This is a genomic window from Nocardia sp. CWNU-33, from assembly GCF_046764895.1.
In the GTDB taxonomy this organism is placed as follows: domain Bacteria; phylum Actinomycetota; class Actinomycetes; order Mycobacteriales; family Mycobacteriaceae; genus Nocardia.
The window spans coordinates 114,577-172,247 of record NZ_JBKOQN010000003.1; the positions used below are offsets into that span (position 1 = coordinate 114,577).

A 57,671-nucleotide genomic window follows, 5' to 3' on the forward strand; every position below is an offset into this window, starting at 1 on the left:
GACATGAACCGTGCCGTCACCCGTCCCGAACACGTACTCGATCTCGCTCATGTCTTTTTGGACGCAACGGGCCCGCTTTCGGTTCCCTGCTGAGCCGGATCGATTCAATTCGCTCGCCCTCCCGCATTCGGACCCCGCGGTCCGATAAAGTTGATCTTTCGGCAACCCGATTCGACAGGGAGGCAAGAACACATGCGATTTCTGCCGAACAGGTCGCGAGCGTTCCTACCCGTCGCCGCGAAGTGACGACAGAAATACGACCCGACGTGACATCCCGAATCGGCGTCACTTCTTCCGGTGCTCCCGCACTGTTCGGCGTGCTCCTCGCGGGACTGCTCGCGGTACCCACACCCGCGCAGGCAGCGCCGCACCCATGGGCGCCGGCACCGGTGAACAGCTGCGGCGAGACCGGCTTCGACCCACTCGCCCGAGAGCCGGACCCGAACGCACCACCGCCGCCGCCCTTGCCGCCGCAGATCGATATCCCGATCCCGATTCCACAGTTCACGCCGGTCCCGGTGCCCGATCCGCCGCAGGACAACACCCGCATAGATCCCGAGCCGCTGCCGGCGGACCCGTGCGGCAATCCGTGCCCGGACATTCGCGACTCGCCCAAACCGCAGGAGAGCAGCACCGACCCGGACCCAGTCCCCGGTGCTGTTCCGCAGAGCGGCTCGAGTTCCGGCTCGGGCTCAGGTAGCGGCTCCGGGTCGGGCGGGCCGATCACGTTGCCGCGCATCGAGATCAGGCCCGAGATCGAGCCCATTCCGATCGCCGTAACCGGCCGCGAGGGCGCGCCTGCGCAACCCGCGCCACCGCCGGTGGTGCATCCGGCCGAACGCGACGCGCTCGCCCCAGCGGTCGCCGCGCCTCGAGTGGACTCGGTGCGGCTGGTCGGACAGCTGACCGGACACGGTTCGGAGAACCGGACCGACATGCGCTGGCAGGTCGACGGCACCGATCTCGGTCTGATGTGGGAGACGAAACCGGGGGAGGTCGCCGTGGTGTTCGGCGACACCTTCGGCACCGGCTGGGGCGGTGGTGGCATGGGTGGTGAAGACCAGGATTGGCGTAGCAACGTCCTCGGCTACAGCACCGATCGCGATCTGTCCGACGGCCTGACCATCGACACGATGGTCCAGGACAGCCGCTGCCACGCCGTCGAATTGCTGGGCAGCCGCAAGATCAAGAACTGGGAGACGACCACCATCCCGACTTCCGGGTTCGCGATCGGTGATCGCCAGTACCTGAGCTACATGTCGGTGAACCGGTGGAGCCGGATCCCCGGACTGTGGTGGACCAACTACGGCGGCCTCGCCTACTCCGATGACAACGGGCGCACCTGGACCAAGGATCAGCATGCCAAGTGGGACAACCTCTTCGGCATCGGCCGCTTCCAGGTGGCGGCCATGGCGGTGCAGGGTGATTACGTCTACATGTTCGGCACCCCCAACGGTCGTATCGGCATGATCGGGTTGGCCAGGGTGCGGAAGGCCGAGGTGTTGAACAAGTCGGCCTACCAATACTGGGTCGGCGGAACGTGGGCGCCGGCCGCCGAAAACCAGGCCACCCCACTGTTTCTCGGCATGGCCAGCGAGTTGTCGGCGCGCTTCGATCAGGCATCGCAGCAGTGGCAGATGGTGTACCTGGATTCGGCGCGCGGCGCCATCGTGATGCGTACGGCCGCCGCGGCCCAGGGCGCCTGGACCGATGCGGTGCCGCTTGTCTCGACCTCCGACTATCCGAAGTCCTATGGCGGCTTCATCCATCCGTGGTCGACGGACAAGGATCTCTACTTCACGATTTCGGCGTGGGACAGCTACAACGTGTATCTCATGCATGCCCGACTGAATCCGCCGGCCTGATATCGGCAGAACTGGTGCCGAGTAGGTCTTTTCGCCGACCACGCTCGGCGTGCTGGATCACCGGGTGCGGCGGAACCGCAGTGGCTGCCCGGGACGGGCCTGGGCCATCGCATCGACGTCGGCGTCCACGACCACCGCGATCACCGGGTAGCCACCGGTGATCGGATGGTCAGCGAGGAATACCACCGGCTGACCACTCGGCGGCACCTGAACTGAACCGAGCGCCATGCCCTCGGTGGGCAGTTCCCGCGAAACGCTGCGCCGCAGCGGGGGACCGGCGCGGCGATCCAGGCGGGCGCCGATCCGATCGGTATCGGCCGACACGACCCACTCACCGTCGAAAAGGGCGTCGGCATCGACGAACCAGTCGGCGCGTGGACCGAGCACGGCTCGGATCGTCAACATTGCGGTGGGCAGGTTCGCGACCGGTGCGAACTCGACGTTCGGAAGGGTGTGCGGCGCGGGACCGATCGGCAGCTGAGCACCGGAACGTAGCGGCCGAGGACCGATCCCGGACAGGGTGTCGCGACTGCGCGAGCCGAGCACCGGCGGCACGTCGATGCCTCCGCGCACCGCGACGTAGCTGCGGAGTCCGGTGCTCGCCATGCCGAGCCGAAGCTTTTGCCCCGCACCCAGTTCCAGCACACTCGCGTGTCCGACCGGAGTGCCGTCGACGGTAGCGGGAGCCGGCGCACCGGTCACCGCTATGGTGCAACGCCGGTCGGCCCGCAATGCCAATCCACCGAGCAGTACCTCGATTCCGGCGCATTCCTCGGAATTCCCGACCAATCGATTGGCCAGTCGGAAGGACGCCCGGTCGGCCGCGCCGGCAACGCCGACCCCGGAATCGAACCAGCCCGGCCGTCCCAGGTCCTGGATCGTGGCCAGCGGACCTACCTGCTCGACAACAATCATCGGCGGCTCAGTCACACCGGCCCGCGTCCACGAATCGCACCGTCGCACCCACCCGAATGAGCGCAGGCGGATCCCGGTCGACATCCCACATCTCCAGGTCGGTGCTGCCGATGAGCTGCCAGCCGCCCGGGGTGCTGCGCGGGTAGACGGCCGTGTATCCGCCGGCCAGTGCGACCGCGCCGGCGGGGACCGAGGTGCGTGCCTCGGAGCGGCGCGGAACCGTCAACCTACCGTCCGGTGACTCGAGATAGCCGAAGCCAGGGGCGAATCCGACGAACGCACACCGCCACATGGTTCCAGTGTGTGCGGCGACGACCTCGGCGGCGCTCAGCTCGAGCGCCCGAGCCACCTCGTCGAGGTCGATGCCGTCGTATCGGACGGGGATCACCACCACGTCATCGCGGATGCCGCCCTCCGACAGTGTTCCACGGGAAACAATGGTCGAATCCTGCTCGCGCCCAGGTCTATACGCCTTCGCTATCAAGGTGCGCAGCTCCCGGCGTACCGGCTCCGAATCCGGCACGGAACGCAGCGTCACCAGAATCGTCTCCGCCGCAGGCAACACATCCTGGACACCGGGGATCGGGTCGCGCCGCAGTGCCGCAACGAGTTCTGTCAACGCAGCATGCTCGATCGGGGTGATCAGCAGGGCTCGGTCGCCCGCCGCTCGAATCAGCCGATTCGGGTCGAGATCCGTCGCGCCGGGTGCGGCGTCGCCGCTGGGGAAAGTCATCACGGCACCGGCCTCAGCAGAATGCACCCACCGGCACGCCGACGTCGTCCAGGGCTGCCCGGATGTGTCTGGCCATCTCCACTGCGGCGGGCGAATCGCCGTGCACACAGATACTCGCCGCGGACACCGACACCTGACCGGATCCGTCCACGGTCCGCGCGGTGCCCGACATCGCAATCGATACCGCCTGTGCGACGGCTTCGTTCGGCTGCAACACCGCGCCGGGCGTACCGCGCGCGGCGAGGGCCCCGCTCGGTGTGTATGCGCGATCGGCGAACCCCTCACCGACAAAACGTATCTCGGCGGCCGTGGCAGCGCGCTCGAGCTGAGTGCCTGCCGGGCCGAGCAACGCCAGCTCGCGATCGTATTCGGCGAGCGCGGCCAGCACCGCGTCGGCGAGTCCGCGCTCCTTCGAGGCCGAGTGATAGAGCGCGCCATGCGGTTTCACGTAGCGGACCCGATCGCCCGCGGCCCTGGCGAAGGCATCGAGACTGCCGATCTGATAGAGCACTTCATCGCGCAATTCGGCAGGTGCCATGGTGATCGCGCGCCGCCCGAAGCCCGCGAGATCGCGATATCCGACGTGCGCGCCGATCCGGACGCCCTTCTCGACCGCAAGCGCACAGGTGCGGCGCATGATCGACGGATCGCCGGCGTGGAAGCCGCAGGCGATATTGGCGCTGGTGACGATGTCGAGCATCGCCGCGTCGTCGCCCATCGTCCACGCGCCGAATCCCTCGCCCAGATCGCTGTTCAGATCCAGCGACATGTGCCTCCTTCCGGTGTTCGCTCCGGCCCCACCACTAGGACCTGCATCACACTTCAGCGTGCCACGTCGATGGGGCCGGAACTTGGTCTCATGAGGATGACCGCTGTCCATAATGTCGTGGTGTCGGGGCGAAAGGCGTGGCCGAAGGTTGGTGTCGGCCCGGCCGGAGAACTCCCACCCCGGTCGATACCGACAAAAACAGCTGCGTGACCGGACTCGATTGCATGGGCGTGTTCCCCGAGGACAAGTACGCTCGGAGCAATCATGGCCACGTACTTCGATCCGACGTCATGGTCACCGATGCGGGCGGTCGATCTCGGCAAGCGCCTGTTCGACCAGTCCTTGCTCGAGCAGTGGGTCTCCTTCACCACCGCATGGGTGGATCCGGTGGCCGACTTGAGCGCGGGCGCGGTCACGGCGCTGATGCCGGATGTGTTGATGACCGTGCTCAGCGAGGGCATTCTCAGCCGGTTCGGTGGTCAAGGGGTCACCGCGACATTGCTCGGACACGACCTGAACGCCACCCTGCAGGTGCTCAAGGTCCGGCGCCGCGGTGCACACTTCCAGACCAAGACGGTGTTGTCACAGATGCGCTGGGACGATCACCCGATCGAGTCGGTGACCGTCATCGCGCACGGCGTCCGCCTGATTCCCGGCGTGCCGACCAGGGTGCGGACCCAGCAGCTCGACCTCGACGGCACCGTCACCACCGAAGCACTGGTCGGGTGGCTCAACACGCTGCCGCTCAACTGGGAGTTGCAGGTCGATGCGAGCGGGCTGATCAAGGCCGTACATCGACGCAGGCTGATCACCGCGGTGGTGGACGCCGAGGTGCGCGACAACCTGTTGACGGTCGAGATCCGCCGGGCGAACTGGCTCGGCATTCGGGTGCCGCGCAAGATGCTGACCGCACCCGAGTTACGACTCGCGGGCCTGCCGAACGATGCGCGCATCGTGCACGCGAGCCGCGAGGGCGACCTGATCCGGTTCCGGATCGAGCTACCGCAGATAACCGGGTCGTTCGATCTGGCGCAGATTCGCTCGGCCATCGTCACCGGAACCACGCTGATCGTCTTCTGACCAGCCGAGTCAGCCCTGCGTCTGCCACCATTCCAGCAGCGCGGACTCGGCCTCCTCGCGAGTGAGCGGTCCACGATCCAGCCGCAGCTCTTTCAAGAAACGCCAGGCCTTTCCGACCTCCGGACCCGCGGACAGGCCGAGCAGTTCCATGATGGAGTTGCCATCCAGATCGGGCCGCACCCGATCCAGATCCTCCTGCTCCTGCAGCTTGGCGATCCGCGCTTCCAGCTCGTCGTAGGTGGCGCGCAATGCTGCAGCCCTGCGCTTGTTGCGGGTGGTGCAGTCGGCACGGACCAATTTGTGCAGCCGCGGCAGCAGATCGCCCGCGTCGGTGACATACCGGCGCACCGCCGAATCGGTCCACTGCCCCTTGCCGTAACCATGGAAACGCAAGTGCAGGAACACCAGCCGGGCCACGTCCTCGGTGAACTGCTTGGGGTACTTCAGCGCCCGCATCCGCTTGCGCACCATCTTCGCGCCGACCACCTCATGGTGGTGGAAGCTGACGCCACCGCCCGGCTCGTTGCGCTTGGTGTCCGGCTTACCGATGTCGTGCAGCAGCGCGGCCCAGCGCAGCACCAGATCGGGATCGCCCACTTCCTGATCGATGGCCTGTTCCAGCACGGTGAGCGAATGCCAGTACACATCCTTGTGCTGGTGATGCTCGTCGATCTCGAGTTTCATCTCCGGCACCTCCGGCAGCACCCGCTGGGCCAATCCGGTCTCGCACATGATGTTGATGCCATCGATCGGGTGCGCCGCGCCGATCAGTTTGTCGAGCTCGGTACGCACCCGCTCCGCGGTGATCCGATCGATCTCGGCGACCATCGCGGTGATCGCGGTCCGAACCCTCGGATGCAGCTCGAAGCCGAGCTGCGCGACGAAACGGGCTGCGCGCAACATGCGCAGCGGGTCGTCGTGGAACGAATCCTCCGGTGCCGCAGGGGTATCCAGCATTCCTTCGAGCAGCGCGTCCATCCCGCCGAGCGGATCGACGAACTCCATCGCACCGTCCGCACCGATCCGCACCGCCATCGCGTTGACCGTGAAGTCCCGGCGCACCAGGTCGCCCGCGAGCGAGTCACCGAAGGTCACCTCGGGATTGCGGGAGACCCGATCGTAGGAGTCGCTGCGGAAAGTAGTGATCTCCAGCTGCTGATCGGCCTTGGACGCGCTCACCGTCCCGAAGGCAAGCCCCCCGGTGTCCCACAGATGATCGGCCCAGCCACGCAGCATCTCCTGCACCTGCTCCGGCCGCGCATCGGTGGTGAAATCCAGATCCGTCCCCAACCGTCCGAGCACCGCATCCCGCACACTGCCCCCGACCAGGTACAGCTCGAATCCGCGCGCCGCGAACAATTCACCGAGTGGCGTCAGCACATCGGACAACCTGCCGAGCGTGACCGCGGCCGCAGCCAGCAATCGGGTACGTCGATCCTGCGCTGCTACATCCTCAGACTGGGGCGAAACCACGAATCAGCAGCTTACCGAGCCCCACCAACCGATATTCCAGCGCAACCCACGCAGCACCCCCGGATATATAAGGCCTCCCGCATAGCCGACCCCGGATCCCGCCCACGCCGCCAGTTCAGGTCGAACGTCTGCCACCCACCGCGAAGAGCGCCTTCCGGCGAGTCCACCGCCATCTCCCGCCGACATGCACGGCAACCCCGCCGGAGACGTCACCGCATTCAGCAAGATCACGAGCAGCACCACCGTTCACCCACCCAGCAGCGAGTCCTCCAGGGAAGAGTCAAGGCCACTGCACACAAGCCGACGTGTATCCAACAAGGCCGCGACCATCCCTACCGACGCACCCACTCGGCACGATGGCACCCTCCCCGTGCCGCGAGACCCAACGCTCAGACCTCGCAGCCCGTTCCACCCGCACAGCCGCCGAAGCACAACCACCACAGTCGCAAGCTCAATTACCAACACATCTACTCGGCACGATGACACCTTCCGAGCGAAGCCAGACCCAACGCTCAGACCTCACAGCCCGTCCCACCTCCACAACAGCCGAAGCACAACCACCACAGTCGCAAGCTCAACTACCAACACATCTACTCGGCACGATGACACCTTCCGAGCGCAGCGAGATCGAGCACTAGAGTTCGCGGCCCGTCTCGCTTCCGAGCGGCCGAAGCGCATGCGCCGCAGGCGCGAGTCTCGGCCGCTCGGAAGCGAGACCAAGGGGGCCGCGAACACGCAGCGCCGCAGGCGCTGCAAAGACAACACAGTAGGATTGCTGGGTGTCTCCGGCCGATCGTGCGAACAGTCGACGCCGCCAGCCTCGGCGCCGCGGTTCGGCCGCCAACGCGGCGAAACCTCGCATGCGTACGGTCCGGGAAACCTCGGCGGGCGGGCTGGTCGTCGATGGGTTGGATGGTCCGCGGGAAAAACGGAGCGCGGCACTGATCGGGCGCACCGATCGCCGCGGCAGGCTGCTGTGGTCGCTGCCCAAGGGACATATCGAAGAGGGCGAGACCTCTGAGCAGACGGCGATCCGTGAGGTGGCCGAGGAGACCGGAATCAACGGAATAGTGGTCGCCGAACTGGGCAGCATCGATTATTGGTTCGTCACGGAGGGTCGTCGGGTACACAAGACCGTGCATCATTATCTGCTGCGTTCGGTCGGTGGCGAACTTTCCGACGCCGATGTGGAGGTCACCCAGGTGGCGTGGGTTCCGTTGAGCGAGTTGGATTCTCGATTGGCGTACGCCGACGAACGGCGTCTTGCCGAGGTGGCGAATCGGATGATCGACCGGATGGAGACCGGCAAGCGATGACGCGTGGACTGTTCCGGATCATCGTGGCGGTCCTGACCATTCTCAGTTCGGCGACGGTGATGCCGATGTTGCTCGCACAGCATGCGGCGGCACAACCGACCGGGTCGAGCGGTTCGTCGGCACCGAAATTCTTGAAGCTGTCACTGGATTCGGTGACTCCGACCGCGGTGACTACGGTCAGCGATCCACTGCTGACCGTGTCGGGCACCATCACCAATATCGGTGACCGGGTTGTCGACAATGTCATCGTCCGCATTCAGCGCGCCGCCGCGGTGACCTCGCCGAGCGTATTGCGCTCCACGCTGCGCCTCGATCAGGTCAACTACGACGTGACCGGCCCGTTCGAGGATGTGGCCGAGCGGTTGAGCCCGGGGCAGCGCAAGCAATTCACGTTGAGTATCGCGCTGCGCCCCGGCGGTCGTGATTCGACATCATCGCTGGACATCACCGCGCCCGGTGTGTATCCGTTGTTGCTGAATGTGAACGGTGAACCGGCCTACGGCAGTCAGGCCCGGCTCGACGACGCCCGTTTCTTGCTGCCGGTGCTCGGTGTCCCGCCGACGACGGATGCCGAATCGGGCAGCGCTGGGGCACAGGCGGTGGCTGCCGCGACAGATGCGCCGGTGGCGACGACGCTGCTGTGGCCACTGGCCGACCGCCCCCGGCTGGTCGCGGGCGTCCCTGGTTCGGTCAACGGGAGGGTGGAGCTGACCGATGACGAGTTGGCCGCCTCGCTCGGTAAGGGCGGTCGCCTCGATCAGTTGCTCGGTGCACTGGAGTCGGCGGTCGGCACGAATATCGGCCGTGATCGGTCCCTGGCGAGCGCGGTGTGCGTCGCGGTCGATCCGGATCTGCTCGTCACCGCGCAGGCGATGACCCATGGTTATCGCGTGCTGGCGAGTCCATCCGATCCGGACGGCGCGACCAGGCCGGGCACCGGCGCGGACCAGGCCCAGACCTGGCTGGACCGGTTGCGTGCGCTTGCCGCGTCGGTATGCACGGTGGCTTTGCCCTTCGCCCAGGTCGATGTCACGGCGCTGGCGGCGGTGAACGATCCTGATCTATCGGCTCGCGCGCTGGACGCACCTGCCGACATCGTCGACTCGATCCTGGCCACCCGATCGGTGCGCGGCGTGAGCCTGCCCGATTCCGGCAGTATCGACACGAGCGCCGCGATGTTGTTGCGCAGCCACGGTTTCGCAACCGCGGTGCTGGCGGATACCGCCGCTGTCACGGTCGGTTCCGCGGGCTCGAATGATTCCTCGCCCACGACCAGTGACGCGGGGCGCACCACCAGCGATCAGCCGACTTCGACGCTGAGCTCGGCAAGCCAGACGATTCCGGATTCCGCGGCGCCGGACATCGTCCGCGTGCCCGAGGTCACTGCGGCATTGCCCGGGGCGAACAACGCCGAGGTCACCGTGCCGGAGCCCGCGCCGACCGCTGCCGCGCCACCCGCCAACGGCGCGAACCCGAACAACCCGGCCCTGCCGGCAGGCCCGGCGTCGGATCCGGTGCTGCACGCCGCGACGTTCGATATCTGGTCCGCGACGGCGCTCGCCGCGGTCGGCTCCAATCCGCCGACACCGTCGTTCACGCCCGCGAAGGTCCGCTACGACGTCACCAACGACTCGCGGATGGCTCGGCTGCAGGACGCGCTCGGCGCCGTCTCCTGGACCGCGCTGAACTCGCAGCCGAATCGGCCGCGTTCATTGCTGCTGGTCCCGCCGCAGCAGTGGGGTGCCAGCCGCGACGAGGCGACCGCGCTGCTACGCCAAGTGGAACTGTTGATGCGCAATAACCTCGCCACACCGCGCGCGTTCCACGAGCTGCTCGCCGGACCGCCCGACGGTCAGCCCTATGAGCTGGACTACCTGCCCCAAGCCGCGAATGACGCAGTACCCGACCGCCTCGTGCTGCCCACCCGCGACCAAGGCAAGCGGATCAGTGAGCTGATGCGCTCGCTGGTCGAGTTGCCGGAGGCCGAGCCGACCCCACGCCAATTCCTGACCCCGCTGCGCGACGACCTGCTGCGGGTGCTGACCCTGTCCGACCGACGCACCGGCGATGCCACGCAGCCGGACACCTTCGCGCACCGACGACTCGATCAGACCACGCGGGCGCTGGACAACCTGTACCGTTCGGTCACCGTGCTGCCACCGGGCGGCGTCTACACCCTTGCCTCCGAGCAGAGCCCATTGTTGCTGGTTGCCCGTAACGAACTGCCGGTCGCCATCCGCATCAAGTTCCGGATCGAGGCGCCCGCGGAGACGAAAATCACCGATATCGGTGAACAGGTGTTGCCGCCGACCGGGACTCGTTCGTTCCAGATCCCGACCGAGGTCAGTGACAGCCGCAACCTGGTGATTCCGATCTTCCTTACCACGCCTGACGGAATCCCGCTCGGCAATCCCACCTCGGTTTCGGTGCGCTCGAACGCCTACGGTCAGGCGTTGGCAATAATTACGGCGTGTGCCGGAATACTGCTGTTTCTGTTGGCCGGGCGTCGGTTGTGGCGTCGGTTCCGCGGACAGCCGGATCCGGCGGACGAGGGTTTCGATCCGCCAACCCGGCGTCGGGTAAACCGGTATCGGCGTGCGCGGCAACGAGTACTACGGCAACAGGAGCAACAGGAGGCACCGTGAGGGACCCGAATGGAGGGCCCTCACCTGCATCGATTGGCTGTCCCGCAGTGCACGATGGCACAGTGGTGGACAATCACGTTGCGCCTTCGGCGCGGCCGATCGGCCGCGGGCGGTCGGTAGAACTGGGGAGTCATGGTGAGCGGAACAGTCGAAATGCTGCTCACCGAACCGCCGAGATGCAGCTGTTCCGGCGGGTACAGGAGGCATGATGAGCGACGATGACTTATCCGCTCATCGGTATCGATCTGGCGATAGGTACGACGGGCCACCGGCCCGCCGCGCTCCCGCAGCGCCGTGGGAACGGCGATTGCAGCAATCCCATGAGGATCCGGAGATGAATTCCGGCGATCCTTACCGTGACCCGGGCAGGCCGATGCCTCGGGTCAGCCATCCGGCCGGCCCGCCGCCGGGCCAGCGGATGGTGCCACCTCCGTCACCGCCTTCCGCCCCTATTCCGCGACTGCCAGGCCCGCCACCGCCCTCCGGCCCGATACCGCGACAGCCGGGCCCGCCGCAGCGCCCTGTGCCACGCCCGCATCCGGGTCAGCGCCAGTACCCGGTGCCGCCGGGTAACGCGGTGCCACCCGCGGGGCCGAGTCAGGCCCGCCCGGTGCCGCCGAACCAGGGACGTCCCGGACCGGCCCAGCCCAACCGGGTGCCACCAGAACATTTCGCGCCGCCACCGCCACCGGCACGGCCGCAGCCGTACCCACCGCAACAGCGGCAACATCCGCCTGCGCCGCCCCGGCGCATCCCGGCGGACAACCGCCCGACCACTCGCGAGATGGCGGCCCAGAGCAACCACGCGACGGACGCCCAGGAACCGAAGCAGAGCGCGAACTCACGCCTGCTGCGCGATTCCGGATCGATCGCGTTCGCCACGCTGGTCAGTCGCATCACTGGGTTCGGCAAGCAGTTGCTGCTGCTCACCGTGCTCGGCCCGGCCATCGCCAGCTCGTTCACCTCCGCGAGCCTGATCCCGAACATGATCACCGAGCTGGTGCTCGGCGCAGTGCTCACCGCCATGGTGGTACCGACGCTGGTCCGTGCCGAACAGGAGGACGCCGACGGCGGCACCGCCTTCGTCCGGCGACTGGTGACCGCCGCGTTCACGGTGCTCGCCGCGGCCGCGCTGCTCGCTACCGCGGCCGCACCGATCCTGGCGACCCATGTCTTCGTGTCCTCCGACGGCAAGGTCAACACCGCGCTGACGACGGCGCTGACCTTCCTGCTGCTGCCCGCGATCCTGTTCTACGGCATGTCGGCGCTGTTCACCGCGATTCTGAACACCCGCCAGGTATTCAAACCCGGTGCGTGGGCGCCGGTGCTGAACAACCTCGTGGTGCTCGTTGCCCTAGGTCTGTACGCGCTGACACCGGGGGAAATCACCCTGAACCCGGTGCGGATGAGCGATCCGAAACTGCTCGTGCTCGGGTGCGGCGTCACGCTCGGCGTGATCACCCAGGCCGTGAGTCTGTTGCCCGCGATCCGCAGAGAAGGCATCGACCTGCGGCCACTGTGGGGCATCGACGCCAGGCTCAGGCAGTTCGGCACCATGGGCGGCGCGATCATCCTGTACGTCCTCATCAGCCAGGTCGGCCTGATTTTCGCCAACAACATCTCCTCGCACGCCGACGAGGCGGGTCCGGCGATCTACTCGCAGGCCTGGCTGCTGCTGCAGCTGCCCTACGGCATTCTCGGCGTCACGCTGCTCACCGCGATCATGCCGCGCTTGAGCCGCAACGCCGCCGCGAACGACACACCGGCTGTGGTGGACGACCTCTCGGTCGCCACCAGGCTGACGATGATCGCCCTGATCCCGGTGGTCACCTTTCTCACGCTGGCCGGCCCACAGGTGGGCGAGGGGCTTTTCGGCTACGCGCGCTTCGCCGAGGATGCCTCCCGCCTCGGCCACGCGGTGAGCTGGTCGGCCTTCGCACTGATTCCGTATTCGCTGGTGTTGATTCACCTGCGCGTGTTCTATGCCAGAGAGCAGGCCTGGACGCCGACCTGGATCATCCTCGGCATCACCGGCGTAAAGATCCTGTTCTCGGCGCTGGCGCCGGTGGTAGCGAGCAGTAGCGACGAGGTCGTCATCGTGCTCGGTGTCGCCACCGGCCTCGGTTTCACCGCGGGCGCGGTGATCGGTGGCTATCTGCTGCACCGCAGCCTCGGCGATCTGCGCATGGCCAATGTCAGCCGCACGGTGACCCGCGTGGTGCTGGCTTCGGTCGCGGGCGGCGCGGTCATGCTGATCGTGGACAAGGTGCTCGGCCTGGATCGGTTGTCGGGCGGTATCGGCTCGCTCATCCGCGTCGCGGTGTCGGCGATCGTGATGTTCGCGGTGGCGTTCGGGTTGATGCGCCTGGCCGGAATTCCGGAAATTGTCGGAATCACCGTGGCGATCTCGCGGCGGCTCGGCCTCACGCCGCCTGCCCCCGACCTCGATCTGGACAGCCCGGTCGAGGACATCTACGCCACGCAGGTGTTCCGCAGGCCTGATCCGTATGCCTACCCACAATTCGACCCGTACATGGATGCCCAGACCATGGTGCTACCCGTGATCAGAGGCGATGCTGTTGACCTCACCGGCAAGGGTGAGTTCCCGTACCCTGTTCGGCAGAGAAGCACAAGTGGCGAATTCGCCGGAACCTCGACATATCAGGGCGAAGGAGGACCGAGGGTGAGCGACGACGCGGCAGTGGGCGGCGGCGTCCCGGCCGCCGATTCTTCTGCGGCCACGGCAGGCGGGCTCTCCACAGACGTCCCGCCGAACGCCGGGGATGCGTCGGATCCCGCATACGCGAACCAGGAGGCCGACACCGGTCCTCCTGATCGCGATTCGGGACCGGCACCGGGCGAAGGCAAGTTCCACGCACCGGAACGTGATCCGATGTACGACACCGGCATGATTCCGATCCCGCCCCAATTGCCGCCCATGGGCGGCGATCCGAGCGGTCGTCGAACGCCGCGCGGCCCCAAGCTGATTCCCGGCGCCTCGGTCGCCGGCGGACGCTACCGGTTGCTGGCCGGCCACGGCGGTTCCCGCGGGCTCAAGTTCTGGCAGGCCCTCGACATCAAGCTCGACCGCGAGGTCGCGCTGACGTTCGTCGACGCCGATCAGAAGGCGAGCGAGAATTCCGGTCATGACGGCCCGCAGGCGATTCTGTCGCGCACGCTGCGGCTCGGCCGGATCAACTCACCCGGTCTGGCGCGGGTCCTCGACGTGGTGCGCGGCAGCTCCGGCGGCATCGTGGTGGCCGAGTGGACACCGGGCCGGTCACTGCGTGAAATGGCCGAGACCGTACCGTCGCCGATCGGCGCGGCCCGAGCGGTCCGTGCTCTGGCCTCGGCCGCCGAACTCGCCCATCGGGGCGGCGGCTCGCTATCGATCGATCATCCTGATCGGATTCGGATCAGCGCATCCGGCGACGCGGTGCTCGCATTCCCGGGCACCCTGGGCGATTCCGACGCGCAATCGGACGTGCGCGGTCTCGGCGCCATGCTCTATGCGCTGATCACGGCACGCTGGCCGATCCGTTCCGGCGGTGTCACCGGCACCGCCGCGACGATCGGTGGACTACGGTTGGCCGATTTCGGCCCCGACGGCACTCCGATCGAGCCGAGGCAGATCCGGCCCGAGGTGCCGTTCGAGATCTCGGCGGTCGCGGTGCGCTCGCTGGAATCGAACAAGGGTGTCCGCACTGCCGCGACCGTGCAGCACGTGCTCGAACAGGCGTCGGTGGTCGATCAGAAGACCGACTTCATTCCGGTGCTCCGGCTCGGTCAGCGCCCGCCGAGCGGTATCGAGGAATCGCTGGCCGATCCCGAGCTGCTCGCCGCGGAACGGGAGCGTTCGCAGCGGATGATGTGGATCATGGTCGGGCTCGGCATCCTGGCCGCGCTCGTCGTCGGCATCGTGATCTGGTGGATGGTCAGCGTCTTCGCGCCGGGCGCGTCCGAAGCGCCGCTCAACGAGCAACGCAATATCGGTCTGACCACGAACAGTTCGCCCGCGCCCGCACCCACGCCGGGGTCGAATCCGACCCCGGCGGGCGGCGTTCCGCTTGCGGTCACCCGGGTGTCTGTGTTCTCTCCGGAAGGCACGCCCGACGGCGTCAGCAGTGCGGCGGCGGTGCTCGATCATGATCCCGCCACCCTCTGGCGGACCGATCAGTACTTCCAGCAGTTCCCGGCCCTCAAGAAGGGGATCGGGCTGATGGCCACGCTACCGAGCCCGGCGAAGCTGACGAATGTGTCGATCACTTCGCCGAGCCCGGGCACCGCGGTCGAAATCCGCACGTCACCGACCGCGTCGCCGACGCTCGACCAGACCCAGCTGATCGGCTCCACGCGATTATCCGACGGCGACACCGAGATTCCGGTGCGCACCGACCAATCCGCTCGCTATGTGCTCGTCTGGATCACCGGACTCGGCAACTCCGGTGCCCAGTTCCAGACCTCGATCGCCGAGATTCGTTTCGACGCCGCGCCCTAACTGCCCTTCGCCGCTCGCCGCACGTGTCCGCACCGTGCCGCCGCTGAGTGGTGTTCCGGCCTTGCGCCGCAGGCTTTCTCGCCGCCCTCCGCGTCCCGATCAGTCTGGTTGCTGCCGAATCGTGGCTGACGATATGATTCATTCCGCGCTCTCAGCAGGGGAGCTTCCCGGGTTCTGGTGCTTCGATCCTGGATGCTGCGAAATCTTCGGTTAACGGTCGCCCATGTCCGTTTGCCACCGTGAGCGCTGTCCGAGGGGTTGGCTTTTTGTCCGAACTGAACGACGAGTCCCGTGGGGGGAGATCGCAACCGGTGGCATCTCGCGAACGTTCGTTCATACCCGACGAACTGACCGACATCGAACTGCTTCATGCCCATGTCCGTGGCCAGCGGCATGCCTTCGCCGAACTGCTGCGCAGGCACAACGACCACCTCTGGCAGACCGCGTTGCGCACGTCCTACACGCGCGAAGACGCGGCCGACTGCCTCCAGGACGCATTGCTCTCGGCCCACCGCACCGCTGCGTCGTTCCGTGCAGAGGCAGAGGTGCGCAGCTGGCTGCATGCGATCGTGGTCAACGCCTGCCTGGACCGGATCCGGCGCAACAAGACCCGGCGCGCGATCTCGCTGTCGCCGGAGAACATGCCGGAACCGCGTGATGAGCGCGACAATATGGCCGAACTGGAGATGTCGCTCGTCATCGACCGCGCGCTGTTCTCGCTCCCGCCTGACCAGCGCACGGCCCTCGTCGCGATCGACCTGGAGGGGTATAGCGTGGCGGAAGCGTCCGCGATGCTCGGGGTTCCGGAGGGCACGATCAAGAGCCGGTGTGCCCGCGCCCGGCAGCGACTACAAGAACGCTTGGAATTTCTCCGGGATCCGGGGAACCGGAAGTAGCCGAGATGCGTCATTAATAGTGACGAACCGCTAGACGATGTACTTGCAGTCCCCCCGCGTGGGCGGTGGGATCCCCCGTCAGATGAGAGAACCGGAGGTGCCATGGCGACCCGTTCCGTACCGCAGCCTCCGTTCTCGACCGAACTCCTCGCCGATCTCCACGCCGAGAACGTCGCGCCGGAGCTGGGGGAGCAATTGTGGCCCGAGGTCCGACGCGACCCCGACGCAGTGCGGTATCTGCACTCGCTCGACACGGTGAGCGCGCAGCTGCGCACCCTCGGCCAGGACGACCACATCATCCATGCCATGCCTGCCGATATCGCCGCTCGGCTGGAACAGTTCGTCGACGGATTCCACTTCGACGAGGAGCCCACCGAGCAGGTGGCAACCATCCACCAGCTGCCGTCCGCGGCCGCTCCCGAATCCGTGGACGCCCCAGCGGTTTCCGACCCGGATGCGCAACCACCCGGCATCGCCACACCGGTCTCCCTGGACGAACGGCGCGGTCGCAGACTCCGCTGGCTCGCGGCGGCGGCGGCCGTCGCGGTCGTGGCATGCGCCGCCGTGGCGGTGTCGACGCTCGGCGGCCGTGAGGTCGCCCCGACCGCCCAGCCGACCACCGGCAATGTCGAACTCGGTGACGATCTGAACGCCACCGTGGCGCTCGCCGCGCTCGGCCGCCACGACGTCACCGGCGCACTCGGCAGCCAGGCCGCCCTGAACCGCTGCGTGCACGCCAACGGCCTCGACCGCACCATCCTCGGCTCCACCAACACCACGTTCCATGGCCAGGCCTCGGTGCTGATCCTGCTCACCGGCCCCCGCCCGCACAAGATCACCGCACTGGTCGTCGGGATCGGTTGCACCACCGACGATCCACAACAACTCGCCCTCACCGACATCGGGTGACGCGATCGAGGCGTCCACCACGCCCTTGCCCGGGAACAACAACGTTTAGGCTGTTGTTGACCGACACGTCCCAAGATTTCTCCCTCGGAAGGGTCACATGAGCACGCCAGTTCGCGACTTGATCATCGTCGGCTCCGGACCCGCCGGCTACACGGCCGCCGTCTACGCCGCCCGCGCCGAGCTCCAGCCGCTGCTGTTCGAGGGCACCCAGTTCGGCGGTGCACTGATGACGACCACCGAGGTCGAGAACTTCCCCGGCTTCCGTGACGGCATCATGGGCCCGGACCTCATGGAAGAGATGCGCGAGCAGGCCAAGCGGTTCGGCGCCGACATCCGCACCGAGGACGTGGACACGATCGACCTGAGCGGCCCGGTCAAGACCGTGACCGTCGGCGACGAGACGCACCAGGCCTACGCCGTGATCCTCGCCATGGGTTCGGCTGCGCGCTACCTCAACGTGCCCGGTGAGCAGAAGCTGCTCGGCCGCGGCGTGAGCGCCTGCGCCACCTGTGATGGCTTCTTCTTCAAGGGCCAGGACATCGTCGTGGTCGGCGGTGGCGACTCCGCGATGGAGGAGGCCACCTTCCTGACCAAGTTCGCCGCCAGCGTGACCATCGTGCACCGCCGCGAAGAGTTCCGTGCCTCACGCATCATGCTCGAGCGTGCCAAGGCCAACGAGAAGATCAAGTTCGTGCTCAACGCCGAGGTGGCCGCCGTCAACGGCGACACCAGTGTGACGAGCCTGACGCTGCGCGACACCCGCACCGGTGAGACCTCGGAGCTCGCCGCCACTGGTCTGTTCGTGGCGATCGGCCACGACCCGCGCAGCGAACTGGTCAAGGGCCAGGTCGAACTCGACGACGAGGGCTACGTCCAGGTGCTGCACCCGTCGACGGCAACCAAGGTGCCCGGCGTTTTCGCCGCGGGCGACCTGGTCGACCACACCTACCGGCAGGCGATCACCGCCGCGGGCACCGGCTGCCGTGCGGCGATCGACGCCGAGCGCTGGCTCGCCGACCAGGGCGACATCACGTCCAACACGCTGGACCATGCCGGCAGCCCGGTTGTCGTCTCCGCCAACTGATCTCATCACTTTTTCCACCGCAAGGAGATAACCCATGTCCAAGAGTGCCAATACGGTCACCGTCACCGATGCGTCCTTCGCCGATGACGTGCTGCTCAGCGAGAAGCCGGTGCTCGTGGACTTCTGGGCCGACTGGTGCGGTCCGTGCAAGATGGTTGCCCCGGTGCTGGAGGAGATCGCGGGCGCGCACGCGGACAAGCTGACCATCGCCAAGTTGGACGTGGACGCCAACCCGGGCACCGCCCGCGATTATCAGATCCTTTCGCTCCCAACTATGATGCTGTTTTCCGGCGGTAAGCCGGTCAAGCAAATCGTGGGAGCCAAGGGCAAAGCCGCCCTGTTGCGCGAACTCGACGGCGTCATCTGACGCGAAATCGAGTCCCCAAAGGCCGCCGTTATCCAACGGCGCGCCGTTAGGATGCCTGGAACCCGGGAATTGTCGAATTCCCGTCCGGGTCTGAGACAATCGACCGACCTCCGGTCGTGCGAAGGTGTATGCCGTCGCATGAGTGGGTACCCGGGTTGACGGAAGGAAAGGGCTCTCACGCATGCACCGACTTCGTCACGGCGATACCGGTCCAGCCGTCGCCGAGGTTCGGAGCACCCTGGCAAGTCTCGGGTTTCTGCACGCTCACGCCGTCGGCACCGATCACGCCGATGCGCGCGAGTATTGGAAGGACACCGACGCCTCCTTCGACCGTCAGCTGGATTCCGCGGTTCGCGCCTTTCAGCAGCACCGCGGACTGTTGGTCGATGGCATCGTCGGGCCGGCCACCTATCGAGCCCTCAAAGAGGCGTCCTACCGCCTCGGTGCCCGCACCCTGATCTATCAACTGTCCGCACCGCTCTACGGTGACGATGTGGCAACTCTGCAGCGCAGACTGCAGGACCTCGGTTTCTACGTGCATCGGGTCGACGGCTACTTCGGCCCGCATACCCACGAAGGCCTGACCGCGTTCCAGCGGGAGATCGGGCTGTCCGCCGATGGCATCTGCGGGCCGGACACGTTGCGGTCACTGGAACTGCTCGGTGCACGCGTCACCGGCGGCAATCCACATCGCATCGCCGAGGAAGAAGTGGTGCACCGGGCCGGGCCACAGCTCACCGGCAAGCGCATCGTCATCGATCCCGGTCTCGGAGGCCAGGACAAGGGCCACGCGGTCCCCACAGAGTACGGCGACGTCTACGAGTCGGAGATCCTGTGGGATCTGGCCAGTCGGCTGGAGGGTCGCATGGCCGCCACCGGTATGGAGACGTTCTTGTCCCGGCCGTGGGGCGCCAACCCTTCCGATGCCGAACGGGCCGAGACCTCCAACGCTTTCGACGCCGATCTGATGATCTCGCTGCGCTGTGCGACCAACCCGAGTCCGTCGGCGAACGGGGTCGCGAGCTTCCATTTCGGTAACTCGCACGGCTCCGTGTCGATGATCGGTCAGGTGCTGGCCGGCTTCATTCAGCGCGAGGTTGTCGCACGAACGTCGTTGCAGGACTGCCGACTTCATGCCCGAACCTGGGATCTGTTGCGGCTGACCAAGATGCCGACCGTGCAGGTCGATATCGGCTATCTCACCAACGAATACGACGCGACGGTGCTCACCAACCCGCGGATGCGCGACGTGATCGCCGAAGCCATCCTGATTTCGGTGAAACGGCTGTATCTGCTCGGTCAAGACGATCAGCCAACGGGCACATACACTTTCGCCGAACTACTGGCCGAGGAGTTGGCTGCGGCCGACCGCATGTAGTACGACTCGAACTCCGAAAACACCTACGCCCCCGCCGACTTCGGTCAGCGGGGGCGTGGTCGTCTGTGCCGTCGGCAGGCTAGGGCGCACCGATCCGGAAGGGGACCGTCAGCGCCGCCGCCGCGAGCAGTTGATCAAGGGCCCGCTCCACGTCTTCTTTCCAGCCGTGATCGGAGTCGAGCTCGAGACGCAGTCGCGGAAATCGGTGATGCGGCGCGATCACCTCGAAGCCGACCTCCTCGAGGAAGTCCGCGTCGATCATGCACGTTTCCGGCGAGCATTTGGTAGCCGCGGTCGCCGAGCCCGAATCACGGACCGGTGAGCCGATCCGCTCCATCAAGGTCATCGAACCGAGCGATCGATCCGACATCGCCTTGGTCGGGGGATCGGTGCGAATACCGAAGGCCTCCAGCGCTCGAACACCGCGACGCACCAGATCCGCCACCACGGCCGAGATGAGCCGGTGGGCTATGTCGGCATCCGAATAAGGGAATTCGGCGCTCAGCGTGGTCAGCAGGACCGCGTCCGGGCTTACCGGTGACGTGGGGAAGAGAGCGGCACGCGGCACAGCGCTGGGTGGCGAATACAACGCGCAACCCGCCACATTGCCGTTCACGTTGGCCACCTGGCCGCACGAACCCCATTCCAGCATCACCGTCGAGAGCCAGGCCTCCTTCTCGAAGACCGGATCGCTGAACTCCCGAGAGTTCTCCGCGACAGCGGGATCGATCTCCCAGAACACACAGCGCCGTGCGTGTGTGGGGAGCTTGTCCAGTCCGCCGAGGGTAAGTGCTGTGACGCTGGTCGACACCGCTCTACTCAGCCTCCAGCTGTCCGATTCATCCACGCTCACGCCGCATCAGTACTTGCTCGCCAGCAAGAATAAGCGATCAACGAGATCCCGCCTCATTCCACGTCACTGTGCTATTGGTCAGGAGCCTTGCGCCGGTCCCACCGAGGGTCACACCGACGCCGCATCCCTCTATTTTCCGCGCCGTCACTGTGACGTTTCGGCGCCAGACCCGTACTTATCGGAAACACGGGGCCATTTTCGCCACTTTCGTCACGTGCCGAGCTGCTGTTGCTCCATCATGCCGACAATCCGCTCGAGGTCTTCGACCGAACCGAACTCGACAACAATCTTGCCCTTGCGCTTGCCGAGACTCACCGTGACCCGAGTATCGAACGACTCCGACAACCGCTCGGCAACGTCCTGCAGACCTGGCATGTGGATCGGCTTGCGTCGGGGAGCGGTCGGGGCCGCGGCGTCCGGATCGCGGTTCGCCAGCGTGACAGCTTCTTCGGTGGCGCGGACCGACAACCCCTCGGCGACGATGCGCGCGGCAAGGACCTCTTGGGCGTCCGCTCCGGCCTCGAGACCGAGCAGGGCACGAGCATGTCCCGCCGACAGCACGCCGGCCGCCACCCGCCGCTGCACGGGGATCGGCAGCTTCAGCAGACGGATCATGTTCGTCACGACCGGTCGGGACCGGCCGATTCGCGATGCCAATTCCTCGTGGGTGACATCGAACTCTTCGAGCAGCTGCTGATAGGCCGCCGCCTCTTCGAGCGGGTTGAGCTGCACCCGATGGATGTTCTCCAACAGTGCGTCGCGCAGCATGGATTCGTCGGCGGTCTCGCGGACAATCGCCGGAATCGTCGTCAGGCCGGCCTCTTGGCAGGCCCGCCAGCGGCGCTCGCCCATGACGATCTGGTACCGGTCCACCGCAGGCTCGACCCGACGCACCACGATCGGTTGCATCAGACCGAACTCGCGAATGGAGTGCACCAGCTCGGCGAGTGCCTCTTCTTCGAAGACATGCCGCGGCTGCTTGGGATTCGGCTCGATCTGCTCCGGGCTGATCTCGCGATAGATCGCGCCGCCGGGGGAGGAGAGCTCCTCCTCGGTCGGATCGGGGACCCGATGGAGGAATGCGGAAGCCGGTTGCGGGCCGATCGGATCGAGACCGATGACCACATTCGCCGCGGCACTGCCGAGACCTGGTGTGGCCGCCGGCCCCGTCGGGATCAACGCGGCAAGACCGCGTCCTAGCCCACCCTTCTTCGCCTGAGTCATCGGTCTACCGATCCCTTCTCTGTTCGCCACCACGCCAGTCCAACCGACCGCTACGGGTCATTGCGCGCCTGCTGCCCCACGTCGGGGCACCGCACGCGCCGCCATCTCACGACCAGCATCGAGATAGCTCATCGCACCCCGGGAGCCTGGATCATAATCGAGCACTGTCATTCCGTAGCCCGGAGCTTCGGAGACCTTCACACTGCGCGGGATCACTGACCGCAGCACCACGTCGCCGAAGTGTCCACGCACTTCCTCCGCGACCTGGTCGGCCAGCTTGGTGCGGCCGTCGTACATCGTGAGAACCACGGTGGAGACGTGCAATTCGGGATTGAGATGCGCCTGCACCAAGCCGATATTGCGGAGCAGCTGACCGACACCTTCCAGCGCGTAGTACTCGCACTGGATCGGGATCAGCACCTCTTTGGCCGCGACCATCGCATTGACGGTGAGCAGACCGAGGGACGGCGGGCAGTCGATCATCACGTAATCGATGTCGTAACCCGCGATATTGGCTTCCTGGATCGCGGCTTTGAGTCGACCCTCCCGAGCCACCATCGACACCAGCTCGATCTCCGCACCGGCGAGATCGATAGTGGCCGGAATGCAGAGCAGACGCGGACTGTGCGGGCTTTGCTGAATCGCGTCCTTGACCGAGATCTCACCGATCAGCAGTTCATAACTCGAGGGGACACCCGAGTGATGCTCGACGCCGAGGGCGGTGCTTGCGTTGCCCTGCGGATCGAGGTCGATCACGAGAACTGTCATCCCTTGGTGCGCAAGGGCGGCCGCGAGGTTGACCGCTGTCGTCGTCTTACCGACGCCACCCTTCTGATTGGCAATGGTGATGATGCGCTGCTCGTGCGGTTTCGGCACTGTCACCTTTCCTGGATGCAATATCTGACTGGCGCGTTGCGCTTCGGCCGCGATCGGGGTCTCACTGGCGGAGATGTGCCCGAACGGTGTGCTTCCGAAGGCCTCCGCATCGAGATTGCTGGAGTCCAGCATTCCCGGCACGCGCGACGTAGTTTCCCGTGAAACATTCGCCGGACCACCGCTCGACATAGACAGCTCCTAACGCGAGAACCTCAGATGACGACCCCCGACGAACGTCGGCGCCGTGTCATCAATAGCTGTGTCGGATCGAACATGATGCTCAATCGGAACCGCGGCGCCCGATCGACCGAGCGGAGCTCTCGCCGCTGTGACACCCTCCGTGGCACCAACGCTCACGCCCGACGGTGACTAGCTTGCCAGCACCGAGCGTGATTAGAAAGCTGAATCGCGGCAACGCACAAAGGACACGCAAATCTGCGGCGATTCTCCCTGGCGCGGTCGAGATTTCGACCACCCGAGCCGATGTTTCACATGAAACGTGATGCCGAATCCGAACTTCCGCGCCAGTCGATCGGACGCGCCAACGCGCCGTCAGCCGGTTCGGATGGGCCTGAATTCCGCTGACACCGTTGGCAACGCCCATCTCCGCCCGCCACTACGACAGCCGTGCGATTCGTCACGCCGCTCGGCTAGACGCAGATCTCGTTGCACCCCTCGCGTTGTGCCGTTGAGTCACACCACGTGGACACATCACCGGCTATTGCTGAGTCGAGCCGACTGGACCACACCGGGTACCGCTGTTGGCGCACATCGTAGGGATGAGTCGTTCGCATCTTCTGTCTGGCCGTTGGGCCGCACCCGGATCGCATCACCCTGTTGGTTCGTTGTGTCATGCCCTGGACCGCTTTGTAGTGCCGTCGAGTAGTGCCGTCGAGTAGTGCCGCCGAGCCGCACCTGGATCACACTCCCGTGTCAGGCTCCAGGGACACATCGTTGGGACCGGCCGTTGGCCATTCAAGTGGCGGCTGACCTTCCGCCCACCACTGGGCAGCTCGCGCTCGACCACTTCGTTGGGCCACGCCGCCCGGCCACCTTTACTGTCGCACCGCTAGAGCCATGTCGTTCGAGCCTCACCACATCACAGCATCGCGTCACTCGAAAAGGGTGGCCTCGAGTCGCGCCGCGACTTCGCATCGCTGGGTCGCATCGCTGGGTCGCATCGCTGGGTCGCATCGCTGGGTCGCATCGCTGGGTCGCATCGCTGGGTCGCACCGCTGGGTCGCACCGCTGGGTCGCACCGCTGGGTCGCACCGCTGGGTCGCACCGCTGGGTCGCACCGCTGGGTCGCACCGCTGGGCCGCACCGCTGGGCCGCACCGCTGGGCCGCACCGCTGGGCCGCACCGCTGGGTCGCACCGCTGGGTCGCACCGCCGGGCCGCACCGCCGGGCCGCACCGCCGGGCCGCACCGCCGGGCCGCACCGCCGGCACCGCTGGGTCGCACCGCCGGGCCGCACCGCCGGGCCGATCGCTATGGCGGGCGCAGGCACAGGCACACTGTCTCGCGTTGGGTCCGCGGGGCTCAGCTCACCTGCCTCCGTAGCCCGCCGCCCAAACTGTCACGTGGAGATTCTGAGCCATCTGCGGTGCCAAGAAGATCACCCGAGCCCGGGCGGGGTCGCTGCTAAGTCATGTCGCCTGTAGGTGTCGGTCCGGGTGCATGATTTTCCTTGGCTGCAATTGGCAAGGTTTACAGAGAAGGTCGATCTGAGACCCATTCCGGCACTGATGTCTTCGTGGCTCCCGGGCGGCGCGACGCAACGATCGCTCGACGCGGAGAGGGGAGCGATCGAGCCAGGTTTCACATGAAACACCGACCGGGACCGTTATGGCTAAGTCGCCTTCCGGGCCCGCCCGCGCAGCTGCGCAGCGATCGCTGCGCAGCGCGGACGTGAGCGATCGAGCCAGGTTTCACATGAAACACCGACCGGGACCGTTATAGCTAAGTCGCCTTCCGGGCCCGCCGGGTGGCGCGGCGCGGCGATCGCTCGGCCCGAGGGAGGCGCTCGGCGCTGATCACCAAGGTGGGCGTAGAGACGATTCCTGCTCCGCATTCGAGGACAGTCGCGTTGCCTGCGCCCGCGCTTGCCAAGGCCGCTCCGTCACGCTCGAGTTCCTCGGCGGCGCTGACTCCCTTGAGCGCCAACATCCGTCCGTGATCGCGGAGCAGGGGGAGCGACCACTGTGCCAGCTTCGCCAGGGGTGCCACTGCGCGGGAGGTGACCACATCCGCGCCGCCCGCTTCTTTCATCACGCCCGATTGTTCGGCCCGGCCGCGCACGACCGTGATGTCGAGTCCGGCCGCCTCGATGAACTCGCTGAGGAAGATGGTCCGGCGCAGCAGCGGCTCCACCAAGGTGATCCGGAGGTCCGGTCGCGCGATGGCCAACGGGATTCCCGGCAGGCCCGCACCGCTGCCGATGTCGACCACCGTCGCGCCCTCGGCGATCAACTCGCCGAGCACCGCACAGTTCAGGATGTGCCGATCCCAGAGCCGCGGTACCTCTCGAGGACCGATCAAGCCACGCTCCACTCCGGCAGTGGCCAGCGCCGCACAGTAGCGACGCGCGAGATCGAGACGGTCACCGAACACCGTCGCGGCAATCGCGGGCGCTTCCAGCTCAGCCGGCAGTGCAGTGGCTCCACCGAGATCTCGTTCCACGTGAAACATCCTTCCGAGCTCCAGTCGATCAGGCAGCAGGCGGGTGATCAGTCGACTGCTCGCACAATCGGCCGCCGGCGTTGAATCAGGCGACAGACATGACATGTGACATGAACACATGATTAAGGGCCCCTGGTCCGAAGACCAGAGGCCCTATCCAACCATTGCTCATCCGGCCGCCGAAAATGGCGTCCAGGAAGGTGGTTCAGGAGGGTACGACGACCACGTGCCGATTCGGCTCGACGCCTTCGCTCTCGCTGCTGACGCCATCGACCGCAGCCACCGCGTCGTGCACGATCTTCCTCTCGAACGGGGTCATCGGAGCCAATGGCTCCGGCTCACCCGACTCGAGCACGCGTTGCGCGGCGGCGGTCCCCAGCGCGCTCAACTCGGCGCGACGCTTGGCTCGCCACCCGGCTACATCGAGCATCAGCCTGCTGCGCACACCGGTCGTCTGCTGCACGGCCAGCCGAGTCAGCTCCTGAAGCGCGTCCAGCACCTCGCCGTTGCGGCCGACGAGCTTCGACAGATCGCGGCCACCATCGATGCTGACGATCGCGCGGTCACCCTCGACGTCGAGGTCGATATCACCATCGAAGTCGAGCACGTCGAGCAACTGCTCGAGGTAGTCGCCGGCGATCTCGCCCTCTTCGATCAGAGCTTCCTCGGCGTCGCTCGCGACATCACCGGGCTCCGCCCCGGTCTCTGATTCACGACCCGTCGTGGTGTCCACCATCGTCGTCGTCGCCACAGTGGCGTCCCCTCCGTCGGTCTCAACAGTCATTTGATTTCCTTCATCTGCTTATCGCGCGGACCTGGCGCCGGGCGCCGGCCGGAAACGCGATCAGGGGTTGCTCAATGCGTTCAGCGCCGGCGCTTCTGGTTCGCACGGCCTCGGGTTCCCGGCCGCCGCTGGCCACCGGGCCGGCGTTGTCCGGATGCCTTGCCTGTCGCAGGCTTCGCGGTGCCGTTCGTCGACGGGGGAGCGTCGGCCGACTCGTCGTCAGTCGATTCTGCGGCGTCGACCGCGGTCTGCTTCTTCTTGGTACTGACCGGCTTGGCACCAGGCTTCGGCGCGTTCTGCGCACGCAGCTCCAGCTTCGCCTGCTTCTTCTCTTCTTCTTCCTTGGCCATCCGGCCGAAGACGAGGTGCTGCTGCCCGTAGGTCCAGATGTTGTTGGACACCCAGTAGAGCAGGATGGCGATCGGCAGGAACGGACCACCGACGAGCACGCCGAGCGGGAACACCCACAGCGCAAGTTTGTTCATCATCGCGGCCTGCGGGTTGGCGGCCGCCTCGGGAGTCTGGCGCTGTACAGAGGCCCGCGCGTTGAAGTGGGTTGCCAGACCGGCGATGACCATCAACGGAATCGAGACGAGCGCGATGCTCAGCTTCGATGGCACGCCGCCGTAGTCGGCGAATGCCTCGAGCTGACTAATCGGGCTGGTGATGTAGGCCGAGATGGGGGCACCGAAGATACGCGCCGCCAGGAACGACTGGACGTCGGTGGCGCTGAAGACATAGTTCGGCGTATGCGCGTTGTCGTAGGCCGACATTCCGAGCTGTCCGATGCCGGTACCAGTGCGGTTGAAGGAGCGCAACACATGGAACAGGCCGAGGAACACCGGCACCTGCGCCAGGATCGGCAGGCAGCCCATCACCGGGTTGAAGCCGTGGTCCTTCTGGAGCTTCTGCATCTCCACCGCCATCTTCTGGCGGTCGTTTTTGTACTTCTTCTGCAGCTCCTTGATCTGCGGCTGGAGCTCCTGCATCTGCTTGGTCGTGCGGACCTGCTTGACGAATGGCTTATAGAGCAGCACTCGCAGCGTGAACACCAGGAACACCACGGCAAGGGCCCAGGTGAGTCCGTTGTCCGCGCCGAACGCGAACCCGAAGACCCGATGCCAGAACCAGAGGATCCAGGACACCGGGTAATAAATGAAGTCGAGCACGGCTCTATGCACTCCCGTCGTTCGTGTCGCCGATCACCGCGCGCGGTGATCCTTTACAAGCATCTGGCGCCGGCGTCGCAGGGTCGGCGTCCGACTCGTTCCCTGCGCGTTTTCTGCGCTCCGGAACGGGGTCCCACCCACCAGGGTGCCAGGGCGCACATTTGGCCAATCGCACGACCGTCAATAAGAGGCCGACGAACAGTCCGCGCGTGCGAAGTGCGGTGACGGCGTACTCGCTACAGGTCGGGGTGAAACGGCACACCGGCATGCGAGTGGGGGAGACGTAGGTGCGGTACAGCTCGATCACAAAGATCAGGGCATTGGCAGGCAGTCGAACAAGGGTCGTCTTCACGACCGATCACCGGCGGCCGCGCCATGTGGCTCTATTGTGATGCCCAGCTTGCGTAGTGCGCCGCGTAACTGGCGAAGCAGTTCGTCCGAGTCGGCCGTTGCCGCGCCGGGTAGCGCGCGGATCACGATGTCGGTCTCGGCGGGCAGATCGGCGGTCACCTTGGCGCACATATGACGCAGGCGGCGGGCCACCCGGTGTCGAACCACCGCGGAGCCCACCGCCTTGCTGACAATCAATCCGAACCGTGGCCCGCCAATGCGAACCAACGATCCGGCTGTTGCCGGATCGTCCTGTCGTCCATTCGCGCCCACAACTCCGTCATACCCGTGCACAAGCGCGTGTACGACCAGATCTCGCCTCCCGATTCGCTGGCCGCGGCGCACCGTCCGGGAGAAGTCGGCACGATGATGCAACCGATACGGCTCAGGCAGCACCCGAGCGTCCGAAAGCGAAGATCAGGCAGTGAGGGTTTTGCGGCCCTTGCCGCGACGCGCGGAAACGATGGCGCGACCCGCACGGGTCCGCATCCGGAGACGGAAGCCGTGAACACGCGCCCGACGACGGTTGTTCGGCTGGAACGTCCGCTTGCCCTTGGCCACGGTCAACACTCCTCGAGTAGGTGGGCGCCAGTCGGCACCCGAAGTATGGGTATTACGTATTTCGCGATGAATCGCAGTCTGGTCATCATCGGCGCGCGTCGGTCCTGGCGCACAGGTCTGGTTTGACCAACCGCGGTCAGCACAGGACCGCCACCGCACCAAGGGGTGACTGTACGAGGGTACTGATCGGCCAGGAGCGGGTCAAACTCGGCCCACCGCTGCGGGAGTTACGCATTCGTGCGGTCTGGCGTGAGTTCGTCCACACCCCTAGCCTCCGGCTACTTCGGCGAGCGGTGTGTGTAGCCAAAGGATTGCTGAAGAATCGCAGGTCCGGGCGTTGTCACGGACGAATGTGAGCACGTTTCACATCTCCCCAGAGTTCTCCACATCTGTGGATAATTGTGTGGAAAGACCCCTGGAGTGGCATATTCGTAGGGCCGACGGTGCCACGTCGCCGCCCGGGATGGGGGAATCCGGGCAGCGTCCGAACCTAACGGACGTACGCAGGATCATCAAAATCTACCTTGCCCGGTAGCTGCCCGCGTACCCCGGCCGTCTGCTCCTATCGCCTACTTCCGGGGAGGAACCTGCATGGACGACGAGCAGAACGTGTTGGCCACAGTGTGGCCAGAGGTGGTTGCCGAGCTCACCACCGGCTCACCCGATGGTGCCATCCCACCGGTGACCAGGGCGCAGCAAGCGTGGCTGAAACTGGTCAAGCCGCTGACGGTGGCCCAGGGTTTCGCCTTGCTCTCGGTGCCCTCGTCGCTGGCCCAGGAGGCCATCGAACGCGATCTGCGCGAACCCATCCTGCGCTCGCTGGCCCGGCGCCTCGGCCCCCAGGTGGAAGGACTCGGCGTGCGGATCGCGGCACCGACCAACCAGCCTTCGGAGCGGCCGGGCAATTCGGCGCGCCACGCCAGGATGACAAGCAGGCCGGAGCGGAGCCGGGACACCGGTCGCGGGCCCGCCGGGTATCCGTCGGCCGACTATCCCGGCCGCAGTGACTATCAAGCACCGCGCTACGCCGCCCAGAGCGACTTCCCGGCCGCGTCCAATGACTACGCACCGCAGTCGAACGACTATGCGCCCGCGTCCAATGACTACGTCCCTGCGTCCAATGACTATGCGCCGACATCGGACTATCCGGGTGCCGGCTACGAACCGGAGTACGTGCCGTCCCAGGAGTACGTGCCTGCCACGGAGTACACACCCAACGGCGACTACCACATCGACGAGTACCCGACCCGCGGCGATTACCCGAGCCAGGGCACTCGCAGGGAAGGCCCCGGCGGACCGACGCCAGAGGTAATGCCCGCGCCGCGCCGCGACTCCGGGATGCCACCGCGCCGCGACTCCATTCCGCCAGGGCAGGAGTCACTGTTCACCCCGGAGCCACCGCCGATGCGTGGTCCGGCCAGGGCGCCGATGCGTGAGGACGGCCGCCCGAGCGAGGATCCCGCGATCGCCGCAGCACACGAATCGGTCCGTGAGCCGATGTCCCGCGAACAGATGTCCGAGAATCCGCGCGACCACGACGACGAGCCCGTCGTCAACGTGCGCAACTCTTGGCCCACCTACTTCACCAAGACCCAGGAAGCCCCGGCGCAGTCGAACTCCTCGGCCAGTCTCAATGCGAAGTACACCTTCGAGACGTTCGTGATCGGCGCATCCAACCGTTTCGCGCACGCCGCCGCTGTGGCTATCGCCGAGGCCCCTGCCAGGGCTTACAACCCACTGTTCGTGTGGGGCGCTTCAGGTTTGGGCAAGACGCATCTGCTGCACGCGGCCGGCCACTACGCCCAGCGGCTGTTTCCTGGGATGCGGGTGAAGTACGTCTCGACCGAAGAGTTCACCAACGACTTCATCAACAGCCTGCGCGACGATCGCAAGGTCGCCTTCAAACGCCGCTACCGCGAGACCGACATCCTGCTTGTCGACGACATCCAGTTCATCGAGGGCAAAGAAGGCATCCAGGAGGAGTTTTTCCATACCTTCAACACCCTGCACAACGCCAACAAGCAGATCGTCGTCTCCTCGGACCGGCCGCCCAAGCAGCTGGCCACCCTGGAGGAGCGGCTGCGGACGCGGTTCGAGTGGGGCCTCATCACCGACGTGCAGCCGCCGGAGCTGGAGACGCGCATCGCGATCCTGCGCAAGAAGGCACGGATGGACCGGCTGGATGTGCCGCACGATGTGCTGGAGCTCATCGCCGGCCGCGTCGAGCGCAATATCCGTGAGCTGGAAGGCGCGCTGATTCGGGTGACCGCCTTCGCGTCGCTGAACGGTCAGCCGCTGAATCTTCCGCTGGCCGAGGTGGTGCTGCGTGATCTGATGCCCGATACGGCCGCCTTGGAGATCAATGCCGCGACGATCATGGCCGTCACCGCCGAGTACTTCAACACCACGCTCGAGGAGCTGACCGGGCCGGGCAAGGCGCGGCCGCTGGCACAGGCCAGGCAGATCGCGATGTATCTGTGCCGTGAGCTCACCGATCTTTCACTGCCGAAGATCGGTCAGGCCTTCGGGCGCGACCACACCACGGTCATGTACGCCGACAAAAAAGTGCGCAAGGAGATGACCGAGCGCCGCCGGGTCTATGACCAGGTGCAAGAACTAACAGCCCGGATTAAACAGCGTTCGCGCTGATCGCCACTAACACCCACTGCACCGTCCCTGAACTGGGGCGGTGCATTTTTTTGGCTTGTGGATTCCTCGAGGAATCCCTGTGGAGTCCTCGAGGAATCTCCCAGTTGTGCACCGGTTCGTGCACAGGCCGGGGGAGCAGATCCGGCGCCGGGATTAACAGGGGTGGATTCAACAGTCTCCACAGCGGTTGCTCCCCAGGCATCCTGACCAGCGCACCACTCGGTCAACGCCTTGTGGAATCCTCGAGGATTCCTTGTGGAGTCCTCGAGGATTCCTCGAGTTGTCCACGAATCGGTGCACACGTGTGAACAACAGGGTGAATCTGGTGGAACAACTCGAGGAGCACTCGAGGATGGATGTTGAACAACTTCGGAGCCTCCACAGACCCCTCCCGTTCATCCTCGAGTCACCCGATGGCCATCCCCACGGCACCACACCCCCGGACCTGCGAAGACCGCCCCAGTCCACAGATTCCACAGTGCCTACTACTACTTCAGTTCTTCTTCTTAGAGAACTCTCTTCAAAACAGAGTGTGTGGAAAGTCCGTTGGTGGGTGTCGCCTCCGTGCCACTCGCCGAAAAGCGGGCAAGGACGAAACCGGAGACCTATCGACAGACAGGACCGACCGGCATCGGACAACCGATGAGTTCCGCGCAGTCGCGCGTCGAGAAAGCCGAGCACTCGGTTGATCGGCTCGGAGGGTCGGACTAGGTTCAGGTGCCGCACGCGAGTACGGTTTGGTGTCGGTCGCCTGTGCCACACTTTCAAGGCGGCCGATTCAGCACCCGTTCAAGAACTGACGAGCCGAGATAGATCACGGAACCGGGAGAGGACAGATCGGGCGATGGAGCTTGCAGGCATGAAGTTTCGGGTCGCACGAGAAGACTTCGCCGAATCCGTTGCGTGGGTTGCTCGTAGCCTCCCGTCCCGGCCTCCTGTCCCGGTGCTCGGCGGTGTCCTGCTGGTCGCCGATGAAGGCGGGCTCACCGTCTCTGGCTTCGACTACGAGGTCTCCGCGCAGATGCGGGTCGCGGCCGAGGTCGCGGGTCCCGGCCAGGTGCTCGTCTCCGGCCGGTTGCTCGCGGACATCACCAAGGCACTGTCCAACAAGCCGGTCGACGTCTCGCTCGACGGCACTCGGGTGCTCATTGCGTGCGGCAGCGCGAAGTTCTCGCTGCCGACCATGCCGGTCGAGGATTACCCCCAGCTTCCCGAGGTGCCCCAGCAGACCGGCGAACTGAGTGTCGAGGTCTTCGCCGAGGCGGTCGGCCAGGTCGCTGTCGCCGCAGGCCGCGACGACACCCTGCCGATGCTCACCGGCATCCGGGTGGAGATCGAGGGACCCAAGGTCGTGCTCGCGGCCACCGACCGGTTCCGGCTCGCGGTCCGGCACATCGAATGGCAGCCCGCCCGAACCGATATCGAGACCTCGGTGCTCATCCCGGCACGGACGCTCTCGGAAGCCGCGAAGACACTCGGCCCCTCGGATGCCCCGGTTCAGCTGTCGCTCGGCACGGGTTCCGGATCGGGCTCGGACGGTCTGCTCGGCATCGTGAACGCGGGCCGCAGGACCACAACTCGACTGCTCGATGCCGAGTTCCCCAAGTTCCGTCAGCTGCTGCCGAAGGAACACACCTCGATTGCCACCCTCCAGGTGGCCACGCTGACCGATGCCATCAAGCGCGTCGCCCTTGTCGCCGAGCGTGGTGCTCAGGTGCGTCTGGAGTTCTCCAGCGAGGGCCTGCTGCTGTCCGCGGGCGGCGACGACGCCGGGCGCGCGGAGGAGTGGCTCGAGGCCGATTTCCGTGGCGAATCACTCACCATCGCCTTCAACCCCGGCTATCTCATCGACGGACTGTCCGCGCTGCATGCCGACCGGGTCACCTTCGGATTCACCACTCCGAGCCGTCCTGCGGTGCTGTTGCCCGCCAGCGACGAGGAGCCGAAGGTGCTCGAATCCGGCGCGTTCGCCGCGCTGGAGAGTGTGTACATCTACCTGCTGATGCCGGTTCGGCTGCCGGGCTGAGCGTCTGTGCATGATCGGGTGCTGCGCGCTCCGGCGCAAGCAACAGCGCCGCACGGCGGTTCGAACCTCTTAGGGACGCAGCGGTATTCGTTGTCCACACCATCAACATGGACGCGATCCATCCACAGTTCTTCCACAGCAGGTGATCGGGCCGCAATTCCTTCGGTGTTCGCGCGACCACACGTGATTTCGTGGCCTCTACCAGCGGCGATGACAATCGGGTCGAGGTAGGCGGATGTTCATCAGGGCGCTGTCGCTGCGTGATTTTCGGTCCTGGGAGCACGCGGAACTCGAATTATCCCCAGGCCGAACGGTTTTCCTCGGATCCAACGGCAACGGCAAGACCAACCTGCTCGAGGCGATCGGCTATCTGGCCACACTCGGCTCGCACCGGGTCGCCGCGGACGCGCCGCTGATCCGGCTCGGGACCGAACGCGCCAGAATCGGCGCCACCGTCGTGAACGCGGGCCGGGAGCTCCGCATCGATCTGGAACTGAATCAGGGCGCCGCCAATCGCGCCCAGATCAACCGCTCTCCGGTCCGCCGGCCGCGCGAGATTCTCGGCATTCTCCAGACGGTGCTCTTCGCGCCCGAGGATCTTGCGCTTGTGCGCGGTGATCCCGGCGAGCGCAGACGGTTCATGGACGAGTTGTGCACAGCCAGATTGCCTCGGCTCGCCGCGGACCGCGCCGACTACGACCGCGTGCTGCGGCAGCGTTCGGCGTTGCTGAAAACCGCAGGGCGACAAGGGCGATCGAGGGGATCCGGCGCCGCCGAACTGACCACCCTCGACGTCTGGGACGGACACCTTGCGTCGCATGCCTCGGTGCTGCTCGCCGAACGCTTGCGGCTTGTGCACGAGCTGTATCCCTATCTCGCACAGTCCTATGCGTCGATCGCGCCCGAATCGCGGCCCGCCGCAATCGGTTACCGCAGTGCCACGCTGCCTCCGGAATTCCTGGATCCCGCCCGGGCACCGCTGCCGGGGGACATCGAGGCATTGGAGGCGATCATGCTGCAGGAGCTGACGGCGGCGCGACCGAAGGAATTGGAGCGCGGCGTCTGCCTGGTCGGCCCGCACCGCGACGACCTCGACCTCATGCTCGGCACCGCGCCGGCCAAGGGGTTCGCCAGTCACGGCGAATCATGGTCCTTCGCCCTCGCCCTTCGCCTCGGCGCCTTCGAACTGCTACGTGCCACCGCGGCGGAGCCGGTATTGCTGCTGGACGATGTTTTCGCCGAACTCGACCGCCGCAGGCGCACCGCACTTGCGGCGGTGGCCGCGGGTGCGGAGCAGGTATTGATCACCGCCGCCGTCCCCGAAGACGTGCCTGCGGAACTGGCGGCGGTTCCGCTGCGCGTGGAAACGAGTGGTGGGTCGGACGGCCGGATCTCCCGGATCGTGGAGCCGGTAGCCGAGGCGCTCGGCTCGCCTCCGGCCGAGGGCGCAGGCGTCGGCGACGACATCGAGAACAGCCCGGATAGCGCGTCCGCGACCAACTAACGGGTTCGGACACCCTGTCGGTGTGCTCCCGTACAGTGACCCATGCGTCGGCGGTGCTGCCACCGGCGCGGACACGTCGGCCGGACTACCAACACTTGTGGATAAATTCGGCCCGGTCAGCCGCTTCTCGGACCGGTGGATCCCGACTCGGTGTGGCATCGACCGATACCCGGCAACAAGAAAACGCCGAAATGGGCGTGGAATGTGATGGCCGACACCCTTGGCCGGCCGTTCGGTCGCGGAACCCCTCGCCGTGCACCGGCAAGCCGGGGGCTGGGGACAAAGTGAACAAAGCTGGGGACAAATCAAGTGCGTGCGAACGGAGCAGGTCGATGAACGATCAGCCTGAACAGGGCGCCTCCGCACCACAGCCCGGTGTGGAGCCGGAGCTGCGTGGGATCGATCTGGCACGGCGGGCCCTCGAGGAAGCCCGGGCGGCCGCCAAGGCCAGCGGCAAGTCGGTGGGGCAGGGACGTGCGTCACCGCGCCGGAATCTGCGGACCGGCGCCAGGCGGCGAACCGGATGGTCGGGCGCGCGGCCGGACGAGCGTGATCCACAGCTGCTGGGCAGACTGACCGGGTCGATCGCGAAGAACCGTGGCTGGTCGACGAAGGTCGCAGAGGGCATGGTTCTCGGCCGTTGGTCCGGCGTGGTCGGTGACGATATCGCCTCGCACGCCACACCGGTGACACTGAAGGACGGCGTCCTCAGCATCGCCGCCGAATCCACCGCATGGGCCACGCAACTGCGCATGCTGCAGGGACAGATCTTGGCGAAGATCAATGCCGCGGTCGGCCAGGGCGTGGTCACCTCATTGCGAATCTCCGGCCCGGCGGCGCCGAGCTGGCGCAAAGGCGAACGGCATATCAAGGGGCGCGGACCCCGGGATACGTACGGATAGTCACCGGTCGGCCGCGGGCGTTCCACGTGAAACCGTTCATCGGGATTATCGACGCGGCAACCGATTTCATGCTCCGGACAGCGCGACGGACTCGGCGGCCGGCTGGGCCGGGACGCGACGGCAGGGTAGTCGGGTCACGCGCCCGACCGCCGGTTCCCAACCTCGGCGATACCCGACGCCCCGGCTCGGCACTGGGCATACGATGCCTTGGAGGGCTCGTCACCTGCCTCGACTCTCCCGCTCCCAGCCCTCGCGCGGCAACCGAAATCTCGTCCCGAACGAAGCCTGGCAAACGACGGCGAAGCCGGGGCGCGGGCGACAACTCTCAGGGCAGCCGAGATGGATCGAAACCCTCGGAAGGCGGAACGGACCCGTTGTCGCTCGATTTCTCGCATCCACGGAGCCGCCAGGGGTGTCGTAGGTGCATTGTGGCTTGGGTCTACCAGTAGGATGGTGACGTAACTAGCGGCGATACCTTCGGCGCGTTCGGCACAGCCCGCGCGTGGACCCCTGAATCTCGAGCAGAAAAAGACCAGGCCCCACGTGTGCTATCCGACCGCTGTGCCGAGGATCAGCAAGTAAGGAGAGCTACCGACCAGTGGCTGCCAACGACTCCAATGAATCGGGCTCGACCAACGCGACATCGGGCAAGCAGGATTACGGTGCCTCCTCCATTACGGTCCTCGAGGGACTCGAGGCGGTCCGCAAACGGCCGGGCATGTACATCGGCTCCACCGGCGAGCGCGGCCTGCACCACCTGATCTGGGAAGTCGTCGACAACTCCGTCGATGAGGCGATGGCCGGATACGCGAGCAAGGTCCAGGTCACGCTGCTCGCCGACGGCGGCGTCGAGGTCGTCGACGACGGCCGCGGTATTCCGGTGGCCATGCACGCACAGGGCGTGCCGACCATCGAGGTCGTCATGACCCAGCTGCACGCGGGCGGCAAGTTCGACTCCGATTCCTACGCGGTGTCCGGCGGTCTGCACGGTGTCGGTATCTCCGTGGTGAACGCGCTGTCGTCCCGGTTGGAAGCCGAGATCGACCGTGACGGCTACCACTGGACCCAGAGCTACAAGGCCTCAGAGCCGGGCAAGCTGGTCCAGGGCGAACCTTCCAAGAAGACCGGAACCACGATCCGCTTCTGGGCCGATTCCGAGATCTTCGAGACCACCACCTACAACTTCGAGACGGTCGCGCGCCGCCTGCAGGAGATGGCGTTCCTGAACAAGGGCCTCACCATCATCCTCACCGATGAGCGCGTCACCGACGCCGACGTCATCGATGAGGTGGTGAGCGAGACCGCCGAGGCGCCCAAGCACGCCGACCCGAACGCGCCTGCCGCGCCGGTCGAGCACAAGGTGAAGACGCGGACCTACCACTACCCGGGTGGTCTCGAGGACTTCGTTCGGCACATCAACAGGACCAAGCAGGCCATCCACAACTCTGTCGTCGGGTTCACCGGCAAGGGCACCGGGCACGAGCTCGAGGTGGCCATGCAGTGGAACTCCGGTTACTCGGAGTCGGTGCACACCTTCGCCAACACCATCAATACCCACGAGGGCGGTACCCACGAAGAGGGCTTCCGCGCAGCGCTCACCACGGTGGTCAACAAGTACGCCAAAGACAAGAAGCTGATCAAGGAGAAGGACGGCAGCCTCACCGGTGACGACATCCGTGAGGGTCTCGCCGCGATTGTCAGCGTGAAGGTCAGCGAGCCGCAGTTCGAGGGCCAGACCAAGACCAAGCTCGGCAACACCGAGGTCAAGTCGTTCGTGCAGCGCACCTGCAACGAGCACCTCGCGCACTGGTTCGAGGCCAACCCGGCCGACGCGAAGACCATCGTGAACAAGGCGGTCTCCTCGGCACAGGCGCGCGTCGCCGCGCGCAAGGCGCGCGAGTTGGTGCGTCGCAAGAGCGCGACCGACCTGGGTGGACTGCCCGGCAAGCTGGCCGACTGCCGGTCCAAGGACCCGAGCAAGTCCGAGATCTACATCGTGGAGGGTGACTCCGCCGGTGGCTCGGCCAAGTCCGGCCGCGACTCGATGTACCAGGCGATCCTGCCGTTGCGCGGCAAGATCATCAACGTCGAGAAGGCCCGTATCGACCGGGTACTCAAGAACAACGAAGTCCAGTCGATCATCACCGCCTTCGGCACCGGCATCCACGACGAGTTCGACATCGGCAAGCTGCGCTACCACAAGATCGTGCTGATGGCCGACGCCGACGTCGACGGCCAGCACATCTCGACACTGCTGCTGACGCTGCTGTTCCGCTTCATGCGTCCCCTGGTCGAGCACGGGCACGTGTATCTCGCGCAGCCGCCGCTGTACAAGCTGAAGTGGCAGCGGTCGGATCCGGAATTCGCCTACTCCGACCGGGAGCGCGACGGGCTGCTCGAGGCGGGTCTCGCCGCGGGCAAGAAGATCAACAAAGACGACGGTGTCCAGCGCTACAAGGGTCTCGGCGAGATGAACGCCAAGGAGTTGTGGGAGACCACCATGGATCCCGCGGTGCGAGTGCTGCGTCAGGTCACCCTGGACGATGCTGCCGCGGCCGACGAGCTGTTCTCCATCCTGATGGGTGAGGACGTCGAGGCGCGTCGCAGCTTCATCACCCGCAATGCCAAGGACGTTCGCTTCCTCGACGTGTAGCCGACGTGAATTGCGCTGCGTCAACGCGAATTCCACGTCCGGTTCCTAAGGAGACCTACAGATGACTGAAACCACGCTGCCACCGAACGGCGGAGCGGGCGACCGGATCGAGCCGGTCGATATCCAGAACGAAATGCAGAACAGCTACATCGATTACGCGATGAGCGTGATCGTCGGCCGCGCGCTGCCCGACGTGCGTGACGGCCTGAAGCCGGTGCACCGGCGCGTGCTGTATGCGATGTACGACAACGGCTATCGGCCCGACCGCGGGTATGTGAAGTCCGCCCGCCCGGTCGCCGAGACCATGGGTAACTACCACCCGCACGGCGACGCCTCGATCTACGACACCCTGGTCCGGATGGCCCAGCCGTGGTCGCTGCGCTACCCGATGGTCGACGGCCAGGGCAACTTCGGTTCCCGAGGCAACGACGGCGCGGCTGCCATGCGGTACACCGAATGCCGGCTGACCCCGCTCGCAATGGAGATGCTGCGGGAAATCGACCACGAGACGGTCGATTTCGTCCCGAACTACGACGGTCGCTCGCAGGAGCCGACCGTGCTGCCCGCTCGGGTGCCCGCCCTGCTGATGAACGGCAGCAACGGCATCGCGGTCGGTATGGCGACCAATATCCCGCCGCACAACCTCAACGAGTTGGCCGAGGCGATCTACTGGGCGCTGGAGAACTACGAGGCCGACGAGGAGTCGACCCTCGCGGCTTGTATGGAGCGGGTCAAGGGCCCGGACTTCCCGACCTACGGCCTCATCGTCGGTGGTCAGGGCATTCACGACGCCTATACCACCGGTCGCGGTTCGATCCGGATGCGTGGTGTCGTCGAGATCGAAGAGGACAACCGCGGGCGCACCACGATTGTCATCACCGAGCTGCCGTACCAGGTCAACACCGACAACTTCATCAACTCCATCGCGGAGCAGGTGAAGGACGGCAAGATCGCCGGCATCTCCGATATCCACGACGAGTCCTCCGACCGTGCCGGTATGCGGATCGTGGTCACCATCAAGCGCGATGCCGTGGCCAAGGTGGTGCTGAACAACCTCTACAAGCACACCCAGCTGCAGACCAGCTTCGGCGCCAACATGCTCTCGATCGTCGACGGCGTGCCGCGCACGTTGCGCCTGGATCAGATGATCCGGCTCTACGTCGAGCACCAGTTGGAAGTCATCGTCCGGCGCACCCGCTACCTGCTGCGCAAGGCCGAAGAACGGGCCCACATCCTGCGCGGTCTGGTCAAGGCGCTCGACGCGCTCGACGAGGTCATCGCGCTGATCCGACGCTCGGCCAACACCGACACCGCGCGCACCGGCCTGATGCAGTTGCTCGATATCGACGAGATCCAGGCCACCGCCATCCTCGACATGCAGCTGCGCAGGCTGTCTGCCCTGGAACGGCAGAAGATCGTCGACGAATTGGCCAAGATCGAGGCCGAAATCGCCGACCTCAAGGACATTCTCGAAAAGCCGGAGCGGCAGCGTGCGATCGTGCGCGACGAGCTGGTCGAGATCGTCGAGAAGTACGGCGACGAGCGGCGCACCAAGATCGTGGCCAACGACGGCGACATGGCCGACGAGGACCTGATCGCTCGCGAGGACGTGGTCGTCACTGTCACCGAGACCGGCTACGCCAAGCGCACCAAGACCGACCTGTACCGCAGCCAGAAGCGCGGCGGCAAGGGCGTACAGGGCGCGGGCCTCAAGCAGGATGACATCGTCAAGCACTTCTTCATCAGCTCGACGCACGATTGGCTGCTGTTCTTCACGAACAAGGGCCGGGTCTACCGTGCCAAGGCCTACGAGCTGCCCGAGGCGAGCCGGACCGCGCGCGGTCAGCACGTTGCCAACCTGCTGGCGTTCCAGCCGGACGAGAAGATCGCCCAGATCATCCAGATCAAGGGCTATGAGGACGCTCCTTACCTGGTGCTGGCCACCAGGAACGGCCTGGTGAAGAAGTCCAAGCTTTCGGACTTCGACTCCAACCGCAGCGGCGGCATCGTTGCGGTGAACCTGCGCGACGAGGACGAACTGGTCGGCGCCGTGCTGTGTTCGGCCGAGGACGACCTGCTGTTGGTTTCGGCGCAGGGCCAGTCGATCCGGTTCTCCGCCACCGACGAGGCGCTGCGTCCGATGGGCCGCGCCACCTCGGGTGTACAGGGCATGCGGTTCAATGCCGACGATGAGTTGTTGTCGCTCAACGTGGTTCGCGAGGGAACCTATCTGCTGGTCGCCACCTCGGGTGGCTACGCCAAGCGCACCGCCATCGAGGAGTACACGGCCCAGGGCCGCGGTGGTAAAGGCGTATTGACTATCCAGTACGACATCAAGCGTGGCACCCTGGTCGGTGCGCTCATCGTCGACGACGAGGATGAGTTGTATGCGATCACGTCCGGAGGAGGAGTTATCCGGACGGCGGCGAAGCAGGTTCGTAAGGCTGGACGGCAGACCAAGGGCGTGCGATTGATGAACCTCGCCGATGGCGATACGTTGCTTGCTATCGCGCGCAATGCCGACGAGCCCGAATTGGTCGACGGCGACGACGACACCACCGGTTCTCCCCAGCAGTAACCCCCAGCGGCGGCAACGAACGGATCTAAGGATTCCCATTGACCACTCCGAATCAGCCGAATGACGAGCGGCACCAGACGAACGGCGTGACCGAACGGATCGCACCGTCACCGATTCCGCCTCGGCCGATCCCTCGGCCGGTCGCTTCGGCCGAGAACGGGCAGCAGGGTGGCCCGCAGGGTGGTGCCCAGCCGCATGAAATGTCCAACCAGCAGGGCGATTTCGCCTCCCAGCAGGGTGGTCCGCAGCAAGCGGCCGCGCAGCAGGGTTCGCCGCAGCAGTCGGCGCCGGAGCAGAACTCCGGCGCCGAGCGGCCCGAATCGTTCGACCAGCAGACGGCGCGGATGAACAACTCCCCAGAGTCCAAGCCGTCCAGCGGCAGCGATAAAGCACCCGGCAACGGTGGGGGCCCGTCGCCCTACCAGCAGGACGGCTGGGCGCAGTTGCCGCAGCGTGAGCCGCAGTCCAACCTGTACCGCCCCGGTCAGGCGCCGGTGACCGGTCGTCCGGGCACCGGGTCGGGTGGTCTCGGCGGCGGTGGCGGACTCGGTGGCAGCACGAGCAACGCCCGCACCACCGCTGACCTCGCGGCCAAGGCGGCCCGCAAGGAAGCGGCAATGGTGAAGTCGGTCGGCATCGACGGACCGACGCGCAGCATCGCGCGGCCGGAGCTGATCAAGGACATGCCGGACCTCTCCGAGATCCGCCATCCACTGCCCCCGATGATGGAGTCGACGGGTCCGCAGCCGCCCATCTCGCCCGCAGTGCCTGTCGCGGTGGCCGCGGCTGTCGTCTCCGGTGAGCCGCTGCGCGCCACTGTGCAGATCCGCAGGATCGATCCATGGTCCACCTTGAAGATTTCGCTGGTGATCAGCGTGGCGATGTTCTTCGTGTGGATGCTCGCGGTCGGTCTGCTCTACATCGTGCTCGAGGGCATGGGTGTGTGGGAGCGGCTCAACAACACCTTCACCGACATGGTGTCGCAGGACAGCGGTTCGGTGGGGATGATCGACGCGGGCACGGTCTTCGGCTACGCCGGTGTCATCGGTCTGATCAACGTGGTGCTTTTCACCGCGCTCGCGACCGTCGGCACCTTCATCTACAACCAGTGCTGCGACCTCGTCGGCGGCATCCAGATAACCCTGGCCGACCCCGACTAGGGACGATTTCCAGCCGGCCGGTAGCGACCCTGCACAGGGCCGCTACCGGCCGTTTTGGTCTTCGGCAGGCCGGTAGGGTAATCTCGTGCCTCGGTTCGGTTAACAGCTTCGGCGGGGAATCCGGACAGGTTGAGGGCCTATAGCTCAGGCGGTTAGAGCGCTTCGCTGATAACGAAGAGGTCGGAGGTTCAAGTCCTCCTAGGCCCACTCACAATACATTCACTCTCCTCCAGTCTTGCTGGATTCAATTTCGTGTGGTCAGTCTGGTTTCAGAGTGTCGCGACCCTTGGGCCCGAAATCTCATCTGCCTTCTCCCGCAACAGATCTGATTGCCGAGTTGGTCGTCGTCGAGATGTGCCGGTGCTCGAGATCAAGTGCGGCACCTGGATTCGAAGTTGGCGTCGACCGAATGGCTGCCGGTTTTCCGGCCGTCTCACTGGCGTCCAGGACGACGTTCGCGGCAAGTGCCACCCGTCCCTGTAGCCGCCGAGCGCCGTTCCTCGTCGCGAATATGCCCATTGCTGCGGTTCATTCGCTGAACGGCTACCCGAGCAGACTGATTCGCGTGCGACAGGTGGGTGATGGCGGCGTGCCCGAGTCCGCGTAGCTCGGCTGTGGCGTGACACGCCGCCATGCAAGTGCCTCGGCAAGCTCTGAGGCGGTTGTGGAGCCTAGGGGAATCCGAACCCTGTATCTCTGTCGGAATGGCTGTGCTCGAGCGGTTGAGCTGAGGCCATGACCAGGTCGTTCGGCACCGTTACGTTGCAGGCTAGGGGAGTGTGGCGTCGTATCGGCTCTGGAGTGCGGCGATTTTTGGCCAGAATTTGTCGGGCGCACGTTGTTCGAGGCGGGCTTGCAGGATGTCGAGGTGTGTGTGCCAGCCGGAGGCGATGTTGATCATTTCCCGGCGGGTAGGGAGCTTGGTGTGGGTGACGGTGAGCCGGACTTTCTCGCCGGCCTGCTCGAGTGTGAACGTAACTTCGGAATCTGCGAGATCGCCGCTGGTGCTCCAGGTGTGGCGCAGCCGGTGCGGCGGATCCCATTCGAGTACCTCGCCGTGTCTGCGGTCGGCGATATCGGTCGCTTTACCTTCGCCGGTGAGGTCGTGGATGCGGAAGACGTGTTCGATGCGGCCGCCGGTGTGTGGTTCCAGCAGGCCGCCGGCCAGCCAAGTTGCGCGCTTGTCGACGTCTGTCAGGTAGATCCAGACCCGTTCGATCGGTCCGGGTAGCAGCCGTTCGACGCGAATCGTGGTTGTGTCGACGACCTCGCCGTAATCACTCATCGTGTTCCTCCTGTCGCAGCGCGGTTTCCAGTGCATCGAGGCTGTCGTTCCAGAACCGTTCGTAGAAGCGCATCCACTCGGCGCCTAGCTCGAGCGGGCGTGCGTCGAGCCGGCACATGTGCGTGCGCCCCTGCACTGTACGACGCACGAGACCAGCGCGTTCGAGCACCTTGATGTGCTTCGACGCAGCGGCGAGCGAGATATCGAACGGTGCTGCCAGTTCGCCGACACTGTGCTGGCGTCGGGCAAGGCTGTGCAGCATCGAACGGCGTGTGGAGTCCGCTAGCGCGTGAAACACGATGTCGAGCTGATCTCCAGGATTCCCAACCACAAGGTTGAATATTACTCACATGCGAGATACATTCAACCTATCGGTTGAATATTGCCGATTCCCCCTACTCCGATGGAGAAACCCATGACTGAACAGAGTTTCACGACGATGATCTCTGTGGATCGAGCTGCGAAGGTGGCTTTCGACGCTGTGCTCGACGTGCGCGGCTGGTGGTCGAAAGCGCTAGTCGGGAGCACCGAAAACCCTGGTGACGTGTTCACATACGAAGTTCCGGGCGTGCACCGCAGCACTATGGAGGTGGCTGAGGTGGTACCCGACGAACGGGTTGTCTGGCGGGTGCTGGATGCGTGGATGGATGGTGTCGAGGATCCGACCGAATGGAACGGCACGCAGGTACAGTTCGAGATCACCGAGTCCGGCGCCACGACCGAGCTGCGTTTCACCCACGTCGGCCTGGTGCCGCAGTTCGAGTGCTTCAACGCCTGCCGCAAAGGCTGGAGTTTCTATGTCGACACGAGCCTGCGTCATTTGATTGCCACCGGGACCGGCCGGCCCGACGAGGACCCGCAAGCGATCGCGCTGTCGGCGGAGAAAGCCGCAGCGGCTTCCCGATAGCTGATTCTGTGCCATCGTCGTGGCCGCATGGTGCCGCCACCCAGGGCAGTGACCATCCGGCCGCGACGGCGGCACGACCGGATTGCGGACACAGGTGGGGCAAGATTATGAGTCTTTCCTCTGACCTGCATCTTTATTGTGGAGCCTAGGGGAATCGAACCCCTAACCCCTGCCTTGCAAAGGCAGTGCTCTGCCAATTGAGCTAAGGCCCCTTCACCGCTCATCGCGGCACGCAATCTATGAATGCGCCCTCGGAACGTTACCTGCCAACTGTTCGCAGCGTCAAAACAGCCTGCTGCCGGGCGGCGGGTTTATCGAGTGATATAGCTGACATATCGCGCATATGTACAGGTCAGGAGAGGATTTGGGTGGCTTGGTGTGGTCGGCGATTCGGCCGCCGGCGCGTGCTTCGAGGGTTGCGGCGCCGCGCCCGGTCGTCGGTATCCGAGTTCGGGTAATCAACCAGCGATGCCTTTCGTGAGTCGCCCTCGTTGCTCGGGTATCACGCGGGCGAGGTCGTAGGCACCTTCGTCGGGGTATCGACCGGGCCACCGGCGTGGTCGCTCATCGGCGTGGTCGCCGCCGAGCGCGAAACCATAAACGGTGCTGGGAGATTCGCACCGTCACATGATGGGAACGCGTTGTCTTTGCGGGGCATTGCCGAGGATCACCCTGGTTCGGCCATTCGTACCAGCTGACCAGTCGCGGCCACGCCGGTCCGGCCGTCCCCGGCGCAACGTCTCCTGGGCTCACCCTGAACACCGCAGTACGCTGGAAGCCATGAAACTTCTTCTGACGGTCGGTGTTGTGGTCGCGGTTCTCATCGGAATCACCAAACTGCGGAAGCGCGACGATGCAGACCTGTGGCACGAGGTGACCACCCGCTGATCGCGGGTTACCGATCACCGGGCCCTCAGCTCGATCGGCAAAGCGGCCGGAGTCAGGGTTCGGACACCAGACTCGACAACCAGAGGCGAGCGCTCCAGCAGAGCGTTCGCCTTTTCTTTGGCGTGTCGTTGTCGACGCTTCTCATCGCGCCGTTGTCGGTGTCACTCATCGTGCCGTTGCCGGGAGCATGCATCGTTGCTCTGTGGGACCTCGCCTGACCTATCCAGTGGAGACTTATATCGCCGCCATTTAGTAGATGGCCGAATCCATTTGTGCCGCTTTCTTTCCCGCATGTGGTGACCAGTTGTTTGTGCGGTGTTGTGTGCGCTGGGCGCTGCCTTCGTTTCGGGCCGTCACGTTTCCTTCGGCGGTCCGTGGCGGTCCAGGTGCAGGTAGGTGTAGCAGGTGACGATGAGGCAGACAAAGGTGGCGGTGATCAGCATCGCCCAGCCTGCGACAACGAGGCTGAACAGACCGCCGAGCAGTGCGCCGAGTGCGAATGCCAGGTAGAGCAGGAAGTAGCCGAGCCAGTCGGCGTAGGTGCCGCCGCTGAGGTGGCGTTCGAAGCCCTGCGCCATTTTGACGAGCGTGCCGGTGACATAGCTCAGCGGAATCGATACTTCGTCGTTCTTGACGAACGAGGTGTTGAGCGCGCCGACACCGAAGGCGACGAACAGGATCGGGACGAGGTCGATCTTGTCGGTGTCCAGCGCCTGGTAGATCCCGATGTCGGCGATCGAGGCCATGGCGAGGCTCGCGGTGGTGAGCAGGGTCGGGCCGTGCGGATGACCGGACCAATAGCGCCTGCGGCACCAGGAGGCGACCACCACGCCGGACAGGAACGACACCAGTAGCAGGGTCGCCGCGACCGCCATGTCGGGCTCGTGGTGGAAGTAACCGAGAACCGCGCGCTCGGTGTTGCCTGTCATGAAGGTGACGAAGTAGCCGGCGGTGTGCATGAATGCCGCCGCGCCGATCAGTCCGGCCAGCCCGGCGAGCACCCACGACAGTCTGGCTTTGGCATCGTATAGCGCTCTTCTACGGTCTTCGTCCAGTTCGGGCACAGGTCGAGCTCCTTTCGAAGCGGTCGGGCCACTCAGTGATACCTGCTGATCCTGTGAATAGCCCGGTGCACCGCCGCGTGATTTGCTGAGATGCGGCCCTGCCGAGAGCATTCGACCCGGGGGTACCGTGCAGGCGTGGATTCAGTGCTCGACTACCTGCTGACCGAAGCTGTCGATCCGGCGCCCATCGACACCATCGCGGACGCGTGGTCCAGGCATCGAGCGGTCGTACCTCGGTTCGCCACGCCGGTGGATGTGGCGATCGCGGGCGGGTTCGGCGCCGACCGTCTTGGTTTCGCGTTCCTGTCCGGTTATCAGGAGGCGTTGCGGACACTGATCGCCGACCTGCCCGCCGACGAACTGGTCGCGGTATCGGCGACCGAGTCGGGTGGCGCGCATCCATCGGCGATCCGTACGGCGCTCGTGGAGACCGACGGCCGCTGGTCGGTGCATGGCACCAAGTCGTTCACGACGCTCGGCATCATGGCGCAGCGGCTGGTGGTGATCGGCAGTTCGGGTGAATCGCCGGACGGCCGCAACCGCCTGCACGCGGTGCTGGTGGATGCGGACGAGCCGGGTGTGCGGGTGACGAACCTGCCCGCCGTCCCGTTCGCCCCCGAGATACCGCACGCCACAGTGACATTCACCGACGCCGCGGCGCGGATGCTGCCAGGGGACGGCTACCTGGACTACCTCAAACCCTTCCGGACCATCGAGGACATTCATGTGCTTGCCGCGGCGCTCGGCTGGCTGATCCGGGTCGCCCGCGAGTCCGGGTGGCCGCAACCGGTGGTGCAGCGGCTGCTTGCCGCGGTAGCGGCCGTGCGCGGTCTCGATATCGACCGGCCCAGTTCGCCTGGCGTCCACGTCGCACTCGGCGGCGCGTTCGAACTTCTCGACCGGCTGTTGGCGGAACTGGAACCGCTGTGGGAGAGCGCGGCCCCAGTCGTCATGGCGCGCTGGGAGCGCGATCGCCCGCTGCTTGCGACGGCCGGAAGGGTACGGGCGCAACGGTTGACGGCTGCCTGGCGTTCGCTGGCTGCCGAGGCGGAACACCGCAGCTCAGCGAGCTGACCTGGCCTAGAAATGGGGAGCGGGCCTCGGCGAAGGGGGGGAGTTAGCCGAGGCCCGCGTAAGGTCGGCCCGGGGGGGAGGGGCCGACGAGAACGATCCTACGCGATGATCCGCGATTCTGGGTGCGTGGGGATCGCCACTTTCCAAGATTTTTGGGGTTGGCTTATTGGGCTGCGGAATGCGGGCCGAGCGCCCGACCGGAGGGTGTCGATCGGCCCCGGGTAGGCGATGGCTTACTGTTTGCCAAAACTGTTGTTGTACAGGAAGTTACGTTGCTGCTGCTGGCGCTGCCCCGCCATTTCGGTGCGCCTTCAGAAAACATTCCGACCGGTCTCCGTGTGTCATGGATCGCGCGCCCGGGACGTTCCGAGGCGGTGTCGCGGCGGATGTGCCGCGTGTCGCGGCAGCGGGAAAACGGGGCGGCCCAGCACGCGCGGCGACAGAGTATGTCGTACCCCGATGCGAACATGTGTTCGTGCGAATCGCAGCCTGCCGTAGTGGTGGGAAAACAGCCGAACACGGTGACCGACCGGCCTGGTTCCTACCTTCCACGCCGGCGAATCCGTACCGAGACGAGTACTGTGCACGGCCGAATCGGGTAGTGGGCTACGCGCGATCGAGCAACGAGACGGGCGGGATGATCGAACCGGTCGCATCCCGATCCGGCACCCCCGAGCACCGCCTTGGCCGGGATGCGGCCTCTTCTTTTTTCTCCGGCCCGACTCGGTTCGACCGAGCTGTCGGCAAATCGGATGAAATTGTCGGTGCCCACGGCAATACTGACTCGAGTATCGGTCGGTTACCGGTTCAGCGAATTCGACTCGGCACCGCAGGCCGGCGTCATCAGAACTCCGACATCGACAACTCACGAACGTCAGGAGAATCATGCCCGACGCAATAGTCGCCGAGGGTCTGGTCAAACGCTACGGCCGGCTGGTCGCCCTCGATGGCCTCGACCTATCGGTGCCGGAGGGCACCGTGACCGCACTGCTCGGACCCAATGGTGCAGGTAAGACCACCACGGTCCGAGTGCTCACCACGCTGCTGATACCGGATGCGGGCCACGCGACCGTCGCAGGCATAGACGTACTGCGCAATCCGCAAGCGTTGCGGTCGCGAATCGGAACGTCGGGTCAGTATGCGGCCGTCGACGAATATCTCACCGGCTTCGAGAATCTGGAAATGGTGGGACGTCTCTATCACATGGGCGTGCAGCGCAGTAAGGAGCGGGCTCGTGAACTGCTCGATCGATTCCGGCTCACCGACGCGGCAGATCGGCCCGTCAAGGGTTACTCGGGCGGTATGCGGCGCAGGCTCGACCTGGCAGGCGCGCTGGTAGCGAATCCGCCGATGTTGTTCCTCGACGAGCCCACCACCGGCCTGGATCCCCGGGCGCGTCTCGACCTCTGGGATGTCATCGAGGAATTGGTCGCAGGCGGAACCACGTTGCTGCTCACCACGCAGTACATGGAGGAGGCCGACCGGCTGGCCGACGCCATCGCGGTGATCGACCATGGCAAGGTCATCGCTCGCGGCACCGCGGACGAGCTGAAGACCCTGGTCGGCGGCGACCGCATCGAGCTCACCGTCGATCATGCCGACAACCTCGCTACCGCGCAGCAGGCGCTGCAGGGTCTCGCCGACGGCGAGATCCATCTCGAGCCCGGCTTGCGCCGGATCACCGTTCCGGTCAGCGACGGCTCGCAGGCGCTCGTCGACGCCATCGGCTTGCTGACCCAGCACAACGTGCAGATCCACGATGTCGGTCTGCGGCGTCCCTCGCTCGACGACGTCTTCCTGACCCTCACCGGGCACGAGGCCGAGGAGTTGACCAACGGCGACGGTCCCGTCGCATCAGGTAAGCGCGGGGACCGGCTCGAAGCGACGGAAGGAAAGATCCGATGACCGCGGCGACAACGGCGCCCGAACCCAGCATCTCGATGCCCGTCGGTGAACGACTATCGATCGTGTTCACCGACAGCGTGACCATCGCCAAACGCAATGTCATCAAGATCAAGCGTGTGCCCGATGTGCTGATCTTCTCGACGCTATCGCCGATCATGTTCGTGTTGCTGTTCGCCTACATTTTCGGGTCGGCCATCGAGGTGCCCGGCATGTCGGGCGGATATCGGGAGTTCTTGATCGCGGGCATCTTCGCGCAGAGCGTGGTGTTCGGCGCGACCTTCACCGGAGCCGGTCTTGCCGAGGATATGCAGAAGGGCATCATCGACCGATTCCGGTCGCTGCCGATGGCGCCGTCGGCGGTGCTGGTCGGCCGGACGCTCAGCGATGTGGTGATCAACGTGGTCAGCCTCGTGGTGATGTCGCTGACCGGTCTTGTCGTCGGCTGGCGGATCCGCGGTTCGTTCCTCGACGCGGTGCTGGCGTACGTGCTGTTACTGCTGTTCGCCTATGCGGTGTCGTGGATCATGGCTGTCGTCGGACTGCTGGTCCGGGCGCCGGAGGTGTTCAACAACGCCAGCTTCATGGTGATTTTCCCGCTGACATTCCTCGCCAACACATTTGTGCCGCTGGAGAACCTGCCGACGGTGCTGCGGGTATTCGCCGAATGGAATCCGGTGTCCGCGGTCACCCAGGCCACTCGCGAACTGTTCGGCAACACCAGCCCGATGGCGCCGCAATCGGACGCCTGGTCGATGCAGCATCCGGTGGTGACGACGCTGGCCTGGGTGGTGATCATCCTGCTCGTGTTCATCCCGCTGGCTCTGCGTCAGTACCAGCGGACCGTGAGCCGCTGACCGAAAGCCGAGATCAGCGACCGTTTTCCGCGCCGGCTTCCGCCAAGGGAGTCGGCGCGGAGCCATTGCGGGAGTATCCGATCCGCGGCGGTGCCGGGGCCGGCTCCTGGGCCTGCGGTCGTTTGCTGCGCACCAGCCAGGCCACGCCACCCGCCAGTGCGACAAGGGTCGCGACCAATAGCCGGTTACGAGTACGTGCAGATACGTGAAGGCGCCCCAAGCTCATTCGACCACTCTGGCACAACCCCGCGATTCGCGCAGAATTGCAACGATGACGACTTGTCTCGGTGGTACCCGCGTAATTCACCAGGTACGCCCAGAGATCTGCCCCGCGTTCAACCGCCGGACGCCGCGGAACGTTCGGCGCGCTTGCAGATCGCAAAAAGACGCGGAGCCCGGTTCCCTGCGCAGTCGCCTGAGCGTGGCACGATGGGCGGCGTGACCTCACCGAATCAGACCGCTGTTGCGACGGTGCACACCAACCACGGTGACATCAAGATCTCGCTCTTCGGCAACCATGCTCCGAAGACGGTGCGGAACTTCGTCGGCCTCGCCGACGGCACTGCCGAGTACACAACAAAGAACGCGAGCGGTGGAACCTCTGGACCGTTCTACGACGGCGCGGTCTTCCACCGGGTGATGGACGGCTTCATGATCCAGGGCGGCGACCCGACCGGCACCGGTCGCGGTGGACCCGGCTACGAATTCGGTGACGAATTCCACCCGGAACTGCGCTTCGACCGCGGCTACCTGTTGGCGATGGCCAACGCGGGACCGGCGACCAACGGGTCGCAGTTCTTCATCACCGTAGGTCCGCAGCCGCATCTGAACCGCAAGCACACGATCTTCGGCGAGGTCGTCGATCCGGATTCGCGCAAGGTTGTCGATGCCATCGCCACCACGCCGACCGATCGCAACGACCGTCCGAAGGAACCTGTCGAAATCTCGAAGATCACGATCGAATAGACCGATGAACGCTCAGCCGCCCGCACCGACCTGTGTCCGCCACCCCGATCGCCCGACGGGCCTGGCTTGCACGCGCTGTGGGCGGCCCGCTTGCCCCGAATGTCTGCGACCCGCCGCCGTCGGCCAGCACTGCGTCGACTGCCTGCGCCAGGAGCAGCGCGATGTGCGCCAGGTGCGGACAGCCGCGGGTGCGCCCGCCGCACAGAAACCGATCCCTTACGTCACCTATGCGCTGATCGCGGTGAACGTGCTGGTGTTCGCGGTGACCGCGGCCCAGTCGCGCAGCCTGGTGGACAACTACAACGGGTCTCAGCTGTTCCGGCGCTGGGTACTGGTTCCGCACCTCGTCGCCGACGGTGACTGGGTGCGCGTGATCGGATCGGGGTTCCTGCATTACGGCCCGATCCACCTGATGCTCAACATGTTCGCGCTGTATGTGGTCGGCCGGGATGCCGAGCTGGTGCTCGGACGGCTGCGCTATCTCGCGGTCTATCTGGTCTCGCTGCTCGGTGGGTCAGCGGCCGTGATGGTTCTCGCGCAGAACAGTGCGACAGCCGGTGCGTCTGGTGCGGTGTACGGCCTGTTCGGTGCGATCACGGTGATCCTGATCCGATTGCGGCAGAACCCCAATCAGATGTTGATCCTCATCGGCATCAACATCTTCATCAGCTTCTCGCTGCCCGGCATCTCCATGTGGGGCCACCTCGGCGGTCTGAGCGCGGGCACCCTTGCGACACTCGGCATCCTGTTCCTCCCGGCCTGGCTGCGCGCGAAATCACAGGAGACCGCGGGCCTCATCGGCTGGCTGGCGATCGCCGCGCTCGCAGTCGTCGCGCTCTCGGTGACCGGTGTTGTAGCGGCATCGCTCGCCGCCTGACGGGCCCGCACTGTCCGGCTTCACGTGAAACGGTGCTGCTACCGCCGGCGCTGCTAGTAAGCGGTCGGCTGCGCAAGCCCGTGTTCGACCAGCGTGTCGAAGACGTCCACGGGGCTCGCGCCGAGATCCCAACGGCCGAAGATCAGCAGCCGCTCGGCACCGTCGTGCTGCACGTCGATCTCCAGCATGGGCGTTTTGCGGCCGAGGCGGCGATAGCTGACCACGCGGGCACGCACGATCTGACCGCGGGTGTATTCGGTTGGGCCGACCAGGCTGCGCACCACAAGGCGTGGCTGCGGACCCGGGGTCACCGAGAGCCGTGGTCGCTGGCGGAAGCCGAGCCCGGCAAGCACGAGCAGTCCCACCGCGGCCAGCCCGATGAGCAGCCTGCTCGCGGCCTCATCGGCCAGGACCGCGGCGGCCGCCAAGACCACGCCGCCCACCGTGACCGCGATCAGGGCAGGGGTGGGAGTGGTCCAGGCGATGCGTGGGTCAGGTGTCCTGGACTGTGGACTTTCGGGATGCATGAGCCGCTTTCCCCAATCGTTCCTCGAGTTGTCCACAGGGTCATCCACAGGTGTGAATGAATGACACGTCTGTAATCCGGGGTTCGGGCGCGCGAAACCTCAGCGCCACCGCATGGTCATGATCAGACCGACGACCATGAGGCCGAAGCCGATCAGGAAGTTCCAGGCGCCGAGATCGGCCATCCAGCCGATCTTGTCGTTTGCCAGGTAGTAGACGAGCAGCCACACCAGCCCGGCGAGCATGAAGCCGAGCATGATGGCGACGTACCAGACCGGGGAAGGTCCGGCCTTCACCTTCACCGGCGTCCGGCTGGCAGGGTTGATCGTATAGTCGGTCTTCTTACGGACCTTCGACTTGGGCATGACGTCCTCGTGTTCGGCGTGCAGGTCGGTACCGGCAGGACAGCGACAGTGGAGTTGGGTCGAACACCACCCGCCGCGACGTCCGATCCGGGGTCAGCCGGGACCGGTCCGGGCGAGGCTGAAGTCCCCTCCGGTGTGCCTCTAGGCTATCCCAACTGGTAATGGATGCGACGCTGTGCCATACGGCCACGTAATCTCGATCTCATGCGTGTATTGGTCGTCGACAATTACGACAGCTTCGTATTCAACCTGGTGCAGTACCTCGGCCAGCTTGGCGTCGAGGCCGTCGTCTGGCGCAACGACGACCCGCAATTGGCCGATGTGGACGCCGTCGCGGCCGAATACGACGGCATTCTGATCAGCCCCGGCCCCGGCTCGCCGGACCGCGCGGGCGCGAGCATCGACCTGGTACACGCCTGTGCGCGCCAGCTCACCCCACTGCTCGGAGTGTGCCTCGGCCATCAGGCGATCGGGGAAGCGTTCGGCGCCACCGTCACCCGCGCGCCGGAGCTGCTGCACGGAAAGACCAGTTCGGTATTCCACCTCGGCGTCGGGGTGCTCGCGGGCCTGCCCGACCCGTTCACCGCGACCAGGTATCACTCGCTCACCGTCCTCGAAGCGACGATCCCCGACGACATCGAGGTGATCGGTCGCACCGAGAGCGGGATAGTGATGGCCATGCGGCACCGCACGCTGCCGATCCACGGCGTGCAGTTCCATCCCGAATCGGTGCTGACCCAGGGTGGGCATCGGATGCTGGCGAACTGGCTCGAGGTCTGTGGCCAACGTCCTCCCGAGGGCCTGGTGGAGATCCTCGAGGCGGAGGTCGCGTCCTTGGTGTCCCAGTGACGCGTCCATATGTCCTGCTTTCGGTCGCGGTCAGCATCGACGGCTACATCGATGACGCCGGCCCCGAGCGATTGCGACTCTCGGACGAAGCCGACTTCGATCGGGTCGATCAGGTGCGCGCGGAATCCGACGCCATCCTGATCGGCGCCGAAACGCTGCGCCGCGACAATCCACGCCTGCTCGTCAACGACCCGGACCGGCGGGCCGAACGGATCGCCGCCGCGGGCAAGCCCGAGTATCCACTCAAAATCACCGTCACGGCGAGCGGCGATCTGGACCCCGAGCTGAACTTCTGGCACCACGGCGGGGACAAACTCGTCTACACCACCGAGGCCGGCGCGGCGCGGCTCGGTGACAGGTTGCGCGGTCTCGCCGAGGTGGCCATCCTCGGCGCCGATATTGATCTCGGCGCGCTGCTCGATGATCTCGGTCGCCGCGGTATCGCCCGCCTCATGGTGGAGGGCGGCACTCGAATCCACACCGCATTCCTCGCGGCCGACCTCGCGGACGAGTTGCACATGGCCATCGCGCCGATTCTCGTCGGCGACCAGGCCGCGCCCCGCTTCCTCAACCCCGCCGCATATCCGGGCGCTCCACGCCGGCGGATGCAGCTGGCCGATATCGCCAGGATCGGCGACATCGCCCTGCTCATCTATCTGCCCAAGGCGACCACCGACATCACGCAGGACCGGTGATGACGAAAGCTCCCCGCGCGCACGAACAGGACCGCCAGTTCATGCACCGGGCAATCGAACTGGCGCGAATGTGCCCACCGAGCGATACCGCTTTCTCGGTCGGCGCGGTCATTGTGGTCGACGGCGCGGAGATCGCTACCGGGTACTCCAGGGAGACCGATGCCAAGGTCCACGCCGAGGAGTCCGCGTTCGACAAGCTCGATGCGGATGATCCTCGGCTGGCCACGGCGACGATCTACAGCACGCTGGAACCCTGTTCCCAGCGCGCCACCCCGACACGGCTGCCGTGCACCGACAGAATCCTGGCGGCCCGGGTGCCCCGCGTTGTCATCGCCTGGCGGGAACCGACGACCTTCGTCACCAACTGTGTCGGTGTGGAGAAATTAAGGCAGCACGGCGTCGAGGTGCTCGAGCTGCCCGACCTGGCCGAGGCGGCCATGTCGATGAATCGGCACCTGGATTTGCGCTAGCGGGTCAGGGCCTGCCGTAGACGGCTGTCACGAACTCGCCGAGCTGGTTGTCGTCGAGGTGCCTGGCCAGGTCGGCTTCGCTGATCATGCCGACGAGACGCTTGCGCTCGATCACCGGCATCCGCTTGATTCGGTGGCTCTCCATTTCGTCGAGCACCTCATCGATATCGGCGTCGGCGTCGATCCAGCGCGGCGTCGCTTCGCACAGCTCTTCGGCTCGGGTGGTGGCAGGCGGCCTGCCCTGAGCGATGCATTTCACGACGATGTCGCGGTCGGTGATGATCCCGCACATCCGCTCGTTCTCACCTGCGATCACCAGAGACCCGACCCCGAGTTCGGCCATGATCCGGGCGGCCTTGCCGACGGTGTCGTCCTTGGAGATCCACTGGGCCCCGGGCTTCATGATGTCCCTGGCAGTGGTCATTGGGCTACCTCCTCGTATGCAGCGTCCTTGGATGGAGCAGCTGATGGGATGAAGCAGCCTCATTCTCGCCCGGACAACACCGACCGGTTTGTGTTTTCGGGTTATCCGGGCGAGCTCGTTATCAGGGCGGTCCGAGGACTCCGGTGCTGATCGCGACCGTGCCGTTCTTCGCGATCGAGGAACCGGCCGCGGGCTGCTGGCCGAGGATGCGGCCCACACTGCTGGTGTCGAAAGTGCCCTGGGCGGACTGATTGATCTGGCCCGCGGTTCCGGTCCAACCGGCTTGACGTAATTTATCCAGCGCCGCGGCGGGAGTCAGACCGATCAGCGTCGGCATGGTGATCTGGTCACCGGTGGAGATCTGCACGGTTACCGCGGAGCCCTTGTCCGCGGTGGTGCCACCTGCCGGGAATGTCCCGATCACCTCGCCCTTGGGCTTCGATGACTGGACCTCTTGCACGACTACCTTGAAGCCATTGCCCTCGATGTTCGGCTGCGCGATGTCGATCGATTGGCCGATGACGTTGGGTACCCGTACCGCTTCTGGACCCGTGCCGATGGTGATGATGACGGGCGAACCCACGTCGACCTTGGAACCCGGCGACGTGTTCTGATCGATGACCGTGTCCTTCTCGGTACTACTCGAGGCCTTGCGTTGGACGTCGGGACTGAGCTGCAATCCGATGGAATTGAGCTTCTGCTCGGCCTGCTGCTGATTGAGTCCCGTCAGCCTCGGCACCTGCACCTGGGCCGGCCCGGTGGAGACCTGGACGGTGATGGTGCTGCCCTCGGCCACCCGGGAACCGCCGAGCGGCTGGGTCGAGATGACATTGCCGGTGGCGACCTTGCTGTCCGGCTTCTGCTGGATGGCCACGGTGAAGCCGAGCTTCTGCAGCGTCTCCTGGGCTTGCTGTTGCGACTTGCTCGAAAGATCGGGCACCGCAATCTGATCCGGCTTGCTTCCCGGCCCGATCAGCACCCAGAACAGGGCGAAGGCCACCGCGACAGCGGCGGCGGCGCCGACCGCTATGTAGATGTTGCGACGCGGGTCCGATGGCTCCGCCGGTTCCTGTTCTGCGGTGTCGTCGTTGCGCTCGACGGTGCGGAAGGTGCGCGGCGGCGGTTCGTTGGCGCCGAGGATCGTGGTGCGGTCCTCGTCGGTCATCACCATCGGCGCGCTCGGCTTCTGCCCACCGAGCACCCGGATCAGGTCGCCACGCATCTCGGCGGCGGTCTGGTACCGGTTGGCCGGATTTTTGCTCATCGCCTTGAGCACAACGGAGTCCAGCTCACGGGGCACCCCGGAGTGCACGTGCGAGGGCAGCCGCGGATCCTCGCGCACGTGCTGGTAGGCCACCGCCACCGGCGAGTCACCCGTGAAAGGCGGTTCGCCGGTGAGGATCTCGAACAGCACACAGCCGACGGAATACACGTCGGAGCGGGCGTCGACGGTCTCGCCGCGCGCCTGCTCGGGTGAAAGATATTGCGCGGTGCCGATGACCGCCGCGGTCTGGGTCATCGGGTTGGCGGCATCGGCGATCGCGCGGGCGATGCCGAAGTCCATCACCTTCACCGCGCCTGCGCGGTTGATCATGATGTTGGCCGGCTTCATGTCCCGGTGCACGATCCCGGCCTTGTGGCTGAAATCCAGTGCGGCACAGACGTCGGCGACGACCTCCATGGCCCGGCGCGGTGGCATCGGGCCCTTGCCGCGCACGATATCGCGCAGCGTGTCGCCGTCGACGTACTCCATCACGATGTACGGCAGCGGCCCACCGTCGACCTCGGCCTCGCCGGTGTCGTACACCGCGACGATCGCCGGATGGTTCAACGCGGCCGCGTTCTGCGCCTCCCGCTTGAAGCGCAGATAGAAGGTGGGGTCACGGGCGAGGTCCGCGCGCAGCACCTTGATCGCCACGTCGCGGCTCAGCCGCAGATCGCGGGCCTTGTGCACCTCGGACATGCCGCCGAACCCGATGATCTCGCCAAGCTCGTAGCGCGAGGAGAGGTTCTTCGGGGTCGTCATGGCTGTCCTTGCGGAGGAGGGGCTGCGCCGAGGGTGCCCGAGGGTCCTCGGGCACCGGGACTATCCGGAAATGGTAGGTCGAGCGTGGGGAAGCGCGACCTGGTGGTGGTGGTTGGCGCCGTTGTCTTCGGTGGTTTCGTCGTGCTCGGCGCCGTGGTGCTCGGTGCAGGCGTCGTGGTCGGCGGTTCTGTGGTGGTGGTCGGCGGTTCCGTTGTCGTCGGCGGCACCGTTGTCGGCGGTTGCGTCGGGGGCGGCTCCACCGGCTTCGGTGTCGTAGTGACCGGTGGTGGTGGTGGCAGCGGCACCGTAGTCGGCACCACCGTCGTGGTCACGGGCTTCACCGTGTTCGGATTGGTGTCGCCGCCGAACAGCAGGTAGGTGACGACGCCGCCGAGGATCAGCGCACCGATACCGAGCCCGCCGAGCCACTTCTGCGTCGAGGTGAACCGCTGGCCGTTGCCCGGTGGTGTCGCGGGACCCGCCGCCGTAGAACTCAGCACGGTCGCCGGTGCTGCCGCGTGTGCCGCGCCCACGGGCTGACCCGGGGTCGAATAGCGAA

At 65.6% G+C, this 57,671-nt stretch carries 50 protein-coding genes and 2 tRNA genes (2 of these 52 only partly in view); 28 read left to right on the forward strand and 24 right to left on the reverse strand.

The annotated features are described in order from the left end of the window. A protein-coding gene (locus tag ACLMAL_RS04905) for a hypothetical protein (protein WP_411997984.1) crosses the window boundary here: on the reverse strand, positions 1 to 51 show its 5' portion. 492 nt of this gene lie to the left of the window's left edge; only the first 51 of its 543 coding nucleotides appear in the window; its start codon is at positions 49 to 51; its stop codon lies beyond the left edge, outside the window. 215 nt (positions 52 to 266) lie between these two features. Here ACLMAL_RS04905 and ACLMAL_RS04910 point away from each other — a divergent pair, with 215 nt between their 5' ends. After that, complete coding sequence (locus ACLMAL_RS04910) at positions 267 to 1,865, forward strand: DUF4185 domain-containing protein (RefSeq protein ID WP_411997985.1); 1,599 nt, start codon at positions 267 to 269, stop codon at positions 1,863 to 1,865. A gap of 57 nt (positions 1,866 to 1,922) precedes the next feature. Here ACLMAL_RS04910 and ACLMAL_RS04915 read toward each other — a convergent pair whose 3' ends face one another. The 3 genes from ACLMAL_RS04915 to ACLMAL_RS04925 are packed head-to-tail and all read right to left on the reverse strand — an operon-like array spanning position 1,923 to position 4,282. Further along, complete coding sequence (locus ACLMAL_RS04915; protein ID WP_411997986.1) at positions 1,923 to 2,780, reverse strand: biotin-dependent carboxyltransferase family protein; 858 nt, start codon at positions 2,778 to 2,780, stop codon at positions 1,923 to 1,925. Positions 2,781 to 2,787: 7 nt separating this feature from the next. Continuing rightward, a complete protein-coding gene (locus ACLMAL_RS04920) occupies positions 2,788 to 3,513 on the reverse strand; it encodes a 5-oxoprolinase subunit B family protein (protein WP_411997987.1) in 726 nt (241 codons plus the stop codon). Positions 3,514 to 3,526: 13 nt separating this feature from the next. Then, positions 3,527 to 4,282, reverse strand: coding sequence for a LamB/YcsF family protein (locus ACLMAL_RS04925; RefSeq protein ID WP_411997988.1), 756 nt, complete (start codon positions 4,280 to 4,282; stop codon positions 3,527 to 3,529). A 264-nt stretch (positions 4,283 to 4,546) separates the two neighbouring features. Between ACLMAL_RS04925 and ACLMAL_RS04930 the strand changes: the two genes are divergently transcribed. Then, the gene (locus ACLMAL_RS04930; protein ID WP_411997989.1) at positions 4,547 to 5,362 is read left to right on the forward strand and encodes a hypothetical protein; all 816 of its coding nucleotides are present in this window, start codon (positions 4,547 to 4,549) and stop codon (positions 5,360 to 5,362) included. Positions 5,363 to 5,371: 9 nt separating this feature from the next. Here ACLMAL_RS04930 and ACLMAL_RS04935 read toward each other — a convergent pair whose 3' ends face one another. Continuing rightward, on the reverse strand, positions 5,372 to 6,835 hold the full coding sequence (locus ACLMAL_RS04935) for a CCA tRNA nucleotidyltransferase (protein ID WP_411997990.1): 1,464 nt from the start codon (positions 6,833 to 6,835) through the stop codon (positions 5,372 to 5,374). Positions 6,836 to 7,614: 779 nt separating this feature from the next. Between ACLMAL_RS04935 and ACLMAL_RS04940 the strand changes: the two genes are divergently transcribed. The 8 genes from ACLMAL_RS04940 (at position 7,615) to ACLMAL_RS04975 (ending at position 19,928) form a co-directional block, all read left to right on the forward strand. Beyond that, positions 7,615 to 8,151, forward strand: a complete 537-nt coding sequence (locus ACLMAL_RS04940) for an NUDIX hydrolase (protein WP_328407709.1) — start codon at positions 7,615 to 7,617, stop codon at positions 8,149 to 8,151. After that, positions 8,148 to 10,796 carry a hypothetical protein gene (locus ACLMAL_RS04945; RefSeq protein ID WP_411997991.1) on the forward strand — a complete coding sequence of 883 codons (2,649 nt, stop codon included), beginning with the start codon at positions 8,148 to 8,150 and terminating at the stop codon, positions 10,794 to 10,796. Before ACLMAL_RS04940 ends, ACLMAL_RS04945 begins: the two co-directional genes overlap by 4 nt. A 784-nt stretch (positions 10,797 to 11,580) precedes the next feature. Then, positions 11,581 to 15,294, forward strand: coding sequence for a murein biosynthesis integral membrane protein MurJ (locus ACLMAL_RS04950; RefSeq protein WP_411997992.1), 3,714 nt, complete (start codon positions 11,581 to 11,583; stop codon positions 15,292 to 15,294). Positions 15,295 to 15,605: 311 nt separating this feature from the next. Next, entirely contained in the window at positions 15,606 to 16,190 is a 585-nt protein-coding gene (gene sigM, locus ACLMAL_RS04955; RefSeq protein ID WP_328407715.1) for an RNA polymerase sigma factor SigM, read from the forward strand. 102 nt (positions 16,191 to 16,292) lie between these two features. Continuing rightward, positions 16,293 to 17,099 (forward strand): hypothetical protein, encoded by an 807-nt coding sequence (locus ACLMAL_RS04960; protein ID WP_411997993.1) that lies wholly within the window; start codon positions 16,293 to 16,295, stop codon positions 17,097 to 17,099. A 97-nt stretch (positions 17,100 to 17,196) separates the two neighbouring features. Beyond that, positions 17,197 to 18,183, forward strand: coding sequence for a thioredoxin-disulfide reductase (gene trxB / locus ACLMAL_RS04965; protein ID WP_328407719.1), 987 nt, complete (start codon positions 17,197 to 17,199; stop codon positions 18,181 to 18,183). A 34-nt stretch (positions 18,184 to 18,217) separates the two neighbouring features. Continuing rightward, complete coding sequence (gene trxA, locus ACLMAL_RS04970) at positions 18,218 to 18,550, forward strand: thioredoxin (RefSeq protein WP_328407721.1); 333 nt, start codon at positions 18,218 to 18,220, stop codon at positions 18,548 to 18,550. A 181-nt stretch (positions 18,551 to 18,731) separates the two neighbouring features. Then, a complete protein-coding gene (locus ACLMAL_RS04975) occupies positions 18,732 to 19,928 on the forward strand; it encodes an N-acetylmuramoyl-L-alanine amidase (protein ID WP_328407723.1) in 1,197 nt (398 codons plus the stop codon). Between the two features lie 79 nt (positions 19,929 to 20,007). Here the strand turns inward: ACLMAL_RS04975 and ACLMAL_RS04980 are convergent, their stop codons facing one another. The 9 genes from ACLMAL_RS04980 to rpmH form a co-directional block, all read right to left on the reverse strand. Next, on the reverse strand, positions 20,008 to 20,739 hold the full coding sequence (locus tag ACLMAL_RS04980; protein ID WP_328412558.1) for a GNAT family N-acetyltransferase: 732 nt from the start codon (positions 20,737 to 20,739) through the stop codon (positions 20,008 to 20,010). Between the two features lie 252 nt (positions 20,740 to 20,991). Beyond that, positions 20,992 to 22,005, reverse strand: coding sequence for a ParB/RepB/Spo0J family partition protein (locus tag ACLMAL_RS04985; protein ID WP_364904870.1), 1,014 nt, complete (start codon positions 22,003 to 22,005; stop codon positions 20,992 to 20,994). A gap of 57 nt (positions 22,006 to 22,062) precedes the next feature. Further along, positions 22,063 to 23,013 (reverse strand): ParA family protein, encoded by a 951-nt coding sequence (locus tag ACLMAL_RS04990; protein ID WP_411998144.1) that lies wholly within the window; start codon positions 23,011 to 23,013, stop codon positions 22,063 to 22,065. A gap of 1,829 nt (positions 23,014 to 24,842) precedes the next feature. After that, positions 24,843 to 25,571, reverse strand: a complete 729-nt coding sequence (gene rsmG / locus ACLMAL_RS04995) for a 16S rRNA (guanine(527)-N(7))-methyltransferase RsmG (RefSeq protein WP_411997994.1) — start codon at positions 25,569 to 25,571, stop codon at positions 24,843 to 24,845. Between the two features lie 196 nt (positions 25,572 to 25,767). After that, positions 25,768 to 26,298 carry a protein jag gene (locus tag ACLMAL_RS05000; protein ID WP_328412560.1) on the reverse strand — a complete coding sequence of 177 codons (531 nt, stop codon included), beginning with the start codon at positions 26,296 to 26,298 and terminating at the stop codon, positions 25,768 to 25,770. Positions 26,299 to 26,426: 128 nt separating this feature from the next. Beyond that, positions 26,427 to 27,515: a membrane protein insertase YidC gene (yidC, locus tag ACLMAL_RS05005; protein ID WP_411997995.1), complete on the reverse strand. Its 1,089-nt coding sequence runs from the start codon at positions 27,513 to 27,515 to the stop codon at positions 26,427 to 26,429. Between the two features lie 4 nt (positions 27,516 to 27,519). After that, positions 27,520 to 27,867, reverse strand: a complete 348-nt coding sequence (gene yidD, locus ACLMAL_RS05010) for a membrane protein insertion efficiency factor YidD (protein ID WP_328407733.1) — start codon at positions 27,865 to 27,867, stop codon at positions 27,520 to 27,522. Beyond that, entirely contained in the window at positions 27,864 to 28,301 is a 438-nt protein-coding gene (gene rnpA / locus ACLMAL_RS05015; RefSeq protein WP_411997996.1) for a ribonuclease P protein component, read from the reverse strand. The genes yidD and rnpA overlap by 4 nt, the downstream gene beginning before the upstream one ends. A gap of 21 nt (positions 28,302 to 28,322) precedes the next feature. Further along, positions 28,323 to 28,466, reverse strand: coding sequence for a 50S ribosomal protein L34 (rpmH, locus tag ACLMAL_RS05020; protein ID WP_209885332.1), 144 nt, complete (start codon positions 28,464 to 28,466; stop codon positions 28,323 to 28,325). Positions 28,467 to 29,057: 591 nt separating this feature from the next. Between rpmH and dnaA the strand changes: the two genes are divergently transcribed. From dnaA to ACLMAL_RS05060, 8 genes are all read left to right on the forward strand, one after another. After that, on the forward strand, positions 29,058 to 31,115 hold the full coding sequence (gene dnaA / locus ACLMAL_RS05025) for a chromosomal replication initiator protein DnaA (protein ID WP_411997997.1): 2,058 nt from the start codon (positions 29,058 to 29,060) through the stop codon (positions 31,113 to 31,115). 844 nt (positions 31,116 to 31,959) lie between these two features. After that, complete coding sequence (dnaN, locus tag ACLMAL_RS05030) at positions 31,960 to 33,141, forward strand: DNA polymerase III subunit beta (protein ID WP_411997998.1); 1,182 nt, start codon at positions 31,960 to 31,962, stop codon at positions 33,139 to 33,141. A 235-nt stretch (positions 33,142 to 33,376) separates the two neighbouring features. Continuing rightward, positions 33,377 to 34,645, forward strand: a complete 1,269-nt coding sequence (gene recF, locus ACLMAL_RS05035) for a DNA replication/repair protein RecF (RefSeq protein ID WP_411997999.1) — start codon at positions 33,377 to 33,379, stop codon at positions 34,643 to 34,645. A 332-nt stretch (positions 34,646 to 34,977) separates the two neighbouring features. Then, on the forward strand, positions 34,978 to 35,547 hold the full coding sequence (locus ACLMAL_RS05040; protein ID WP_411998000.1) for a DUF721 family protein: 570 nt from the start codon (positions 34,978 to 34,980) through the stop codon (positions 35,545 to 35,547). 598 nt (positions 35,548 to 36,145) lie between these two features. Beyond that, entirely contained in the window at positions 36,146 to 38,200 is a 2,055-nt protein-coding gene (gene gyrB, locus ACLMAL_RS05045; protein ID WP_411998001.1) for a DNA topoisomerase (ATP-hydrolyzing) subunit B, read from the forward strand. A gap of 61 nt (positions 38,201 to 38,261) precedes the next feature. Beyond that, complete coding sequence (gene gyrA / locus ACLMAL_RS05050; RefSeq protein WP_328407750.1) at positions 38,262 to 40,778, forward strand: DNA gyrase subunit A; 2,517 nt, start codon at positions 38,262 to 38,264, stop codon at positions 40,776 to 40,778. A 38-nt stretch (positions 40,779 to 40,816) separates the two neighbouring features. Further along, complete coding sequence (locus ACLMAL_RS05055) at positions 40,817 to 41,938, forward strand: DUF3566 domain-containing protein (protein WP_411998002.1); 1,122 nt, start codon at positions 40,817 to 40,819, stop codon at positions 41,936 to 41,938. Between the two features lie 133 nt (positions 41,939 to 42,071). Next, positions 42,072 to 42,145: transfer RNA gene (locus ACLMAL_RS05060), tRNA-Ile, on the forward strand. Between the two features lie 562 nt (positions 42,146 to 42,707). Here ACLMAL_RS05060 and ACLMAL_RS05065 read toward each other — a convergent pair. Both ACLMAL_RS05065 and ACLMAL_RS05070 read right to left on the reverse strand, forming a co-directional pair. Beyond that, positions 42,708 to 43,223, reverse strand: a complete 516-nt coding sequence (locus ACLMAL_RS05065; RefSeq protein ID WP_411998003.1) for an SRPBCC family protein — start codon at positions 43,221 to 43,223, stop codon at positions 42,708 to 42,710. Then, complete coding sequence (locus ACLMAL_RS05070; RefSeq protein ID WP_411998004.1) at positions 43,216 to 43,554, reverse strand: ArsR/SmtB family transcription factor; 339 nt, start codon at positions 43,552 to 43,554, stop codon at positions 43,216 to 43,218. The genes ACLMAL_RS05065 and ACLMAL_RS05070 overlap by 8 nt, the downstream gene beginning before the upstream one ends. Before the next feature lie 84 nt (positions 43,555 to 43,638). Here ACLMAL_RS05070 and ACLMAL_RS05075 point away from each other — a divergent pair, with 84 nt between their 5' ends. After that, positions 43,639 to 44,130, forward strand: coding sequence for an SRPBCC family protein (locus ACLMAL_RS05075; RefSeq protein WP_411998005.1), 492 nt, complete (start codon positions 43,639 to 43,641; stop codon positions 44,128 to 44,130). Between the two features lie 139 nt (positions 44,131 to 44,269). On the opposite strand, the gene ACLMAL_RS05080 is transcribed toward ACLMAL_RS05075, so the two are convergent. Then, positions 44,270 to 44,342 (reverse strand) — tRNA-Ala (locus ACLMAL_RS05080). 568 nt (positions 44,343 to 44,910) lie between these two features. On the opposite strand from ACLMAL_RS05080, the gene ACLMAL_RS05085 reads away from it, so the two are divergent. Further along, positions 44,911 to 45,018, forward strand: coding sequence for a DLW-39 family protein (locus ACLMAL_RS05085; protein WP_378673343.1), 108 nt, complete (start codon positions 44,911 to 44,913; stop codon positions 45,016 to 45,018). Between the two features lie 353 nt (positions 45,019 to 45,371). Here the strand turns inward: ACLMAL_RS05085 and ACLMAL_RS05090 are convergent, their stop codons facing one another. Next, positions 45,372 to 46,082: a YoaK family protein gene (locus ACLMAL_RS05090; protein ID WP_411998006.1), complete on the reverse strand. Its 711-nt coding sequence runs from the start codon at positions 46,080 to 46,082 to the stop codon at positions 45,372 to 45,374. Between the two features lie 135 nt (positions 46,083 to 46,217). On the opposite strand from ACLMAL_RS05090, the gene ACLMAL_RS05095 reads away from it, so the two are divergent. The 3 genes from ACLMAL_RS05095 to ACLMAL_RS05105 all read left to right on the forward strand — a co-directional run bounded on the left by ACLMAL_RS05095 (position 46,218) and on the right by ACLMAL_RS05105 (position 49,915). Continuing rightward, positions 46,218 to 47,156, forward strand: a complete 939-nt coding sequence (locus ACLMAL_RS05095) for an acyl-CoA dehydrogenase family protein (protein WP_411998007.1) — start codon at positions 46,218 to 46,220, stop codon at positions 47,154 to 47,156. Positions 47,157 to 48,041: 885 nt separating this feature from the next. Next, positions 48,042 to 49,061, forward strand: a complete 1,020-nt coding sequence (locus ACLMAL_RS05100) for an ATP-binding cassette domain-containing protein (protein ID WP_411998008.1) — start codon at positions 48,042 to 48,044, stop codon at positions 49,059 to 49,061. 35 nt (positions 49,062 to 49,096) lie between these two features. Next, on the forward strand, positions 49,097 to 49,915 hold the full coding sequence (locus tag ACLMAL_RS05105; protein ID WP_328412561.1) for an ABC transporter permease: 819 nt from the start codon (positions 49,097 to 49,099) through the stop codon (positions 49,913 to 49,915). A gap of 13 nt (positions 49,916 to 49,928) precedes the next feature. On the opposite strand, the gene ACLMAL_RS05110 is transcribed toward ACLMAL_RS05105, so the two are convergent. Next, positions 49,929 to 50,141: a hypothetical protein gene (locus ACLMAL_RS05110; RefSeq protein WP_328407778.1), complete on the reverse strand. Its 213-nt coding sequence runs from the start codon at positions 50,139 to 50,141 to the stop codon at positions 49,929 to 49,931. 212 nt (positions 50,142 to 50,353) lie between these two features. On the opposite strand from ACLMAL_RS05110, the gene ACLMAL_RS05115 reads away from it, so the two are divergent. After that, complete coding sequence (locus ACLMAL_RS05115) at positions 50,354 to 50,881, forward strand: peptidylprolyl isomerase (RefSeq protein ID WP_411998009.1); 528 nt, start codon at positions 50,354 to 50,356, stop codon at positions 50,879 to 50,881. A gap of 4 nt (positions 50,882 to 50,885) precedes the next feature. After that, a complete protein-coding gene (locus ACLMAL_RS05120; RefSeq protein ID WP_411998010.1) occupies positions 50,886 to 51,758 on the forward strand; it encodes a rhomboid family intramembrane serine protease in 873 nt (290 codons plus the stop codon). Positions 51,759 to 51,811: 53 nt separating this feature from the next. Here the strand turns inward: ACLMAL_RS05120 and ACLMAL_RS05125 are convergent, their stop codons facing one another. Both ACLMAL_RS05125 and crgA read right to left on the reverse strand, forming a co-directional pair. After that, a complete protein-coding gene (locus tag ACLMAL_RS05125) occupies positions 51,812 to 52,285 on the reverse strand; it encodes a PH domain-containing protein (RefSeq protein ID WP_411998145.1) in 474 nt (157 codons plus the stop codon). A 99-nt stretch (positions 52,286 to 52,384) separates the two neighbouring features. Then, positions 52,385 to 52,648, reverse strand: coding sequence for a cell division protein CrgA (crgA, locus tag ACLMAL_RS05130; protein ID WP_328407784.1), 264 nt, complete (start codon positions 52,646 to 52,648; stop codon positions 52,385 to 52,387). A gap of 204 nt (positions 52,649 to 52,852) precedes the next feature. Here crgA and ACLMAL_RS05135 point away from each other — a divergent pair, with 204 nt between their 5' ends. The 3 genes from ACLMAL_RS05135 to ACLMAL_RS05145 are packed head-to-tail and all read left to right on the forward strand — an operon-like array spanning position 52,853 to position 54,662. Then, entirely contained in the window at positions 52,853 to 53,497 is a 645-nt protein-coding gene (locus ACLMAL_RS05135; protein WP_411998011.1) for an aminodeoxychorismate/anthranilate synthase component II, read from the forward strand. Continuing rightward, complete coding sequence (locus tag ACLMAL_RS05140) at positions 53,494 to 54,192, forward strand: RibD family protein (RefSeq protein WP_411998012.1); 699 nt, start codon at positions 53,494 to 53,496, stop codon at positions 54,190 to 54,192. Before ACLMAL_RS05135 ends, ACLMAL_RS05140 begins: the two co-directional genes overlap by 4 nt. Then, positions 54,192 to 54,662: a deaminase gene (locus ACLMAL_RS05145; RefSeq protein WP_411998013.1), complete on the forward strand. Its 471-nt coding sequence runs from the start codon at positions 54,192 to 54,194 to the stop codon at positions 54,660 to 54,662. The genes ACLMAL_RS05140 and ACLMAL_RS05145 overlap by 1 nt, the downstream gene beginning before the upstream one ends. A gap of 4 nt (positions 54,663 to 54,666) precedes the next feature. On the opposite strand, the gene ACLMAL_RS05150 is transcribed toward ACLMAL_RS05145, so the two are convergent. The 3 genes from ACLMAL_RS05150 to ACLMAL_RS05160 all read right to left on the reverse strand — a co-directional run. After that, positions 54,667 to 55,086: a CBS domain-containing protein gene (locus ACLMAL_RS05150; protein ID WP_328407791.1), complete on the reverse strand. Its 420-nt coding sequence runs from the start codon at positions 55,084 to 55,086 to the stop codon at positions 54,667 to 54,669. Between the two features lie 121 nt (positions 55,087 to 55,207). Then, positions 55,208 to 57,112, reverse strand: coding sequence for a Stk1 family PASTA domain-containing Ser/Thr kinase (pknB, locus tag ACLMAL_RS05155; protein WP_328407793.1), 1,905 nt, complete (start codon positions 57,110 to 57,112; stop codon positions 55,208 to 55,210). Continuing rightward, positions 57,109 to 57,671 carry the 3' portion of a protein kinase domain-containing protein gene (locus ACLMAL_RS05160; protein ID WP_411998014.1) on the reverse strand. 961 nt of this gene lie beyond the right edge of the window, so 563 of the gene's 1,524 nt are visible here — the last part of the coding sequence; the start codon falls outside the window, past its right edge; its stop codon occupies positions 57,109 to 57,111. Before ACLMAL_RS05160 ends, pknB begins: the two co-directional genes overlap by 4 nt.

Bases quoted from the DNA above. Each gene is read 5' to 3' on its own strand.
- ACLMAL_RS04915 (WP_411997986.1), bottom strand. From the start codon at position 2,780: ATGATTGTTGTCGAGCAGGTAGGTCCGCTGGCCACGATCCAGGACCTG.
- ACLMAL_RS04920 (WP_411997987.1), bottom strand. From the start codon at position 3,513: ATGACTTTCCCCAGCGGCGACGCCGCACCCGGCGCGACGGATCTCGAC.
- ACLMAL_RS04925 (WP_411997988.1), bottom strand. From the start codon at position 4,282: ATGTCGCTGGATCTGAACAGCGATCTGGGCGAGGGATTCGGCGCGTGG.
- ACLMAL_RS04930 (WP_411997989.1), top strand. From the start codon at position 4,547: ATGGCCACGTACTTCGATCCGACGTCATGGTCACCGATGCGGGCGGTC.
- ACLMAL_RS04945 (WP_411997991.1), top strand. From the start codon at position 8,148: ATGACGCGTGGACTGTTCCGGATCATCGTGGCGGTCCTGACCATTCTC.
- ACLMAL_RS04950 (WP_411997992.1), top strand. From the start codon at position 11,581: ATGGCGGCCCAGAGCAACCACGCGACGGACGCCCAGGAACCGAAGCAG.
- ACLMAL_RS04960 (WP_411997993.1), top strand. From the start codon at position 16,293: ATGGCGACCCGTTCCGTACCGCAGCCTCCGTTCTCGACCGAACTCCTC.
- trxB (WP_328407719.1), top strand. From the start codon at position 17,197: ATGAGCACGCCAGTTCGCGACTTGATCATCGTCGGCTCCGGACCCGCC.
- trxA (WP_328407721.1), top strand. From the start codon at position 18,218: ATGTCCAAGAGTGCCAATACGGTCACCGTCACCGATGCGTCCTTCGCC.
- ACLMAL_RS04975 (WP_328407723.1), top strand. From the start codon at position 18,732: ATGCACCGACTTCGTCACGGCGATACCGGTCCAGCCGTCGCCGAGGTT.
- ACLMAL_RS04985 (WP_364904870.1), bottom strand. From the start codon at position 22,005: ATGACTCAGGCGAAGAAGGGTGGGCTAGGACGCGGTCTTGCCGCGTTG.
- ACLMAL_RS04990 (WP_411998144.1), bottom strand. From the start codon at position 23,013: ATGCTGGACTCCAGCAATCTCGATGCGGAGGCCTTCGGAAGCACACCG.
- rsmG (WP_411997994.1), bottom strand. From the start codon at position 25,571: ATGTTTCACGTGGAACGAGATCTCGGTGGAGCCACTGCACTGCCGGCT.
- ACLMAL_RS05000 (WP_328412560.1), bottom strand. From the start codon at position 26,298: ATGGTGGACACCACGACGGGTCGTGAATCAGAGACCGGGGCGGAGCCC.
- dnaA (WP_411997997.1), top strand. From the start codon at position 29,058: ATGGACGACGAGCAGAACGTGTTGGCCACAGTGTGGCCAGAGGTGGTT.
- dnaN (WP_411997998.1), top strand. From the start codon at position 31,960: ATGGAGCTTGCAGGCATGAAGTTTCGGGTCGCACGAGAAGACTTCGCC.
- recF (WP_411997999.1), top strand. From the start codon at position 33,377: ATGTTCATCAGGGCGCTGTCGCTGCGTGATTTTCGGTCCTGGGAGCAC.
- ACLMAL_RS05040 (WP_411998000.1), top strand. From the start codon at position 34,978: ATGAACGATCAGCCTGAACAGGGCGCCTCCGCACCACAGCCCGGTGTG.
- gyrA (WP_328407750.1), top strand. From the start codon at position 38,262: ATGACTGAAACCACGCTGCCACCGAACGGCGGAGCGGGCGACCGGATC.
- ACLMAL_RS05065 (WP_411998003.1), bottom strand. From the start codon at position 43,223: ATGAGTGATTACGGCGAGGTCGTCGACACAACCACGATTCGCGTCGAA.
- ACLMAL_RS05075 (WP_411998005.1), top strand. From the start codon at position 43,639: ATGACTGAACAGAGTTTCACGACGATGATCTCTGTGGATCGAGCTGCG.
- ACLMAL_RS05085 (WP_378673343.1), top strand. From the start codon at position 44,911: ATGAAACTTCTTCTGACGGTCGGTGTTGTGGTCGCGGTTCTCATCGGA.
- ACLMAL_RS05100 (WP_411998008.1), top strand. From the start codon at position 48,042: ATGCCCGACGCAATAGTCGCCGAGGGTCTGGTCAAACGCTACGGCCGG.
- ACLMAL_RS05105 (WP_328412561.1), top strand. From the start codon at position 49,097: ATGCCCGTCGGTGAACGACTATCGATCGTGTTCACCGACAGCGTGACC.
- ACLMAL_RS05110 (WP_328407778.1), bottom strand. From the start codon at position 50,141: ATGAGCTTGGGGCGCCTTCACGTATCTGCACGTACTCGTAACCGGCTA.
- ACLMAL_RS05120 (WP_411998010.1), top strand. From the start codon at position 50,886: ATGAACGCTCAGCCGCCCGCACCGACCTGTGTCCGCCACCCCGATCGC.
- ACLMAL_RS05125 (WP_411998145.1), bottom strand. From the start codon at position 52,285: ATGCATCCCGAAAGTCCACAGTCCAGGACACCTGACCCACGCATCGCC.
- crgA (WP_328407784.1), bottom strand. From the start codon at position 52,648: ATGCCCAAGTCGAAGGTCCGTAAGAAGACCGACTATACGATCAACCCT.
- ACLMAL_RS05135 (WP_411998011.1), top strand. From the start codon at position 52,853: ATGCGTGTATTGGTCGTCGACAATTACGACAGCTTCGTATTCAACCTG.
- ACLMAL_RS05145 (WP_411998013.1), top strand. From the start codon at position 54,192: ATGACGAAAGCTCCCCGCGCGCACGAACAGGACCGCCAGTTCATGCAC.
- ACLMAL_RS05150 (WP_328407791.1), bottom strand. From the start codon at position 55,086: ATGACCACTGCCAGGGACATCATGAAGCCCGGGGCCCAGTGGATCTCC.
- pknB (WP_328407793.1), bottom strand. From the start codon at position 57,112: ATGACGACCCCGAAGAACCTCTCCTCGCGCTACGAGCTTGGCGAGATC.